The organism is Nocardiopsis sp. LOL_012, from assembly GCF_048060475.1.
In the GTDB taxonomy this organism is placed as follows: Bacteria; Actinomycetota; Actinomycetes; order Streptosporangiales; family Streptosporangiaceae; genus Nocardiopsis.
Map to the genome: position 1 here is coordinate 1 of NZ_JBHMIV010000005.1, position 57,671 is coordinate 57,671.

A 57,671-nucleotide genomic window follows, 5' to 3' on the forward strand; every position below is an offset into this window, starting at 1 on the left:
TGTTCCCGCCAAACCCGGCGGTTCGTACGCAACACCCGAACGGAGTGGAGACTCCCGTAAGGCTTTGTGCTTTCAACGGACCCGCATTTGCGTCCCGTATTCAGCGACCCCCTGACCGTACCGGACGCGAGCGCGTGCTCGGACCAGTGACACCGGGAGGGGAGGAAACGCCGGCACGCCCGCAGAGAATCCGCGTTCGTCTCGCTCGGCGAGGATCCGCCGCTCCGTGTTCCGGCCTGAGGCCGTACCCGGAAGCGACTTGGAAGACGTTACACCCACTCGGGGATGACAGCAAATCGAACTCTCTGTGTCGTGCCTCACAAGAGGGCCAACGGTTCCGAAAACCAAGCGTGCCCGCACCGAGAACCCCCGATACGGGCACGTCAAAGCGCTACGGTGCTCTACACCGCGATCCACACACGAGCGGAGAGCGCGTTAGTTCTCCTCATCCATGGAGTCGTCCTCCATGTCCTCCTCCATGCCTTCGTCGTCCATGGAGTCGTCCTCCATGTCCTCCTCCATGCCTTCGTCGTCCATGGAGTCCTCTTCCATCTCCATGTCCTCGCCCATGGAGTCGCCGCCGTCCTCCATCATCTCCTCGTCGCCCTCGTCCATGGAGTCCTCTTCCATCTCCATGTCCTCGTCCATCTCCTCGCTCTCGACCACAGGGTCGTCGACCGGCTCGTCGTTGCAGGCGGCGAGGGTGAGGGCCGCGGTGGCGGTGATGGCTCCGGCCATGAGGAGGCGGCGGAGGGTGTTGGGCAGGGCAGTGGTCATGTTTCTACTTCCTTCTCCGTCCCGACGGGCACACGAAATGTGATCACACGATCCCCTTGTGTGCTCGCCGACATCCTGTCTTCTCGCTTTGTCGATCCCTGGTGGTCTCGACTTCCCGACCGCTGGTCTTCTTCCGCCGTTCACCTCTTTCCCGTTCTCGCGGCGGAGGGTCGGGAGCAGGTCACTCGACGGTGACCTGGATCGTGTGGTGGCCGGTGGCACCGTCCGGTGCCACGGGGGCCCGCTCCTCGGTCTGTGTCCGCCCGTCCCGATCGGTGGCGCGTACCGAGATCCGGTGCTGTCCGGCCTCGGCACCGGCCCACTCGTAGGACCACTGGCGCCAGGTGTCGGCCGTGTCCTCGTCCGCGAGTACGGCCTCGCGCCAGTCGCCATCGTCGATCCGGACCTCCACCCGGTCGATCCCGGTGTGCTGCGCCCAGGCCACACCCGCGACCACGACCGTCCCGGGCGCCTCGGAATGGGTGGCCCTCGGAGTGTCGATACGGGACTGCGTCTTGATCGGCCCCCGTGCCGACCAGCCGCGCGGCACCCAGTAGGCGTCGAAGGCGTCGAAGGTGGTCAGTTCGAGGTCGACGATCCACTTGCACGCCGACACGTAGCCGTAGAGGCCGGGAACCACCATCCGGGCGGGAAACCCGTGCTTGTAGGGGAGCGGACGGCCATTCATGCCGATGGCGATGAGCGCGTCCCGCCCGTCCATCACGTCCGCTACCGGCGTGCCGATGGTCATGCCGTCGTCGGAACGCGACACGAGCTGGTCCGCCGGCCCTCCCTCCCCTGGCGGGCGTACCCCGGCCTCCTCCAGGAGGGTTCTCAGCGGAACACCGATCCACCGCGCGTTCCCCACGTACGACCCCCCGACCGGATTGGAGACGCAGGCCAGGGTGATGTCGCGTTCGACCAGGTCGTCACGGTCGAGCAGGTCGGCAAACGTGTACACCCGTTCCTTCGCGCCCAGGCCGTGGATGCGCAGCGACCAGGTGGAGGCGTCCACGCGCGGGATGGTCAGTGCGGTGTCGATCCGGTAGAACTCGTCGTTCGGAGTGAAGAACGGGTCCAGTCCGGCGAGTTCCAGGTCGGCGCCGTCCGGAACCGCGTCGGCCGGAAAGGCGGGACGCGGCAGGGTGACATCGGCCGGGGTGAGCCGCCCTCCGGCGGTGGACGCGGCCAGGAACCTGGCCGTGGCCCCGGCTCCGGCCGAGGCCGCGACCGCCGCCCCGGCGAGCAGGGCGAACCTCCTCCGGTCGAAGCCCTGCGGCTGATCCTTCCGCTCCGGCCCGTCTTCGGCGGGGCCGCCTTCGGCCGGGGCGTCTCCGGCCCCGCCACCGCGCCCCCTGGCGATCACACCGATGAGCAGGACGAGGACACCGGCACAGACCGCCGCGCCGACGAGCGTCGGCAGGCCGTCGAGGGGACCGGCGTCCGGACGGGTCAGTGCGGCGAGCACCCCCACGCCCGCGAACACCCCCAGTCCGGCGAAGCCGATCCAGCGTCTGTTGACGGCCGCGACGCCCAGCAGAGCGGCGGCGACCGCCAGGATCACCCCCATGCCAACGAACAGGGCGATCTTGTCCGCCGTGCCGAACGTGTCCACCGCGAACTGCTTCACCGGCTGCGGGGTCAGATCGACGACGGCGTCCCCGACCGCCAGGAGCGGGGTCGACGAGGGACGGGACAGCAGGGCACCAGCGACTTCGGCGGCCGCGAGCGCGGCGCCGGTGGCGACCAGTCCGGTGATCGCTCCCGGAACCCAGGTGCGGATGGTGTCGAACATGCCCTGTGTTCGGTGCCGAGCGGCCGGAGGCGACCCGCACCGCCATCACGAACTGGTAAACATGCCTCGACCGGAACGTCGCCCCGCGCCGCCCTGCCTCGAATGACGGGTAGGACACGCGGGAGGACGGTGGACGTGGAACGGGTGAGGGACATCGGAACCGATCACGCCTGGGGGCCCGGCCCCCGGCCCAGGCCCCCGGAGGACGGTCTGGGCTCCCTTCTCCGCCGGACCGCGGTCGGCGACCTCACCGCGTTCGAGCATGTCTACCGGGAGCTCGGCGGGCCCGTGTTCGGGGTGGTACGCAGGGTCCTGCTCGACGAGGCCCAGTCGGAGGAGGTCACCCAGGAGGTGTTCCTGGAGGTCTGGCGGAACTGCTCCCGCTTCGACCCCTCCCGGGGGAGTGCCCGTTCGTGGGTGCTGATGATCGCCCACCGCAGGGCCGTCGACCGGGTGCGCTCGGAGGCGTCGGCGACCGAACGGGAGGCCGCGGCGGGACGCCTGGAGCCGGAGTCGACCCCCACCGACGGGGTCGAGCAGGTCGTGGAGAACAGCCTCGAACGCGAGAAGGTGCGCCGCTGCCTGCACCGGCTGACCGCGCTTCAGAAGGACGCGGTCCGGCTGACCTACTACACCGGTTACACGCAGGCCGAGGCCGCTGCCCTCCTCAAGGTTCCGCTGACCACGGTGAAGGGACGCCTGCGGGACGGCCTGATCAGGCTCCGCGACTGCTTGGGGGTGACCGCATGAACGACATCGACGCGCACGGCCTGATCGCCGGGTACGCCGTGGACGCCCTGGAGCCGGAGGAGCGGGCCGCGGTGGAGCGGCACCTGCCCGGCTGCGAGGACTGCCGGAGGGACCTGGGGGAGTTCCGGGAGACGCTGGTCCGGTTGGCGTACGCGGAGGCCGCGCCCCCTCCCGAGGGCCTGTGGTCGCGGATCCGCGACACCGCGGCGGGGACCCGGCAGTTCCCGCCCCAGCGGGCTCCGGGCTCCACCGGCGCGGAGGTTTCCGGCTCTCCGTCCGCCGAGGTGGAGGGGGGAGGGGACCCCGGGACCGTCGTGGCGGGTCCTGCGCGCTGGTGGCGCCACAGGTTGCCATGGCTGGTGGCCGCGGCGTGCGCACTGGTGGCCGTGGTGCTCGGGGGCACCCTGGTGTCGTTCGAGCGGAGCATGGACCAGATGTCCGCACACAGCGCCGAGGTCGAGGCGCTGCTGGCGGCCCCGGACACGCACATGCACGAGGGGCTCCTGGGGGAGGAGGCGCGGGCGACGGTCTTCACCTCCTACGAGATGGACACGCTCATGCTGGTCGCGGAGGGCCTGCCCGACGCCCCGCCGGGAATGCAGTACCAGATGTGGTACGTCGATGAGGACGGGATGCGCTCGGCGGGGATGCTCTCGCTGTCCTCGGACGGGCGGTACTCGGGGATGGCGCACGACATGGGTTCGCCCGTGCAGGTGGGGGTCTCCTTGGAACCCGAGGGCGGCATGCCCGAGCCAAGCGAGCAGCCCATGAAGTTCAACCTGTGAGATGGGCGTGGTCGAACGGTGCGACGGCGGCGGCGATGTGGCGAAGTTTCCGGAAAACCCGTGGGGTCCGGTCCGTGTGCGTTACCGTGATCCCATGTCGATCTGGGCTTCGGACAACCGCAGTGGGCAGGTCCGGGAAGCTTTGACCATGCTGCTCTCCCAGGGTGTGATCGACGATTTCCGTATCCGCCCCGAGGACGACTTCCCCTTCCGGGTGCAGACCCCCGCCGGGGTGGTGCCGATGACCGAGCACCAGGCGGCACACTTCGCGCTCGGCGCCACGGTCGCGCACTTCGGCCGTCTGGCCCGCTGCGAGGAGACCTTCTGAGGTTCGGACGCGGCGCGTGGCACCCCGTGCCCGGCCGCGCCGACGGCCCACTGCCACCTGCCCCACCGAATGTGAGAGGCCCCACCGTGTTCCCTCCCCCCGGTACGGTCGACGACCGCGCGGCGGGCGCCCTCCTGGGCGCCGCGTGCGGCGACGCCCTCGGCGTGCCCTACGAGTTCGGCCCCCCGCTGCCCGAGAAGCGGATCCCGGAGATGATCGGCGGCGGGCTCGGCCCCTACGCGCCGGGCGAGTACTCCGACGACACCCAGATGGCGGTGTGCATCGCCGAGACACTGCGTGACCACGACGCGCCCCTCTCCGCGGCGGCACTCAACAGGGCCGCGGACGCCTTCCTCACCTGGCGAAGCGAGGGGGCCACCGATATCGGCAACCAGACCGCGCGGGTCCTGGGCGCCGCCGGGGCGGCCCGGGGCGGTGAGCGGGTCGCGGAGGTGATGGAGGGCGCCGCGGCGGAGATGTTCGCCTCCGGGACGCCGAGCGCGGGAAACGGCTCCCTGATGCGCACGGGCCCGCTCGCGCTGGCCTATCTGCACGATCCGGCGGGGCTCGCCGAGGCGGCCGACCGGTACAGCCGCCTCACCCACGGCGACCCGCTGGCCGGGCAGGCCTGTGTCCTGTGGTGCGAGGGCGTGCGCCGCGCGGTCGTCCACGGCGACCTGTCCGGGGTGCGCGCCGGTCTGGACCTACTGCCCGGGGACGCACGGGCTGCGTGGTCGGCGTGGCTGGACGAGGCCGAGGCGCGGCCGCCGCACGCCTTCGGCGACAACGGGTTCGTCGTCCGCGCGCTCCAAGCCGCGTGGTCGGCGGTCGTCCGCGAACCACACGGGTTCACTCCGTCGCTGCACGCCGCCGTCCGGGCCGGCCATGACACCGACACCGTGGCGGCGATCGCGGGTGCACTGCTCGGTGCCCGGTGGGGGGTCGGCGCGATCCCCGAGGGGTACGTCTCCGCCGTGCACGGGTGGCCGGGCTACCGGGCCGAGGGCCTGGCCGAGCTGGCGCTGTCGATCGTGCGGAGGCACGGCCGAACCGCCGGCGGGGCCTGACCGGGGCAGGGTGCGCCATCATGGTGCCGGACCGTGACCGGCGACCCTGAGGAGCGCACCGTGCCTGCCCGTATCGACTGGACGCCCCTGACCGACCGCCCCGACCTGCTGGCCGATCCTGTGCGCGAGGGGTTGCGGGGGCTGGAGGCACGGGCCCGGGTGGCCGGAATCGACCCGGAGCTGGCCGACACCGCGGCGTTCTGCGAACGCTATGGAATGCCCTTGGAGACGAGCGCCAACTGCGTGGTGCTGGCCGCCAAGCGCGGGGGAGAGGTGTCCTACGCGGCGTGCGTGGTGCTGGCGACCCGGCGCGCGGACGTCAACGGGGTGGTCCGCCGCCACCTGGGGGCGCGCAAGATCTCGTTCGCCCCGATGGACGAGGCCACCGGTATGACGGACATGGAGCAGGGGGGCATCACGCCGTTCGGCCTGCCCGGGGAGTGGCCCGTGCTCGTCGACGCGTCGGTCGTCGACACCCCGCACGTGGTGGTGGGGAGCGGGCTCCGGCGCTCCAAACTGCTGGTGCCGGGGGCGTCCCTGAAGGAACTCCCGCGGGCCGAGGTCCTGGCGCTGTCGAAGTAGGGCCGCGGCGGCCCTTCACCCGCACGTCCGTCGTTTCACGTGAAACACCCGCGGCGCCGGGACGGCGCCCCGGTTTCCTCTCCAGGCCGGGAAAGGGCGGGAGGGCGTCCTCCCCGGTCAACACGTAGGAGATGATGGAGGTATGCCGAACCCGTCCACAGTGCGCGGGGCCCGCGGCCGAACCGCCCGTATCTCACGTGGGGAGATCATCACCGCGGCCCGCCGGATCATGTCCGAGGAAGGCATGGCGCGACTGACGATGCGGCGGTTGGCCCGAGAGGTCGACAGCACGCCGATGGCGCTCTACCACCATGTACGGGACAAGGAGGAACTCCTGCTCCTCCTTCTGGAGGACCACGCCGAACGGTCGCTGCATCGCCCCGCACCGCTGCCGGACCACCCGCGCGACCGGGTGGTCGTCGCCGCTTCGGTTCTCCACGATGTGCTCTCCACCCATCCCTGGATCGCGGAGGTGCTCAGCGCCGACGACCTGACGTCCACGTCGGCGCTGTGGTTCGTCGAACAGATCGTGGACGGTCTGGCGGAGTCCGGGCTCACCCCCGAACGCGCGGTGCACGGCTACCGGGCGATCTGGTACTACACCGTCGGAGAGGTCATGGTCCAGGCGGCCCGGCGGCGCTCGGACGGGGGGCGGCCGTTCCACGGGGACAGGGGCTTCGCCGGACTCGACCCCGGAGAACTGCCCCGGCTGGCCCAGGTGGCGGACCAGTGGCCGGACCTGACCGCCCAGGACACCTACCTGGACGGGCTCCGGGCCCTGGTGGACGGTCTCCTGACCGGTCAGGGGCGGGCGAGGCCGGTGCGGTAGGCCCACACGACCGTCTGGAGGCGGTCGCGGGTACCGGCCTTGGCCATGACCCGCCCCAGGTGGGACTTGACCGTGCTGGTCTCGACGAACAGCGTCCGGGCGATCTCCGCATTCGACATGCCGCGGGCGAGCAGGCGAACGATGTCGGCCTCCCGTGCGGTGAGCAGGTCCGAAGCGGCGGAGTCCGCACCGTCCGGCGGGCGGCGCCGGGCGAACTCGGCCATCACCCGGCGCGTCACGGCCCCGTCCACCAGCCCCTGCCCGCGGGCGAGGCGGCGGACAGCGTCGACCAGGTCGTCGGGTTCGGTGTCCTTGAGTACGAACCCTGCGGCGCCCGCCTCCAGCGCCCCGAAGACGTACTCGTCCAGGTCGAACGTGGTGATGACGAGGATCTCGGGGGGCGCTCCGGCGGACCGGTCGAGGATCTCCCGGGTTGCGGAGAGCCCGTCTCCGCCGGGCATGCGCACGTCCATGCAAACAACGTCCGGTTTGAGGCGGAGCGCGGCTTCCACGGCGGCGGGCCCGTCGCTGCACTCGCCGACCACCTCGATACCCTCGGCCAGGTCGAGGATGACGCGAAAGCCCGCCCGGACGATGGACTGGTCATCCACCAGCAGCACCCTGATCACGCTGTCTCCTCCCGCTCCACCGCTACCTCCCACCGCACCTGCCAGCCGCCGTCGCCGGTGGGTCCGGCCTCCAGCGTCGCCCCGACGAGCTGTGAGCGTTCGCGCATGCCCACCAGGCCCAGCCCTCGGTGCCCGCGCTCAGCCGTTCCCGGCTGACCGGGACCATTCCCGATCTCCAGGGCCACCCGCCCCGGCCCGTAGCGGACCAGGAGTCGGACCCCGGCCCCAGGCGCGTGGTCGCGGGCGTTGGACAACGACTCCTGGACCACCCGGTAGGCGGTGACGTCGGCGACCGGAGGCAGGGGGCGCGGCTCGCCCTCGCGGACGAGTTCGATGTCGGCCCCCAGGCCCCGCTCGGCCGTCACCAACCGGTCCAGGGAGGACAGCCCCGGAACGGGGGCGCCGCGGGCGCCCGGTTCGCCCCGGTGGTGCAGGCCCTCCTCCTCCCCGGGTTCGCGCAGGGCGCCCACTGCCAGACGCAGGTTCTCCAGGGTCTGCCTGCCCTGGGCGCGTACCCACGACATCGCTTCCCGCGCGGCCCCGTCGTCACGCCCAACCAGCCGTTCGGCGGCCCCCGCTTGGACGACCATGCCGGACAGGTGGTGGGCGGCGATGTCGTGGAGTTCACGCGCCATCCGAGTGCGCTCGGCGCGGACCGCCGCCTCGACGCGCTCCCGTTGGGCTCTCATCGCCTCGGCCGCACGCAGCCGCCGCAGGTCGGCGTAGCTGCGCTGCGTCCGTACATAGGCGCCGACCAGCGCCGGAACCGCGAACACGGCGACCCCGGAGAGCAACAGCCCCGCGGACGCCGTGGCCGGGGCCACCGAGAACGGCAGCGGCGGCATCGCGGGTGCCCAGACGCCTGCGACCAGGCTTCCGGCGGCCCAGTGCAGCAGGGTCACGACGGTGACGGCGACGGCGAGCCGCCCGGGGGCGAGCAGAGTGCCGCACGTGTAGGCGGCGACCACCAGGGCGGGGCCCTGGAGTCCGACCTCGGGAGGGAGCAGGGCCACCGTCAGGACCTGGAGGGCGGTGGCGGCACACAGGCACGCGACCGGGTAACGTCGGCGCGCGCACAACACCAGTGACTGGACGCACACCACCGCCGTGAGGCCGAGCCCCGTACCCACCGGGAGACCGATCCCCTCCAGGGCCTCCATAGAGACCAGCAGGCTCCAGAGCGTCCCGGTCGAGAACACGGCCACGGCCACCGCCAGGGCGGTGTCCCGGGAGGCCTGTCCGCGCAGCCCCCAACGGTTCAGCAGCGCGTCGCCCCGAACCGCCGCTGCGCGCAGGGGCGAGGCGGGTTCCGTCATGAGATCGTCGGTCATCGCCGCCCCGTCCCCTCGCTTCTCACGCACCGTCCCGGTCAGTAGGACACGTCCAGTGACAGCAGCCCGAAGGCGCACGCGAACCACAGCACACCGAGCAGCGCCACCAGAATCATCGCCGCCCCGGTCCAGCGCCGCCACCCGGCACGGCGGCGGAGCCCGTCCACCGTCCCCCAGGCCGCGGGGACAACCGCGAGGGCTCCGAACAGTTGCAGCACCTGGAGGACGCGCAGGACGGCTGCGGGGACGTCCCGCAACCCGGTGAGTGAGACGATCACCGCTACCCAGCCGAGCAGTGCGGCCAGGGCACAGGCCGCGCCGACCCGGGTGAGCACCCGGACGGTGCGGGCGGTCCGGTCGCGGGCGGTCCGGTCGCGGGCAGACCGCTCCGAGAGGCGGCGGGCCAGCGCACGGATCGGCCAGGAGACGGCGGCGACGAGGAGGACCAGTGCGCTGGACACCAGGACCGGGAGGGCGAGCGCCGTCCCGGGTGCGGCGGGCAGGAGGGCGGAGGCTGGACCGGTGCCGATGGCGCTCACCCGGCCGCCGTCCACGCGCATGGTGAGCGTTCCCTGACCGCCGACCTCGCGCCACACCCACGGTTCGGTCTCCTCGTACACGGCGGGCGCACCGGTCTCCGGGCCGGGGGCGAGGAGGATGGTGCCGTCCCCGCGATCCACCACCTGCGTCGCACCGAAGGCGCCAATGACCGACAGGAAGGTGCTGTGCGGGGTCCGGGAGGACGTGTAGGTCCCCGCGGCCGCCGCCGCGTGCTCGGCCGCCGTGTCCGTTCCGGTGCGGGGGGTGTGCTCCTGCGGCAGGTAGCGGTCGACGAACCCGTCGGCGACGGCCCGGCGCAGGTTCAGGCTGTCGATCCCGGCGTACCCGCCGCCGTTGAGGGAAACGAAGATCCCGGTGCCGTGCTCTGGGTGGATCTGGAGTTCCGAGTGGAAGTAGAGGCTGTCGCCGCCGTGCCCCAGGACGCGGTGGCCGCCGCGGTCCTCCTCGAAGAAACCCAGGGCCATCCGCGGCCCCTCGGCGAGGGTGCCCAGGGTTTCCGTGTCCAGGGCGGGGGAGTGCATGAGGCCGAGGGTTTCCGGGGAGAGCGGGAACCCCTCTCCGCCCTCGCCGAGGTGGGCGAGCATGAAGCGGGCCATGTCCGGGGCCGATGCGGTCAGAGCTCCGGCGGGGGCGTCGTGCATCCCCTCGGGGCCACCCGCCGCACCGCGATCGTCGGTGTAGCCGCTCGCCACGCGTTCGCTCAGGTCGCCGGGGAGCGGCTGGGAGAAGCTGGAGGAGTCCATGCCGAGGGGGCCGAGCACGGTCTCTTCCACGTACCGGTCGAAGGGGACCCCGACGGTGCGTTCGACGATGTACCCGGCGAGCGCGTAGCCGTAGTTGGAGTAGGCGGGGACGGTGCCCGGCGGGTACACCCGCTCGGGCGGGTCCTCGACCAGGTAGCCCCGCAGGTCCGGCTCCACGCCCTCGGCCAGGAGCATCCCCCGGAGGCGCTCCTCGAACCCGGGGGTGTGGGACAGCAGGTGCCGCATGGTGACGGGCTCGTCGAAGGCGGCGGGGAGGGTGAAGTCAAGGTAGTCGTTCACGTCGGCGTCCAGATCCAGTTCTCCCTCCTGGACCAGGCCCATCACTGCGGTGGCGGTGACGGGCTTGGACACCGAGGCGACGCGGAAGAGCGTCTCCTCCGGGTCCACCGGTACGGGATCGCCGCCGTCGGCCCCGGTGTCGGCGTACCCGTAGCCGCGGGCGGTGAGGATCTCGCCGTCGTGGACGACGGAGACGACGGCGCCGGGGATGCCGGCGTCGTCGAGCGCGGCGGGCAGCAGGCCGTCGAGCCAGGCGTCGACGTCCTGCCGGGTGAGTTCGGCCGCGGGTGCGGGGGGCGCCGGAACGGGGGTGTCGGCCGCCGGGGCGGCACACCCCGCGGAGAGGAGGGCGAGGGCAGCGGCCGCGGCTACCGGTGCGGTCGGGGCGCGGCGGGGGCGGGACGGGGGTGGTGGGGTCTTCGCGGGGATCACGGTCTCTCCTTCTCGGGGTGTGGTCCCAGCGTCATCGCCCACCCTCGGGTGGCGCATCGGGCGCGGAGCGGCATCCGGTTTGCGACCTTCGGAGGAGGGCCCTCCCCCAGGGGTGGGGCCCGCGCGCACCGGAAGGGCGGAGGGCACCGGGCGCGCACCTGTGCGCCCGGGCGGCGCGCGCTCCGCGGGCGCCCGGCCGGCGCCCGCCCACGGGCACGGGCGGCGCGCCCACCCGCCGGATCCAGGGCGGGCGGATGCGCGCGCACCGGGGCGCCCGCCCCGTGCGCACACGCTGTGGGCACTGTGCCCGGCGCCCGGGGCCGGTGCACGCGCTCCCCGGTCGCGCCACAGGACGTGTGCCCGCCGGGCACACCCGCGACGGCCTCCTCGGGCCGGGCGGAGGTGCCCTCGCCGCGCGGTCCGGCAGGGTGCCGCCGTCGGGGTGCGCGGGAGGGGCTGCCGCCCGGCCCGGACACGGTCTCGGGGAGGTGCGGCGGCCGCGTGCGCGTTCGGGTTCGGAGGCGCGCACGGCGGCATGTGCGCGGGCACGGCGCCCGTCGAGGGCGGGGCGGTGAGAGCCGTGCGGACGCCGCGCGCCCGAGCACGCCCGCATCCGTTCGGCCGCTGCGCGCGGGCGTCCTGCGCCCACGGGTCCGACGGCACCGGGGTCGGGCGCACAGTGGATCGGCCGCGCCGGGGCACCGGGGACACGCCCGAGCCGGGTACGCGCCCCGAGGGGGCGGCCCCCGCCACGGTGTGCGCCGGCACGGAGCGCACGCGTGTGGGGGTGCGCCCCGGGTCGGCGCCCGCCGCCCCCTCCTTCTCCCCGGTCCCGCGCCGCGCCCCGGCGGACCACTCGGATAGCTTCGTACGGCGTCACAGGCACCGCGCTGGTATGAGGATCCCCGGGAGGAACCGACCGTGCCCACAGCACCCCCCTCGCCGCCCCGAACCACGGCTCCGTCGCCGTGCCCGTCCGAGGCGGGCCGCGGATGAGCCGCCGGGACACGGAGGCACCGGCCGACGGACGCGGGACGGTCGGGGAGGTGTTCCGGACCTTCCTGCTGCTGGGGCTGACCTCGTTCGGCGGCCCGGTGGCGCACCTGGGCTACTTCCGCGACGCGTTCGTGGTGCGTCGCGGATGGCTCACCGAGGCCGCCTACGCCGACCTGGTGGCGCTGTGCCAGTTCCTGCCCGGCCCCGCCTCCAGCCAGGTCGGCATGGCCCTAGGCCTGCGCCGTGCCGGATACGCCGGGATGGCCGCGGCCTGGGCGGCCTTCACCCTGCCCTCGGCCGTACTGCTGACGGCCTTCGCCCTGGGTGTGCAGGCCATCGGTGTCGAACCCGGGTCCGGGTGGCTGCTCGGTCTGAAGGCGGCGGCTGTGGCGGTGGTCGCCCACGCCGTGGTCGGCATGGCCGGGAACCTGGCCTCGGGGCGCCGCCGCGCCGCGATCGCGGTCTCCTCTCTGGTCCTGGTCCTGCTGCTGCCCTCGGCCTTCAGCCAGGTCGCCGCGATCGTGCTCGGTGCCCTGGCGGGGGTGCTCTGGCTCACGGCGGACACGGCGGACGGCGAAGCGGCCGGATCGGGTGTGCCCGTAGGGCGCCGGACCGCCGTGGTCTGCCTGGCGGTGTTCGCCGTCCTGTTGGCGGGGCTGCCCGTGCTGGCCGCACTGACCGGTAACACGGCCGCGGGGATGGTGGACGGCTTCTATCGCGCCGGTTCACTCGTCTTCGGCGGCGGGCACGTGGTCCTGCCCCTGTTGGAGGCCGAGGTGGTGGGCACCGGGGCGGTGGACCAGGAGTCGTTCCTGGCCGGGTACGGCGCGGCGCAGGCCGTTCCCGGGCCGCTGTTCACCTTCTCCGCCTACCTGGGCGCCCTCATGCCCGTCGCGGGCAGTCCTCTGCTGGGGGCGGCGATCGCCCTGGGGGCGGTCTTCCTTCCGTCGGCGCTGCTGGTGGTCGGCGCGCTGCCGTTCTGGGAGCGGCTGCGCACCCAGCCGCGCGCCCGTCAGGCGGTGGCCGGGGCGGGTGCCGCGGTGGTGGGCATCCTCGCCGCTGCCCTGTACGACCCGGTCTTCGCCCAAGGCGTGGTCTCGCACGCGACCATGGCGGTGGCCTCGGTCGCCTTCGTGGCGCTGGCGGTATGGCGTGCACCCGCCTGGGCGGTCGTGCTGGGAGCCAGCGCGGCCGGTGCCCTGATCCTCTGACGCGAGCCTCCGGACCACGGGCCGGTCCAGGGATCGGACTCGTGGGCGGTGTCGTCGCCGTCATCGCTGTCGGCCGTCCGGCCCCGCACCGGTGCGGGGCCGGACGGCCTTCCATGAACATCGGGCGAAGGTGAGGGGCGCCACCTTGCGCCGACAGTTAGACTCAGCGATCATTGAGTCAATGAATACTGAGCTTTCTCTGGAACAGCGGGCCGGACTTCACGGCGCGCTGGCCGACCCCGCCCGCCTGGCCATCACCGACACCCTGTGCACGGGAGACGCCTCGCCCTCCGAACTCGGGGAGCTGCTGGAGATGCGCTCCAACCTCGTCGCCCACCACCTGCGTGTCCTGGAGGGGGCTGGCGTCGTCACGCGCGCCCGCTCCGAGGCCGACCACCGCCGCGTCTACGTCCGCCTGCTGCCCGAGGCGCTCGCCGCTCTGACCCCCGCCGCGCTGCTGCACGCGCCCCGCGTGGTGTTCGTCTGCACGCGCAACACGGCCCGCTCCCAACTGGCCGCCGCGCTGTGGGAGCGCCGCAGCACCGTGCCCGCCGTCTCGGCCGGGACCCGGCCCGGCCCGCGCATCCACGAGGGCACCCTGACCGCCGCCCGCCGCCACCGGCTGCCCCTGAGGCCCGGGGGGACGACCCGCGTCGAGGACGTACTGCGCGAGGACGACCTGGTGGTGGCGGTCTGCGACAGCGCCCACGAGGAACTCCCGCCCCACCGCTCGCGCCTGCACTGGTCGGTACCCGACCCGGTCCGCGCGGGCACCGACGCCGCCTTCGACACCGCATTCGTCCAGATCCGCGACCGCGTGGAGCGGCTCGCACCCACCGTCCGCCCTCAGGAGGGTCCATGACCGAGCAGGCTCGCAGGTTCACCTTCGACCAGCAGCACGCGCTGAACATCGCCTCCCGCGACCTGGAGAAGGAGTTCGAGGGGATCTTCAACGCCGCCACCATCGAGCGGTTCCTGCACACCAGCTACGACCAGTTCGCCCCCGGCGCGACCGTCGCCCAGTTCCTGCCGCTGCTGGCCGCACGGTTCGCCCGCCAGCGACTGACGGCCCTGGCCCGTGTGGAGGACAAGGTGAACGACGGCCGTCCCGTGGTCCTGTTCCTGTGCGTGCACAACGCCGGGCGCAGCCAGATGGCGCTGGGCTTCTTCCGCCACCTTGCGGGGGACCGGGCGATCGCCTGGTCCGGCGGGTCGGAACCGGGCCAGGAGGTCAACCCGGCGGCCGTGGCGGCCATGGAGGAGGTGGGCATCGACATCTCCTCGGAGTTCCCCAAGCCGTGGACGGACGAGGTGGTGCGCGCCGCCGACGTGGTGGTGAGCATGGGGTGCGGGGACGCCTGCCCGATCTTCCCGGGAAAGCGCTACGAGGAGTGGACGCTGGACGACCCCGCCGGCAAGGACGTGGCGGCGGTGCGCCCGGTCCGCGACGAGATCGAACAGCGGGTCCGCACGCTGCTCTCCGAGTTGGACGTCACCGTCTGAACCCGCCGGGTCCCGCCCCGGCGGGACCCGTGTAAGGCACCACGCGCGGCGGGTTCTCCCCGCGCTCCCCGAGGACAGGAAACCCCGCTGATGACACGCTCCGAGAAAACCGCCGCGGCCACCGGTACGCCGGTCGCGGCGAGACTGTCCACCCTCGACCGCTTCCTGGCCGTGTGGATCCTGCTCGCCATGGCCGCCGGCCTGGGACTGGGCCGCCTCGTCCCCGGGCTGGACGAGGCCCTGGCCACCCTGGAGGTGGGCGGGATCTCCCTGCCCATCGCCCTGGGGCTGCTGGTGATGATGTACCCGGTCCTGGCCAAGGTCCGCTACGACCGCCTCGACACCGTCACCCGCGACCGGCGCCTGCTCGTCTCCTCCCTGGTGGTCAACTGGGTGGTGGGCCCGGCGGTGATGTTCGCGCTGGCGTGGATCTTCCTGGCCGACCTGCCCGAGTACCGCACCGGGCTGATCATCGTCGGCCTGGCCCGCTGCATCGCCATGGTCATCATCTGGAACGACCTGGCGTGCGGCGACCGCGAGGCCGCCGCGGTGCTGGTCGCGCTCAACTCCGTCTTCCAGGTCCTCGCGTTCGGGCTCCTGGGCTGGTTCTACCTCGACCTGCTCCCGGGGTGGCTGGGCCTGGACACCGGCGGGCTGGACGTCTCCCCCTGGTTCATCGCCGTCAACGTCGTCATCTTCCTCGGCGTTCCGCTGGCCGCTGGCTTCCTCACCCGGGTCCTGGGCGAGCGCCGGATGGGCCGGGACCGGTACGAGTCGGTGTTCCTGCCGCGCATCGGCCCCTGGGCGCTGTACGGACTGCTGTTCACGATCGTGCTGCTGTTCGCCCTCCAAGGCGGCACCATCACGAGTCGGCCGCTGGACGTGGTCCGTATCGCCGTACCCCTGCTGGCCTACTTCGTGATCATGTGGTTCGGTACCTTCGCGGTCGGCAAGGCGATCGGGATGGGTTACGAGCGCACCAGCACCCTGGCCTTCACCGCGGCGGGCAACAACTTCGAACTCGCCATCGCCGTGGCCGTGGCCACCTTCGGCGTCACGTCCGGCCAGGCCCTGGCCGGGGTCGTGGGCCCGCTGATCGAGGTCCCGGTCCTGGTGGGCCTGGTGTACGTGTCACTGGCCTGGCGCAAGAGGTTCACCACCCCGAACGGATAGCGGCACACCTCCAGGGGCGGGACCCGCGACCTGTCTCCCGCACGGGCCCTGCCCCGCTCCAGGTGTGTGCGGGACCGGGCGAAGGCCAGCGAGGGCGGCGGTCAGTGGGAGGGGGCCGCGGCTCCCGCCCCGCCGTCGGCCACGGTCACGACACAGCCGGGGGAGAGGGCGCGGGACGGCTGAGCAGAGCCGCCACGGCCCCCGCGGCTGCCAGGACGCCCATGACGGCGAACGCCGCCGGATAGCCGCCCAGCGCTCCGGCCAGTACCGCGCCGACCCAGGGGGCCAGAGCAGTCGCCAGCATCAACGGGGTGTGCATCACCCCGCTGATCACCGCGTAGTCCCCGGTGCCCCACCGGTCGGCGACCGCGGTGGCGTGGAGCAGGGTGAGCGCACCGCGTGCCACGCCCGCCAGGATCACCATTGCCATGAGCAACGGCCAGGGTCCGGGCACCAGCGCCAGGGACAGGGTCGTGGCCGCGCACGCGCCCAGAACGACGACCGTCCGGGAGACGACGGCGAGCCTCCGTTCCAGTGGCGCGTAGACCAGACGTCCCAGTACCTGGCCGACCCCGCCCGCCCCGAGGAGCCAGGCTGCCGTGGTGGTATCGAGGCCTCGGGCGTCCAGAAGAGGGACGATACTGACCACGACCGCGAACACGGTCAGTACACCTGCGGTGAGGGCGGCCGTCAGTGCCCAAAAGCCCCGGCTGCGGAGAACCTCCACCACCCTCGTTCCCGACGCGTCGGCACGCTCGTCGAGGACCGTCTCGCCCCGGCTGCGGGGAAGGAGGAGAGCATGGCAGGGCAGCACCACCACGACCAGTACTCCCGCCAGAACCAGGTAGGCGGCCCTCCAGCCCCACACCTGTTCCAGAGCCGCGGCCAGGGGAGCGAAGACGGTACTCGCCAGTCCCGCTGCCAGGGTCAACGCGGTCAGCGCTCCCACCCGTTCAGCGCCGTACCAGAGGGTCAGTGCGGCGAAGGCCTGCGGATAGAACAGCCCGGCCATCGCCCCACCGGACACGAGCCATGCCAGAGCGAAGAGCCACAGGTTCGGAGCCAGGGCGAGACACGCCACAGCCGGGGCAGCGAGCACTGCCGCCCAGGTCATCACCGGCCGGGGTCCGTAGACCTGTAACCACTTCCCGACCAGGGGTCCGGCCAGGCCCGCCAGGACCTGGGCCGCGGAGAACAGGGCGGTGACCGTGGCGACGGACCACCCGGTATCGGCGGTGATCGCCGGGGCCAGCACAGGGAAGGCGTAGAAGAGCACGCCGTAGCTCGTGGTCACGGTGACGCACAGGGCCACCAGCCCCCGGCGTGCCCCGGCCACCGGTACGGAGGCGGGGGCGCCGGGGGCCGGAGCCGTACGCCCGGGTCTCACGGGGTCCGGACCGCCAGGGGGGAGGCGACGTCCTGGGTGTCGCCGGTCGAGCAGCAACCCCTTTCCGCCTCGGCCCCGGCGTCGTCGAACATCCCCGATCCGCCGCACACCCCGGTCTCGGGCAGGACCAGTTCCACCCGCTCGGCCGCCTCGTGGTCACCCGCGATGCGCGCGGCGATACTGCGCACCTGTTCGTAGCCGGTCAGGGCCAGGAACGTGGGCGCACGGCCGTAGGACTTCATCCCGGCAAGGTAGAAGCCCTCCTCGGGGTGGGCCAGCTCCCTGGCCCCGTGGGGGTAGACCGTTCCGCACGAGTGCACGTTGGGGTCGATGAGCGGAGCCAGTCCCACCGGCGCCTGGAGCGCGGGGTCCAGCCCCAGGCGGATCTCGGACAGCATCGACAGGTCGGGGCGGAACCCGGTCAGTGCCACCACCGCGTCCACCGGTTCCAGCGGCCGCCCGCCCTCGTCCACGAGCACCAGGCGCCCGTGCTCCGTGCGGACCTCGGCGGTACGGAAACCGGTGACGATCCGCACGTGTCCGGCCTCGACCGCCTCCCTGGCGCGCAGACCCAGGGCCCCGCGCCCGGCGAGCTGGTCGGACTCGCCGCCGCCGAAGGCGTCGCCGACCTCCCCTCGGCGGAGCACCCACACGGCCTCGGTGCCGGGCTCCTCCTCGGCGAGCGCGGCCAGGGCGACCAGGGCGGTCAGAGCCGAATGGCCCCGGCCCACCACGGCCGTGGTGCGGCCCGCGTGGCGGGAGCGAACCCCGGGATCGGTCAGGTCGGGCATCCTGTGGGAGACGCGCTCCCCAGCGGCCGCCTCGCCCCGGGCGGGCAGGCCGTCCGCGCCCAGCGGGTTCGGTGTGCCCCAGGTGCCGGAGGCGTCGATCACCGCGCGCGCCAGGACGCGTTCCTCCCCCTGCCCGGTGCGCACCCGCACGGTGAAGGGCTGCCGATCCCGTCCGGCGTCGACCAGGCGGTCCCGGCCCAGGCGGCTGACCCCAGTCACCTCCGTCCCGAACCGCACCCGCTCTCCCAGGGCCTCGGCCAGCGGAGCCAGGTAGGCCTCGGCCCACTCCCGCCCGGTCGGGTAGCGATCGTCGTCCGGGCGCCGCCAGCCGGTACCGGAGAGCAGCTTCTCCGCTGCGGGGGCCACCAGGTCGCGCCAGAAGGAGAACAGGCGCACGTGCCCCCAGCCGGTCACCGCCGCACCGGCCCGGTCACCGCGTTCCAGGACCAGGACCGGCAGGCCGCGCTCGACGAGTTCGGCGGCAGCCGCCAGCCCGGTGGGACCCGCGCCGATCACCACCACGGGACGTTCCTCTGACATGGCACACCCTTTCATCGATGAATATCTATCATTGGAGACTTTATCGACAGCCATCGATGCATGCAACCATCGACCATCGTCGATAATGAAGGCATGGGTGCGATCTCCGAACACGACGACGACCTACTGACCTCCGACGACGCGGAGACCTACGCCTCCTGGTTCGCCTGCCTGGCCGAACCCATGCGCGTCCGCCTCCTCCACGCCATCGCCACGTCCCCCGGTTCGATCAGCGTCGGAGAGCTCGCGAAGGCCGTGGGCATCCGCCAGCCCACGGTCTCCCACCACCTGCGCAAACTCGCGGACGCGGGGTTCGTGACCCTGACCAGGGCGGGAACCGCGACCCGGGTGGCGGTCAACCCCGCCTGCTGCACGGGCCTGCCGCACGCCGCGGACGCCGTCATGGGCGTGCTCAACACCCGCCCCTGCTGCCCTACCGACCTGCCGCCCGACGTCACCACGCGCCCCATGGGCGACGCGGACCTGGACGCGGTACGGGAGATCCACTCCCAGGGCCTCGCCACCGGCGACACCGCCTTCGAAACCCGTGTCCCCGACCTCTCGGGGGAAGGGTGGCTCACCGGTCACCGCTGGGTCGCCGAGACCGGCGGTCGCGTGGTCGGCTGGACCGCCGCCGCACCCGTCTCCAGTCTCCCCGCCTACGCCGGGGTCGCCGAGACGTCGGTCTGGGTGGCCGAGGGCGCCCGGGGGAGGGGCGTGGGCAAAGCACTGCTGTACCGACAGGTCACCGAGGCCGACACGGGTGGGCTGTGGACCCTCCAGGCCTCGGTCCCGCCCGAGAACCGGGCGGCGCTCTCCCTGCACCACCAGGCGGGCTTTCGCACCGTGGGTGTGCGCGAGCGCATCGCCCGCCACCGCGGCACCTGGCGCGACACCGTTCTGCTGGAGCGCCGCCGGAGCACCGACGACACGGACCGCGGCGAGGACTGCACCTGCCCGACCCGCTGACCTCCGCGACCCGTACCTGCGAAACCTCGGCACCGAGGGGCCACGTAAGGTCGCGTACGTGGTCCCAGGGCATCGAGGAGTCATGTGTCGCAGAGTCCGATCGCGTGGTTGGAACGCCACCAGGTCGCCGTCTACGCGGGGGCGATGGCCACGGGAGCGGTGGCCGGCCTGAGCCTGCCGAACACCGCTCCAGTACTGGGACGGGCCGTCAACCCGCTGCTCGCCGCCCTGCTGTACGTGACGTTCCTCCAGGTACCCGCAGCCGAACTGGTCCGCTCGTTGCGACCGGACCGGTTCCTGGCCGCCGCGCTGCTAGTGAATTTCGCGGTGGTACCGCTGGTGGTCGCGGCGATGCTGCCTTTCCTGCCCGACGACGAGGCCGTGCGGATCGGTGTCCTCCTGGTGCTGCTGTGCCCGTGTGTGGACTATGTGATCGCCTTCAGCGGGCTGGCCGGGGGCAGCAGTCGACGCCTGCTCGCGGCCACGCCCCTGCTGCTCGTCGCGCAGATGGCCCTCCTGCCGGTCTACCTCCTGCTGTTCATGGGGCCGGAGCTGGCCGACGTGGTCGAGGCGGGGCCCTTCGTCGAGGCGTTCGCGGTATTGATCGCCGTCCCGCTGGCGCTGGCCTGGCTCACCCAGTCCTGGGCCGCCCGCAGCGGCACGGGACTCAGGACCGCCGAGGCGGTAGGCACGACGATGGTGCCGCTGATGGCGGCGACCCTGTTCGCGGTGGTCGCCTCCCAGATTCCCGGACTGGACGGCACGTCGGCCGGCGTGGTGCGCGTGGTGCCGTTCTACGCGCTCTTCCTCGCGGTCATGGTGGGCGCCGGCCTGGCCGTCGCGCGACTGTTCCGTCTGGACATGCCCGCCGGACGGGCGGTCGTGTTCACCGGCGCGACCCGCAACTCGCTGGTCGTCCTCCCCCTCGCCCTGGCCCTGCCGGACGCACTCGCCGCCACGGCGGCGGTGGCCGTGGTCACCCAGACCCTGGTAGAGGTGGTCGGCATGGTGGTCTGCGTGCGGGCGGTGCCCCGGCTGCTGCCCGCCGCCCAGCCCACCACCGCGTGACCCGCACGGTGTCTCCCCTCTCGGCCGCCCCTACCGGGCTTGCGGTGCCGCCCACCGCTCGACCTGGCGTCTCATCGACTCGACCACGGCCAGTGCCTCGTCCGTGGCGCCACAGCGGGCGGTGACCTGCACCCCGACGAAGGCGGCCTGCAGGAGCCTGGCCCTGTCAGCGACGTCACCGGGGAGGATCTCCCCCCGTGCGACGGCACGGTCCAGCGCGGTGGCGATGCCCTCACGGACACGCTTGCCGTAGCGGCGGGCCCGTTCGGCGATCCGCTCATCGCGCGGGGCCACCTCGGTCGCCGTGGTCACCATGAAACAGCCCGGGGGGCCCGGCTCGGTCAGACCGCTGCGGACGGCGTCGAGAAAGGCACTGAGGTCCGCCAGGCCACTCGACCCGTGTTCCAGGGGGCGCAGAAGATCCTCGCGGTCCCGGTCGTAACGCGCCAGCGCGGCTTCCAGCACCCCGTGCTTGCTGCCGAAGGCCGCATACAGGCTGGACGGCGCCAAGCCCGTGGCCTGGACGAGGTCCCCGACGGTCGTCCCCTCATAGCCCTTGTCCCACAGCGTGCTCAGCGCGGCCGCCGTGGCCGCGTCGAGGTCGAAGGAACGCGGCCTTCCGCGACGAGAGTGCTCGGATCGGTCTTGCCTCATTTGTGTAGTGTACACTCCAGAACAATTCGGGATCATTCACTCCAGAAATAAGCCGCGACCTGAGGAGTCCACATGGCGCACACCGAACAGCTGCTCTCCCTGCCCTTCCGCACGGCGAAGGACCCGGACCCCGCCGTCACCGGGGCACTGGCCAAGGTCAAGGCGCAGATCGGGATGGTTCCCAACATGTACGCGGCGATGGCCAACGCCCCGAGCCTGCTGGAAACCTTCCTCCACGGCTACAACGCCTTCCGGTCCGACTCGGGCTTCACCCCGGCGGAGCAGGAGACCGTCCTGCTCACCATCAGCCGACTCAACGGCTGCACCTACTGCGTCGCCGCGCACAGCTCTCTCGCCGACATGAGCAGAATCCCCACCGAGATCACCGACGCCGTCCGCGACGGCAAGCCGCTGCCCGACACGCGGCTGGACGCCCTGGCCACCTTCACCGAGGCCTTCGTCGAGAGCCGCGGCCTGCCCACCGCGGCCCAGGTCGACGCGTTCCTCGCCGCCGGATACACCGAGACCGACATCCTGCAGGTGCTGCTGGCCATCTCCGTCAAGACCATCAGCAACTACACCAACCACCTGTTCCACACCGAGCTTGACAGGGCGTTCGCCAAGCGCGCCTGGACCGAGTGACCTGACGACGGGAAGGCGGCGACCAGCCGACCGGTTCGGAGCCGCCGACCCGGTCCACCGAATCGACAGGGTGGGCAGGTGGGCTTCTTCCGATCCCGCGGAGTCCTTGCGCCCTGCCCACCGTCAAGGCACAGCCTCGTAGGGGCCGAAGCAGTACTCTTCAGCAGATACGCGAAAGACCCGCCGATGATTCGGCGGGTCTTTTGGCTGGTGGGCGTACCAGGACTTGAACCTGGGGCCTCATCCTTATCAGCGATCATCCGCCCCCTGGGACGGCCCGTCACAGCCCCCGCCGAAACGGCCTTTCCCCTGTTGAGCGGCTTTCTGCCGTTCGCGGAGTGACACCGGGTACCGTGCCCTGCCGCACGGTCACACGGTCAGATCACGGTCAAGACAGGGGTCTGTCCACGTGGGATTCTCACGCGCCCGCACCGGCACCAGGGGCGGGACACGCTTCACCGCGTACTACACCGACATCAAGGGCGACGAGCGCTCGGCGGGCACCTTCGCCACCGCCAAGGAGGCCGACAGGGCGTGGCAGCGCGCCGAGGCCAAGGTCGCCGAGGGCCGCGTCACCAGCACCAGGCACGGACGCCAGCGCTTCGCCGACTTCGTCCTGGACACCTGGCTGCCCGACCACGTCATGGAGGAGTCCACCCGCCAGAACGTCACCTACCTCGTCCACAAGCGCTTCATCCCCGAGCTCGGCAGGATGCGCATGAACGAGATCCTGCCCCAGCACGTCCAGAGCTGGGTCCGGCAATGCCAGAAGGAAGGGCTCGCCGCCTCCTCCATCCACCGCATGACCACGGTCCTGTCAGCCGTCTTCACCTCGGCCGTCGTCAACCAGGTCATCTTCACCCACCCCTGCAAGGGCGTGGTGTTGCCGACAGTCGGCAAGAAGCAGTTCGAGATCATCACCCCCGAACAGTTCTCCGGCTTCCACGACGCGATCGAGGGCGAGCGGTTCCGGCTCCTGGTCGAGTTCGACATCGAGTCCGGGCTGCGGTGGGGCGAACTCAGCGAGATCCGGCTCAAGGACATCGACCGGGCGACGGGCATCCTCACCGTCAGCCGGTCCGTCGTGGAGCTCACCGCGAAGGCGCACCCGACCGGCGGACGGTTCCTGGTCAAGGAGTACCCCAAGGACCGCAAGTTCCGCCGTCTGAAGCTGAGCCGTCCCCTGGTGAAGAAGATCCTCGCCTTCGCCATGGCCCACGGGATCAGAGACGACGACCTCCTCTTCTCCTTCCCCGAGCAAGACGACGACGCTCCGATTCCGGGGGTGCCCGATGGGGTGGATCTCGGACTCACCGCGCCCAACGACGAGGGGAGGAGATACGAGCACGGCTCGACCACCGCGTACACGAACGGGAGGTGCCGTTGTGAGTACTGCCGTGCCGCCTTCGCCCACTACCGCGCGGTCCGTCGAGCCGAGGGCAAGGACAAGCCGAGAAGGAGAAGGAAAGTCACCACCGACGGGCACATCCCGGCGGACTGGTTCCGCAAGAACATCTGGCACCCGGCAAGGGAGAAGGCGGGGTTGCCGAAGTCGGCAACCCCGCACCAGCTACGACACGCTCACGCCTCGTGGCTCCTTGCCGGGGGCGCCAACCTGACCGTGGTCCGGGACCGGTTGGGGCACGCCTCCATCACCACGACGGAGCGCTACCTGCACACCCTGCCCGAAGCCGACGACAGCGCCCTCGAAGCGCTCAGCAACGTTCGCTACCGCAGCACGACCACGGCCAGCGCGTAGCTCTTGACGTCGCCGCGTCGGCCTGTGGCTGCGCGGCGAGGCAGAGGGTTGGATGATCTCGGGGGTACGGGCACGGGATGCCCGTACCCCCGAGCCCGCTATGCCCGGGGCCAGAGGAGCCCGACCATCACCGGTCGGCATCGCCCTGGCAGATCAACGGCGAGGCCCCAGCCCCAGGGTGAAGTCCGTGAACCGCTCACCGTCCTGCTGAGGGTCGACCAGGTTGACCCAGATCCGTGCCCGTGGCCCGTGCTCCACCAGGTCAGGCATCGTGGCACACCCGATCCCGAACCCGTCCCGGCCTCCCACCAGATACAGCGAGGCCTGGACATACCTGACCAGGTCAAGCCGACGGTTGGCCAGGCACCGCTCGTTGGCTCCGTCCAGGACCAGCAGCACCCGCGGAAAGCGCGGATACCGCTTCTGCCACGCAGGGCGTGCCGGCCCGTCCGCGGCGCTCCTGAGTTTGCGCAGGGGGTGGTGGTCGAAGTAGCGGGCGTAGGCCACGAGCTTGGCCGCCAGCCGGGACACGGGCATGGTCGTCCGGTCCACCTCGACCAGGAACTGGTACTGCACGCGGAACCCGTTGGGGCGTACGGCGATGTAATGGATCAGTGCGTCACTGATCACGTGGGTGTCGGTGAACCTTCCTCCGCCCTTGGCGTACCGATGCGCCACCTCCGGGATCCAGTGCAGGGGCTCGAAGTCGTCCCCCAGGATGCGGGCATGCTCGAAGAAGGCCAGGCCCATCTCCACCACGGAGAGCATGTGCTGGGCGAGCGGACCCGAAGCGCGTTCGGGGTTCATGCGGTAGGGGCGGGCCAGAACCTGTCCGGATTCCTGAACCGCGCGCGCTCCGACCGGGGTGAGGAACCAGCGGTGCGCTTGGCGCCCCGGAGGCACCACCCGGTCGACCAACCCTCGGCGTCGCAGGTGGTGCAGGACATGGAGCATGTATCTCCGTGAGGTGGCGTCCGGGGTGAGGAGCCGGGCCAACTGGTGACCAGCCGGTGCTGATAGAGCACCGCCTGCGCCTGCTGTGCCAGCGAACTGGCCTCGATCGTGCGGATCGGCAAATCGTCGTCCTCCTCGGTGTGGGAACAGATCCCGTCGCAAGGAGGAAGTGGGTCGCCCGCAAGCGCGTGACGCGAGGAATCAGGCGATCGAGTCCGCTGACGTGGCCCCCACTCCCGGAGAGGAGAAAAGACCCCACCGCCCTCCCACTTGAGGGGAATCGAGACCGCACGCCTTGAAGTCGAAGCACACGGGCTCATGCCCCAAACGCCCTCCAGGGGGCCGTTGAGGAGTTCAGATGCCTTTCCTCGACTTTCCCTAGCCTCCGGCTCCCACAAGGCGTCAGCGTTCATCTGAAGAGGTTGAGCACAGGTCGAGGTGGGTGATGAGCAGTTGGGGGAACAAGGATCCGTGAATCTGTGCGTGAGGATGGGGAGTCACACCATGAGACGGTGAAGGAACGTGGAGGGTAGACCAGAATAGTCTGGAGAAACAGGAATCAGAGACAGGTTGAGATCGCGGTCTTAGCGAAGCATGAGATGAGGAGAGCATGGGGGTATGATCTTTCTCTTCAATGATTCATATAAGAGAAGAAGATGTCGGAGTTTGCCGGGCGCGCCCCATCCCCTGACCTGTCAGGCTTTACTGCGTTCGGCCACGACAGCGAGGCTGAACACCATCCTGTACTGGTGCCCGCAGCGCCCGGTTAACCATTGGGTCAACCTCGGCAAGGTGTCTCCGATCCCTGGTCCGCCCCGAAGCCGTACGCGCATGAGACTCTCCGGTCAGGACGCGGAGAGGTGACCGGTGAGACGCTCCAGGTCCCAAGGATCGACCGGCACGGGGTCAGGCAGCATGGGCTCCAGCGCTCCGGAGACGATCTCGGTCAGGTCGCACAATGTCCCGCCACGTTCGAAGATGCGTGCCTGTGCAGCCGAGGCTTCGTCAATGTCCGTGCCCTCAGGAACCACCCACACCAACTGGCCCGTCTTACCGTTGGTGAAGCGGTAAACGACTCCAGCCTGGGAGTAGGAGCGGCTGGTGTCCATCCACGGCTGGGCCACTCGCTCCCCGGCAAGAGTGGTCAGTTGGCCCTTGCCCCGGGCATCGGTGCCCAGCACCCCGGCTCCACACCCCTTGGCGTCGATGAGCAACCAACCCGCCCCGGTCAGTACCAGGTGATCGATGTTGGCGAGCCCCAACGACATCGGAGCCAGCCCCGCACCGGTGACGTGGTCCAGGCGTACCAGGTCATGGAAGAGGTGGTACACGCCCGGCAAGCCCTCCAACCAGCCCTGTACAGCTTGGCCCACTCGGCGTTCGAAGAACGCGCCACGACGAGCCGCCGAACCATACTGGTCCGCCGCCGTGTCCAACGACGTACCAGGACGACCGTGTACCTGTACCACCATGGTCCACCCCTGTACCACTCTGTTCCACCGACGATCGGCAAGGGTATCTGCACTGGTCACAACGTTATGTCGGCTTGTCGGGAAACCCAAGTACCCGCATGGGCGACTCACGGCTTCCCCCTGTGTAGCCGCCCCCGAGGCTTCTGGCCCGTGAACGTACGGTCCTCATCAAGGCCGAACACAGCGGACCGATCTGGACCCCGTACTGCTGGAGGACGGAAACCAGGCGCGAGCAGTCCCTTCCCTCGAAGCCAGGTCCGTCGCCGTATCCGATCAGAGACCTTCGGCAACTCGAGTCGGCAACCTAGGACCGGGAACTTTCCGGGATTCTTCTTCTCGACAGAGATGCCTCCGTTTTTCGGTTAGCACCTCTCGCTATGACGTGCTGCTGTAGGTTCGGATCCCCAACACCCTCGACTGGCCAGCCTCTCCCTCAACTGGTCAGCGGCCTCGGAGCCGTAGAAGGAAGGGTTATGCGTCGCTGGGATCCACTCAATGAACTGCAGCTCTCGGTGCTGTCCAAGATCGCTGAAGGCGTCGACCTCAGCGACCACGAAGGCGTCAAGTACCGCCGGTCGGCCTACGCGCTTCGCGACCGGGGCCTCGTCACGGCAGGCAGGAAGCAGGGCAAGTGGCAAGCCCGCGTCACGGATGCCGGTCGCTTCTACCTGGAGCACGGCCACCATCCGGACAGGCCCTCCGACGGGAAGGGCGCGAAGGAAAGGGAACGCCCGGCCGAGGCAGAGCGGAAGAAAGCTCGCGCTTCCCGCTCCGCCTCTTCGGATGATGCCGCGAAGTTGATCGCCGACCTGAACGCCGGAGGAGGTGTCCTCCACATCGAGAACCCTGACATGGAAACCCGGGCGCGCTATCGGAGGGCGATCGACCGTGCCAAGCGGCACAACCTCGTGCCCGAGGGTAAATCCCTCAAGTACACAGGGCGTAGTACAGGAGACCTGGTCGTCTGTCTGGTCGACCCGGCGAACGGCGGCGAGACCGAGTGGAACAAGATCCGGACCACCACCGGCAGCACGTACACCGGCACGACCGCCATTCTCGAAGAGCTCCGACGCGACCCTTCGCCGCTGGAGGTCTCAGAAGCCCTTCGCCCGCGAGCGCTGGTCGTCGTCGAGTCCCTCGGCAAAGTCCTGAGCAGGAAGGGGTATCGGCTGGTCCTGGCCAAGAGACGCAACGGCACCACGTTGTTCGTCACGGTCAAGGGACACCAGTACGACCTGACGGTGACGGAAGAGCGCGAGCGGGTGGAGAAGCCCTCGGACACACGGATCAGGAAACGCTCACACAACCGCTACCTGTTGCCGCGTCCCGTGTACGAACTCAGATGGACCGGTCGCCTCCAACTCATGGTCTCGCCCGCAGGACACGCCGATTCCACGGACTGGGGCGACAAGGGACAAGGGGCGACGGCGTCTAGAGAACCAGGTCCGTGACCTCGTTCCCGAGCTCGAGCACCGTTCGAAGGCCGCAGAGGAAGCGAGGCTCGCCCGGGAGCGGCAGCTCAGGGAACGGGAGGAGCGGGAGAGGCGCAGGCGGCTCCGAGAACAGGCCGAATGGGAGAAGGCCATGGCCGACGCCACGGAACACGCCATCGCGGCCAGGCGGAGCGCGGTGTTCCGGGAAGCCCTGGAGTCGTGGAACACCGTCAGTGAGATCCGCGTCTTCTGCAGAGTTCTGGAGGAGGAGGCCCAGGAGTGCGGGGGCTCCCTGCAGGCTGAGCGGTTGATGCTATGGGCACGGTGGGGAGAGGAGACGGCCGAGCGGTGGGATCCCGTCCGCTCCGACTCCGGTGTCCAAAGCCAGGACTTCGATGCCGCACCCTCACCGGATGAGCTGAGGCCCTTCCTCGGCTACTGGAGTCCGCACGGCCCACACCGTGAATACCGGTACAGAACGGAGTACAAGGACGCGGACCACGGGGGCACGCACGAAGGGGGTTGGCACTACCGCGACCGGCGGCGTCCTCAGTGGTGGCGCCGCTGAGGGCAACCGACCCTCCAGGCCGTGGCGGGACGATACGACCACAGGAAGCAGAGGAAGGAACGGTCGCTACGAGCCCGTTCCTCCCGCAACGCGAGCGCACCTGAACCACGCTCATGCTCAATGCTCGCCACCGTTTTGAGCGGCGTTGCATACCCCCACCTCTGGCGCAACCCACTGTATGACCGCTATCGGCCAGTGGTGGGGGACCGGCCAGTCCGATTCGGGACCCTTGTCCTCACTTGGTGTCACACAGCTCCGATAGCCTGCATTGGGAAAACTGAAGGTAGAACGGTTCTTCGGCTACCGACAGAGCGAGACGGGACGGAGCGGCACATGCGTGAGGGCCGGTGGACCACCGTCACCGAGTCGGATTTCGACCACGAGCACCGCGGTCTGGAGACCATCCGTGAGCGCCTTCCTGACACCGGGGTCTGGCGCGCCTGGTCCAACTTCACCTTCACCGCAGGCTCCGGGCACGTCCGCGAGGTCGACCTGCTCGTCCTCTCGCCCAGTGGCCTACACATGGTGGAGCTCAAGAGCTGGCGCGGCAGCGTCACCACCGAGAACGGCAGCTGGGTTCAGACCCGGCCGAACGGCAGCAGGCTGCCGCACTCCAACCCCCGACACCTGGTGGAGCAGAAGGCCAAGGAACTGGCCGGGCTGCTCAGGCAGCAAGGTGTACAGGGCGTCTATGTGTCCGGTTCGGTGTGCTTCACCGACTCCTCACTTCGGCTACGGCTGCCCACCAACGACCAGAACGGCGTCCACTTCGTCAGCTCGCTCCTGGAGATGCTGCAGCGTCCCCCCTACGACGTGCGGCGCCGCATCACCAGCCCCCGGGCCACCGCAATCGCCAACGGGCTCAAGCAGGTCGGTATCGACCGCAGCGACGCCCAGTTCAAGGTGGGCCCCTACCTGCTGGACCGCAAGCCGCTCGACACCGGTCCCACCTGGGTGGACCACGTGGCCCGCCACACGGAACTGGACGAGCAGGTTCGCGTGCGCGTCTACCTCGTCGAGCGCGGCGCCAGCGCCGCCATGAAGAGGTCCGTGGAGAATGCCGCCCGCCGAGAGTCGGACGTCCTGACCCGCTTTCAGCACCCTGGGGTTGTGAGGGTCAAGACTTACGATCCCTCCGGCCACCGTTCCGGACCCGCCCTGGTCTTCGAGCATCACTTGGGGACACTGCGCCTGGACGAGTACCTCATTCAGTATGGGGACAGGCTCGACATCCTCACCCGGATGTCCCTGGTACGCCAGCTCGCCGAAACCGTGCGCTCGGCGCACTCACGCCGCATCCACCACCGCACGCTGTCCGCGCACTCAGTACACGTACTCCCGGGCACGGGCAAGGGCGGCAGCGAAGACGCCCGATGGCTCGCTCCTCGGTTGCAGATCTCCGACTGGCAGGTCGCCCTGCGCCGTACCAGTCCGGACGACACTCGACGCTTCGCCTCGACCTCGCTGTCCCTCGGCCACGTCTCCGACAAGGCCGACGCCTACCTCGCACCCGAGCTGACTGCCAGCCGCCCCGACCCGGTCCACCTCGACGTGTACGGGCTGGGAGTGCTCACCTACCTGCTGGCCACCGGCCGTGCCCCAGCCGCGAGCCAAGCCGAGCTGCTTGCCCAACTGGAGGCCGGGGAGGGTCTGCGCCCCAGCGCCCTCGTGGATGGGCTGTCCCAGGACATCGACGAGCTGGTGCAACTCGCCACCGCCTACCGCCCCGAGCAACGCCTCGCCAGCGTCGATGAGTTCCTGGACATACTGGAATGTGTCGAGGACTCCCTGACCGCTCCAGGCACACCTTCCGACGTCCCCCATGAGCCCGAGCAGGATCCATTGGAGGCCGTGCCGGGTGACGTCCTGGACGGCCGCTGGGAAGTTCAGCGCCAACTGGGCACCGGCTCCACGAGCCGCGCCTTCCTGGTACGCGACCTGACCGTTGACCCGCAGGCCCGGAACGCGCGCCCCTTGGCCGTGCTCAAGGTGGCTCTGTCCGACAACCGTGGGCAGATCCTGGCCCGCGAAGCCGAGATCCTCAGCGGCCTGCGCCTGCACCAGGGCATCATCCGCCTGGTCGAACCCAGTCCGCTGACCATCGGCGGGCGTACCGTCCTCGCGTTGGAATACGTCGGTGACGAGCGCCCGGACGAGGAACGCGGTTCCTCCCGCAGTGCCCCGCGCCGCCGCGAGGAGACCGTGGCCCGCCAGCTGCGCGAGGGCGGGCGCCTCAAGGTCGACCAGCTGGAAGCCTACGGCGACTACCTGTTCGGCGCTATGGACTTCCTGGAGGGGGAAGGGGTCTGGCACCGCGACATCAAGCCGGACAACATCGCCGTCCGGGTTCGTCCCAACCGCACGCGCGAGCTGGTCCTCATCGACTTCTCCCTGGCCGGGTATCCGGCGAAGGAGAAGGAAGCGGGCACCGAGGGCTACCTCGACCCGTTCATCGGGGGGCTCAAGCGCTCGGTCTATGACAACCACGCCGAGCGCTATGCCATCGCGGCCACACTGCACGAGATGGCCTCGGGCGAGCTACCCAGGTGGGGTGACGGCAGCGTCGTCCCAGCGCAGATCGACCCCGAGGAATGGCCCTACCCCGAGATCGCCGCCGAGGCCTTCGACCCGGCGGTGCGCGAGGGGTTGAAGAAGTTCTTCCGCAAGGCGCTGCACCGCGACGCCGCCAGGCGCTTCCCCGACCTCAAGCCCATGAGGGACAGGTGGCGCAAGATCTTCCTGGACGCCCAAACCAGGCCGTCCTCGGGTCACCCCCTCACACGCCCCCCGGAGACGACGGCCGCCCCAGCCTCCGACGGGACCAATGGGGCCGACGAGTCCGCGTCCGCCCTGCGGATCCCTGACGCCGAGCCCCTGACCGCCGAGCAGCAAAGGGAGGAGCAGGCCCGCGCGGCCACGCACGAGACCCACCTATCAACCTCCGGTCTGAGCCCAACCGCCGAGTCCTTCCTGTACGACCTCGGGATCACCACGGTCGGAGAGCTGCTGGACCACAGCCAGCGCAAGTTCCTCAACGCCCCCGGCCTGGGTGCCAAGACCCGCAGCGAGATTCAGCGGCGACAGCGCGAGTGGGGTGAACGGCTCCGGCGGACCCCGGACTCACCGCTCACGCCCGAGGGCCGTAAGAAGGCCGAGGAGGAGCTCGAGCGCAGCAGTCTGGAGTCGACCCTCACCGACCATCTCGTGGAGCACGACAGCGCTTCCACCCTGCCGGGCGGCGCCCTGCGCTCGGTCAGCCTGGACGCCCTGGCCACCGTGTTCGTGCCGAAACCGAACAACAACGGTTCCAACCGGAATTCGGTGGAGGCCGTGCGCCTGCTGCTTCGGCTGCCCGATGAGCGGGGAGAGCTGCCGGAGATCGGGGTGTGGCCCATGCAGAAGGACGTGGCCAAGGCCCTGGGACCGAGCGCGGGGAGCATATCGAGGGCCATCAAGGAGCAGCGCAAGCGCTGGAAGAAGCTGCCGGCCGTTCAGGCCCTGCGCGACGAGGTCCTCGGCCTGCTGGAGGAGCTGGGCCGGATCGCGTCCGCGGCCGAGATCGCCGACGCGCTGACCGTGCGCCGCGGCACCCAACTGCGCGGACGCGAGCAGCGCCGGGCCCTAGCACTGGCCGCGGTGCGCGCCGTGGTGGAGGTCGAACAGCTCGTCCCTGAGGAGGCGGCATTCCGGCACCAGGCCAACCGCAAGGCCAAGGACGAAGGAATGAGCGCAGGGCTGCTGGCCCTGGAGGTCGGTGAGGACGATTCCCCCGACACGCCGTCCGCCCCCGGACTGCTCGACTACGCGACGCGCCTGGGCCGGGCCGCCGACCGGCTGAGCAAGCTGGACACACTGCCCACCACGGCCACCGTGCTCGCCGAGCTGGGCGCGATAGACCCCCCGCCGGGGACGGTGGAGTGGAACGAGCGGCGCTTGGTGGAGGTGGCCGCGGCGGCCTCTACCAACGCGGCGGTGACCCCGCGCCTGGAGATCTACCCACGCGACCTGTCACTGGTGCGAGCGCTGCGCCTGGCCCAGGCAGGGCTGGTGCGGCTCATTCCAGGCCCGCTGCCGTGGGAGAACCAGCCCGGGCTGACCCCGGAGGAGGTGCACGAGCGGGTGCGGGCGCGGTTCCCGGAACTGGTGGATGCCCACGGTAGTCGCGAGTTGCCCGTCGACGGCCCGCTCACCAGGGCGCTGAAGGACGCCGGTTTCGGCCTGGAGCTGTCCACACGCAGGAACACCGGAACCTTGCGCTACCTGCCGCCGAAGGAATCGGCAGAGTCCAGCTACCGGACCATGGTCGGGCAACGGCGCACTACCCGGACCAGCACGTTCACCCGGTACTCCGACGACCCACGACTTGCCGCTGCCCTCCGGTCCGAGGAACAGCTACTCGCTGCGGCGCGCGGGGACGGGTTCCGGGTGCTGACCGTGCGCGCCGGGATGAGCGCCAGCGCGGTCGAGGAGTTGTCCGGGGCAGGGAGCCGGTTCGGTGCCCGGGCAGTCTCGGTGACCGGTCTGTTCCTCGTGGCCATGCACGAGCTGGTGGACCCCAAACCCAAGCTGAGGTGGGAGACAGTCCTGAGGGCGGACGCTGCCGAACCGGGGTCCAGATCGGCCAGGAACTTCGCCAACTATGTCACGACGGCGTGGGGCCGCGTCGAGCCGTGGCTACGGGAGCTGTTGGCGCTGGACGGCGGTGGGGCGAAGGTGCCTGTGCTGATGACCGATACTGGGGTGTTCGCTCGCTACGACGCGATGGACGTGCTGCACCGGCTCGCCGAGGTCTCACGGCAGGGCGGTTCGAGCCTGTGGATGCTGTGCCCGCAGGACGACCCGGCCCGAGACCCGCGAATCGGGGCGGTCGCCGTCCCTTATCAGGCGGGGTTGGGCGAGTGGATCCAGCTGCCGGACTCGTGGGCGAAGAACGAACACCGCGCTCGTGCGTAGCGCGGAAGGGACAGGCAGTGTGAGGCGGCGGGTCGGCTAGCCGGTCCGCGCGAGGTTGAAGGGCTGGGAGAGACCGCGTGGTTGACCAGAAGGCGTTGCTGGACGACCTGAAGCAGCAGGTCAGTGAGACCGAGTCCGACCTCGCCGCACAGGTGAAGGCGCTGCCTGAGGTCGCAGCAAGCCTGGATGCCGAGTACAAGACTGCGGCAAGGCTCAACCGGACCGCCGCGACGAAGAGCTCCTGGCTGACCGAACGCATCACCCAGGCCGCCGCCGCGTGGGTGCTGGGCACGGTGTTCATTCGGTTCGCCGAGGACAACCGGCTGATCCCCGAGCCGTATCTGACCGGACCCGACATCGAACGACGGGACCTGGCAGAGGCCCGGTACGGCGCGTACGTGGAGACCGACGAGGATCCCACCTACCGCGGTTGGTTGGAGAAGGCCTTCGAGGAGCTGGGCTCGGGGCACGTGGGTGAGTTGCTGTTCGACTCCAGGCACAACCCGCTGTTCCAGATTCCGCTCTCCCATGATGGTGCACGTAGCCTGGTGGAGTTCTGGCGTGAGCGAGACGCCGAGGGTGTGCTTGTCCATGACTTCACTGACCCGTTGAACGACGACGGAACCGAGGGCTGGGATACCCGGTTCCTGGGCGATCTGTACCAGGATCTGTCGGAGAACGCGCGCAAGGCGTATGCGTTGCTCCAGACTCCGGAGTTCGTAGAGGAGTTCATCCTCGATCGGACGATGGACCCTGCTGTGCGGGAGTTCGGCTACCAGGAACTGAAGATGATCGACCCGACGTGCGGGTCAGGCCACTTCGTGTTGGGTGCGTTCAGGCGTCTGGTGAAGCTGTGGGCCAAGGGCCAGCCGGGCCGTGACACGCACGAGCGGGTGCGTGCGGCGCTGGACTCGGTACACGGGGTGGACATCAACCCGTTCGCGGTGGCCATCGCCCGGTTCCGGTTGTTGGTGGCGGCCATGGCTGCGGCGGACATTCGAACCTTCGCTGAAGCGGGCAAGTACGACTGGCCGATCCACCTGGCGGTCGGTGACTCACTGATCAAAGCCCGGCAGCTCGAGCTAGCGCTGGAGTTGGAGGAATCCGGGGACTCGTTGGCGTCGTTCGCCTACGCGACAGAGGACGTCCACGAGCACAAGGGCATCCTGGAGCAGGGTCGATACCACGTGGTCGTGGGGAACCCGCCGTACATTCAGGTGGCTGACCCCAGTCTCAACAAGGCCTACCGCAGGTTGTACAAGGCCTGCGCTGGTGGATACGCATTGACAGTTCCTTTCGCGCAGCGGTTTTTCGAGCTGGCCAAGCAGGGTGACTCTGACGGTCGCGGCTATGGCATGGTAGGCCAGATCACCGCGAACTCCTTCATGAAGAGGGAGTTTGGAGCCAAGCTGATCGAGGACTACTTCGCCCACCAGGTCGAGTTGACCGAGGTCATTGACACCTCTGGGGCTTTTATTCCAGGACACGGAACCCCGACCGTCATTCTTGTCGGTAGGAGCCGTGCAGGCAAGGAGCGCTCGGGGACGATTCGAACCGTTCGTAGTGTCCAGGGGGAGCCGTCCACGCCCGACAACGCCGAGGATGGCCTGGTATGGCGCTCGATCGTAGAGCAAATCGATAACCCAGGATCCGTCAGCCAATGGATTTCCGTCGATGATCTTGACCACCGACGTTACTTCAGCAAGCAACCATGGATTCTAACCGATGGCGGATTGGAAATGGTGGAACAGATTCACCAATCTTCCACAGAGACGCTTAAGAATCGGACGGCCAGCATCGGCCGCACCACATCCACAGGGGCAGATGACATCTTCTTCTGGCCAGATGCAACGGCCGCCAAGAGGCGAAAGTTTGAAAATCGAATTCGCCCCATGATCGTGGGCGAAATCGTGCGAGACTTCATCTTTGGCGAGCCCATTCAGGTGAGCAATCCATACGCGAACCAGAGTCACTCTGAACTTCTGAGCGAGTCGGATCCGATTGCCGCCAAGCATCTTTGGCTGGATAGAACTCGACTGCAAAACCGGAAGATCTTTGGGAAGACCCTGAAGGAAAATGGTCGCGCCTGGTACGTGCACCTAGAAAACTACTCAAGCAAGCTAAAAAGCGACATTGGCATCGGCTTTGCCTTCGTTTCCTCGCACAACCATTTTACACTCGACCGAAGTGGCCGACTATTTAATCGAACCGCACCAGTAATCAAACTTCGAGAAGGGGCAAACGAAGAGGAGTTCCTGCGGTTGACTGGGCTCCTCAACAGCTCTACTGCCTGCTTTTGGCTCAAAATGGTGAGTCACGATAAGGGGAATCGAGGTGGTGAGCGGGGGACTGGACGGTACGCATGGGAGAGCTTCTATGAGTTCACTGGCACTAAGCTGGAGGAATTTCCCCTTCCGGCTGAGTACCCCACCGAGCTGGGCACCGCCCTGGACGCTCTCGCTCAGCAACTGACCGCTTCCAGCCCTTCCTCCGTGGCCTCCGACGGGGTTCCCACCGTTGCCGCTCTCCGCGAAGCTCGGGCTGCCTGGGAGTCCATCCGAAGGCAGATGATCTTCCTTCAGGAAGAACTCGACTGGCAGGTCTACTCCCTCTACAACCTGCATGACGAGGACCTGCGCGCCCCCGCTTCCGTCGACATCAGCGAGATCGCGCTCGGTGAGCGCGCCTTCGAGATCGTGCTCGCCCGCCGAGTCGCCGCTGCCGAGGCCTCCGACGAGTGGTTTAAGCGGCACCACGGCTCCACCCCCATCACGGAGATCCCTGCCCACTGGCCTGAGGCCTACCGCAAGGTCGTCCAAAAGCGCATCGGCGCCATGGAGTCCTCCCGCGCGATCGGCATGGTCGAGCGCCCCGAGTACAAGCGCCGCTGGGCCACCGACGGTTGGGATGCCCTCCAGGACAAGGCTCTGTGCTCCTGGCTGCTGGACCGTATGGAGGCTCGGGAGCTCTGGTACGACTACAACGATCAGCCCGCACTGCTCACCTTGTCGCAACTCGTTGACGCGCTCACGCTAGACGAGGACTTCGTCTCCGTCGCGCAGATCTACGCGCCCCGGCAGGAGTTGGCCGACCTGGTCGCGGACCTGATCACCGACGAGCATGTCCCCTTCATCTCCGCCCTGCGCTACAAGCCCACCGGCCTGCGCAAACGCGCTGACTGGGAGCAGACCTGGGAACTCCAGCGCCAAGAGGACGCGGCGCCTGACGAACCCGCCAAGCGAAAAATCCGCGCCAAGACCAAGGTCCCACCCAAGTACACCTCGGCCGACTTCCTGCGCCCCTCCTTCTGGAAGGCGCGCGGCAAGCTCGACGTGCCCAAGGAGCGCTTCATCTCCTACGGCTCAACCAACACCGCCACCCCCGACCTGTACGGCTGGGCGGGCTGGGACCACGCCGAACAGGCGCGAGCCTTGGCCGCGCACATCTCCGTCCAGGCCATGTCCGACGAGGAGATCGCCCCGTTCCTCGCCGGTCTGCTGGAGCTCCAGCCGTGGCTGGGACAATGGCACAGCGAGTTCGACGCCGCCTACGGAGGCTCCCCCGCCGCGTTCTTCTCCGGGTTCCGCCAGCAGAAGCAGGGCGAGCACGGCCTGACCGACGACAAACTGAAGGCCTGGCGCCCGCCGGCGGCCACCCGCGGCCGACGCGGCGCCAAGAAGTAACCGCCACCGCACGGCCCACCCGCTCCCCAGCCGAGCCAGCGCAAGCTAAGGAGAGGCGAACACCCCCATGGCACAGCAGCCCCTGCTCAGGGACGTCATCGACATCAAGGAGTCCATCTCCACCTCGGACTTCGTCCTGAGCCTTGCCGAGGCGACCACGCCCGAGGGCGCGGAGGCCGCGCTCAGGGACTACGTGGTCACCGACCGCCTGCGCGACAACTTCGACGAGGCCCTCGGCTACATCCGGGCCGCGCTGGAGGGGCGGACCTCGAAAGCGGTCTACCTGCACGGCTCGTTCGGCTCCGGTAAGTCGCACTTCATGGCCGTGCTGCACGCCCTGCTCACCAACCACCCGGCCGTGTGCTCCCGGGGCGACTTCGACCCGGTGCTGACCAAGCACGAGTGGCTCGCCTCCGATGGCCGCAAGTTCCTGCTGGTGCCCTACCACATGCTTGGGGCCAAGGCCATGGAACAGCGGGTGCTGGGCGACTACGTCAGGCACGTTCGGACGCTGCACCCAGACGCGCCGGTTCCGCAGGTGTACCGGACCGACGCCCTGTTCGACACCCTCCGCTCCCTGCGCGGGTCCATGGGCGACGCCATGTTCATCAAGACCCTCAGTGGCCCCGAGGACGAGGACGAGGAGTGGGAGGACGAGTCGTTCGAGTGGACACCCGAGCTGCTCGACACCGCTCTGAGCGCCCCGGAGGCCGCCAAGGGCGCCGAGCTGAACCTCGTCGACCCGTCCTCCCCCGCCGAACTGCGGGCCAGACTGGTCGACGACGCGAGCACCCGGCTGGTGACGGGGTTCGCCGACGACGCCGCCGAGAACGAGCACGGGTTCGTCTCCCTGGACCGGGGGCTGTCGGTCATCGCCGAGCACGCCAGGTCTCTGGGCTATGACGGGCTGGTCCTGTTTCTGGACGAGCTGATCCTGTGGCTGGCCGGTCTCCTGCACGACCAGAAGTTCCTGGCCCGTGAAGCCAACAAACTCAGTCTGTTCGTGGAGAGCGGGGACGCCCAGCGGGCCATCCCCATCGTCTCCTTCATCGCACGCCAACGCGACCTGCGCGAACTGCTCGGCGAGGAGGCGTTCGGCGCCGCCGAGCACGCTACCCAGGACATCATCGACCGGGCCTCGGGCCGGATCGATCCGATCAACCTGGAGGACCGCAACCTCCCGCAAATCACCCAGGCCCGTCTTCTGCAGCCCAGGGAGGGCAAGGCGCGCCTGATCGACGAGGCGTTCGAACGCACCAAGAGGGCCGGCGGCCCCCAGGTGTGGGACACCCTGCTGGGCTCGGACCAGAGCACCACCGGCGCCGACGAGGCGTCGTTCCGGCTGACCTACCCCTTTTCCCCCGCGTTCATGGACACCCTGGTGCACCTGTCCTCGGCGCTCCAGCGATCCCGTACCGGCCTGAAGGTGATGGGGCAGCTGCTGGCCGACCACCGTGACAGCCTGCGCCTGGGTGACCTGGTCGCGGTCGGCGACCTGTACCCGCTGATCGCCCAGGGCGGGGAGCGTCCGTTCACGGACAACCTGAAGTCGGTCTTCGAAGCCGCTGACAAGCTGTACCGGAACCAGATCCGCCCCTACCTGCTCAACACCTACAGCATCACCGACGACGACGTCGACCAGTACGCCAACCGGCCCGAGAGCATCGGCTCCCAAGACCTGAAAGGACGCTGCCGGGCCTTCTCCGGGGACAACCGCCTGGTCTGCACTCTGTTGCTGTCAGCTCTAGCGCCGAGCGCCCCAGCGCTCAACGACCTGACGATCCGCCGCCTGGCAGCGCTCAACCACGGATCGATCGTCTCCCCCCTGCCGGACGGCGAGGTGGGCATCGTCCAGAACAAGGTGGCCGAGTGGGCCGCCCGCTTCCCCGAGATCAAGGAAACGGGCACCACCACCAACCCTGGTGTCCGGTTGGAGCTGACCGGGGTCGACGTCAACTCGGTCGTGCAGAACGCCGACGTCAACGACAACGCGGGCAACCGGCGGGCTCTGGCCAAACGGCTGCTGGCCGAGGAGCTCGGGGTGGAGCGCGTCGACGGCCGCCTGGGCGCGGACGAGCTGCACCTGGTGTGGCGGGGCTCCCAGCGGACCGTGGAGGTCCTCTTCGGCAATGTCGCCGACAGCGACGAGCTGCCCGACCACGACATGCAGCCGCAGATGGAGAACCAGTGGCGGATCATCGTCGACCTGCCCTACGACGAGGAGGACCGGAACCCCGCCGACGACGTCAACCGGATCACCACTCTGCGGGAGAGGCAGGGGCAGGGAAGGGGTGAGCTGTCCCAGACGGTCGCCTGGATCCCCACCCACCTGTCCGCACAGCGGTGGGCGGACTTCCGTCGGCTCGTGAAGATCGACCGGGCTCTGGCCGACGACGCCAGGTTCGCCAACCAGTACGCCGCCCACCTGAACGCCGACAACAAGGAGCGCGCCAAGGGTCTGCTGCAGTCCCAGCGCAAAACGCTCCTACGCCAAGTCAAGGCGGCTTTCAAGCAGGCCTATGGGTTGGGCGACAAGCAGGCCGAGAACGTCACGCTGGGTTTTGACGACCACTTCCACGCCTTGCCAGACGTCGGCGGCCTGAAGGTCTCCATCGGGCAGTCGATGCGCGACGGCATCCGGCACATCGCGGGCAAGCTGCTGGCGCACCAGTTCCCCAAACACCCCGACTTCGACCCAGACGACAGCGGCAAGGCCGTGCGCACGGCCGACGCCAGGACGGTGTTCACCCACGTGCAGGCCGCCGCGAACAGCAACGAGCGCCGCGTCGAGGTCCCAGCCAAGGATCGCGCCGTCATGAAGCGCGTCGCCGAACCGCTCGGGCTCGGCCAGCAGAAAGAGGCCTACTTCGAGCTGTCCGGCCGCTGGGCCGAGCATTTCCGCGCCCGTGCCCGAGCCGAGGGCGAGACCGGTGACTTGAGCCTGACCCGCCTGACTGACTGGACCGACGTCCCCGAACCAATGGGGCTGGAGCCCTTCCTGACCGCGCTGGTGGCCGCCTCCTTCGGAGAGTACGACGACCGGGTGTGGGTGCGCGGGGGCGTGCCGTTGGACCCGGTCCCGGAACTGTCGCGGCTCCGGCCCAGTGACGCGCTGCGCGACCAACCCCGCCCCGCCAAGGAGGATTGGGACCGGGCCCGGGAGCGCTTCGAGGCGATCTTCGGGGAGAAGGCGCCCAGCATCCGGCGCGGCCGCATGGTCAACCACTTCGCCGGGCGGATCACGGCCAGGGGACGTGAGTTCCAAGGGCCGGCGGCGGACCTGGTTCGCAAGCTGGAGGAGCACGCGGCGTTCCTCGGCTTGGACGGCACCGAGGACAGCGACCGCATGGCACTGGCCAGGCGCGCTGTCGCGCTGCTCGACGAGCTGACCGATCGGGGACAGAGCGGGAGCGGCGCCGCCAAGCGAACGATCGAGGCGCTGGCACGATTCGACCTTGGTCCCGTCAGTGCCGACCGGTACGGCACCTCGATCAAGCAGGCGGACAAGGTCGCCCAGGCACTATCCGCAGCTTCCTGGGACGTGCTCAAGCTGGCGCGTGGGCAGGGCGCCGAGGGCGAGTCCCTCCTGGAGTCGCTGCGTGGTGTGGCCCGCGACGACCAGCGCACCGCCGACCTGGAAGCGGCCCTGGAACGGACGCGCCGCGAGGTGACCGCGCTGATCGAGCGCAACCAGAGGGAGGAGGTCCGCCCCGAGACCATGCGTCCCCGCCCACGCCCGGAGGATGTGGACCTGGGCGGCGAATCCAGCCACCCGCCAGTGCCTGACACCCTGGATGCCAGCAGTGGCCAGGACACGGGCTCCCGGACCGGAGCTGCCAGGCGCTCGGGCACCACACGCACTGCGGCCAGCGAGGCCGTCAGACGGTTGCAGAACGAACTGGCCGCGCTGGCCCAAGAGCAGCCCGGCGCCACCGTCGAGATCACCTGGCAGGTCGTGGACTGATGGACGCCACGACCGCCCCCGCTGCTCCCACCGCCCCCACCACGGTGCGGCTGACCACCGCGGCCCTCACCCAGTACCTGGCCTCGCAGTCGTCCCTACGTGAGGCGCTGGCCGGGAATGGCAGGCGCCGCGTGGTCTTGCTGCGTTCGGTACCGGAGTGGTCCGGGCCTCCGGAGCTGAACTGGAACGGCGGGCAGCGCGCCCGAGTCGCGGTGGCGCCCTCACCGCTGGCCGTGCACGAGCTGGTCCTGCGCCACCTTGAGGACTCCACCGACCCACGGGTGCTGGTGGTCCTCACCGACCGGGAACAGACCGAACTCGACCAAGGGCTGCTCGCCCGTGCGCACAAGCATCGCGTGGAGTCCGTAGACCGGTGGGACGTGGTGCGGGAGGCTTTCGGAGCTGAAAACATCGATCCCCGGCTCAAGGACGAGGACTGGGCCGCTGAGGCTCTGCTGGACGCCCGTCCTCCCGGCGGCTGGCCACAGCTCGCCGGGGGTGTCCTGTCCCGCCACTCGGCCCTGACAGCACTGGCGCTGCGACGGTTGCGGATCGGTGATGGGGTAGAGGCCGCGCTATCAGAGCACCGGGGAAACCTGGACGCGAACACGCTGCTGCGGTGGTCGTTGGTGCCGGGGGCGTCGGGACTCCTTTCGTCCCTGCGCAGCCCCGAGCGAAGGGGGCTGACCGCCTTCCTCGGCGAACCCGAGCAGGCCGGGAACGCTGGGAAGATCCTGATGTCGTTGGCGGTGGCCGGGCACGGGCCGGACGCGGTGGCCTTCGGCCTGGTGTGCTCGGCGTTGTGGAGCAGTGACCACGCCGCGGAGGCGGCCACCTACCGAGCGCGGGGCCGGGCCGAGCAGTGGCTCGGCGAGGAGCCACCCGCCGCGGGCGAGGCACTGGACGCGCTGTTCACCTCGTTCGGTGACACCTGCGCGACGTACACGGCCGTGCTACTCAAGGTCGGGCTCGGGGATAGGGAGAACGCACGTGAGGCGCTGCGGATCACCGGTCCCGTGCTGGACCGTGCCTCGCGCTTGGCGGACCAGTTCGGTGCCCGGGAAGCAGCCGCTCTCAGCCCGGTCATGAGGGAAGGGCTGGCCACGCGTTTCACCGCGGCGGGCAAAGCCCTGGCCGACGGTTCCCCCCTCGCGGTCGCGGCGGCCGTGGACAGCCTGGACGCGCACGAGCTCGCGCACGAGCCGACCTCCCGGGTTCGGATCGAGCGGGTCCGGATGGGGCAGCGCCTCTCCCGGTGGCTGGCCACGAACCCTTCCCCTGAGACCGGGTTCGTCGCCGCCGGTGTGGAGCGCCAGATCACCGATACCGGATGGGTGGACAGGGCCCTGGACCATATCGAGGCTGGCGGCGATGACGATCCGGAGCTGCGGGAGGCCTACTCCCGGCTGGGCGAGCGCGTCCGGGAACGGCTGCACGGGATCAACCGCTCCTTCGCACGGTCTCTGGCCACGTGGACGGCCGCGGGGACCGATCCCGGCTCAATGCTGACCGTGGAGACCTTCCTGGAGCGGGTGGTCGGACCTGTGGTGGCGCACCGGGACGGACACCGGGTCCTGCTTCTGCTCCTGGACGGTATGAGCGCGGCGATCGCCACGGAGCTGGCCGAGGTGATGCGGCGCACGTGGGCCGAGTACGATCCTGTGCCTGATGATGCCGAGGCCTCCCCGCGCAGGCGCGGTATGGCCGCGGCTCTGCCAACGCTCACCGCGGTGTCGCGCACCTCGCTGTTCGCCGGGCGTCTGGTGAAAGGTGCCCAGGCCGACGAGCGCAGACTGTTCCCCCAGCACCGGTTCTGGCGGGGCGCGCCAGCGGCCGTCTTCCACAAGGATGAGCTGCGTGCCCCGGACACAGGGGACATGTTCGGGGCGGGGCTGGACGAGGCGCTCGCCGACGAGCACACGCACGTGGCGGTGGTGCTCAACACCATCGACGACCGGCTCGCCAAGGAGCAGAAGCTTGGTGACGGTGCTTGGCGCCTGTCCGACATCGGCAAGCTGGAGAGTCTTCTGAGGGTGGCCTCCGAACAGGGCATGGCCGTCATCGTCACCAGCGACCACGGGCATGTGGTGGACCGCCACGGCGTCGCCGTCGCCGCTGACACGGCTGCCTCGGCCCGCCACCGTGAGCCCGGCGGGCTGATTCAGGAGAGCGAGATCGCCCTGTCCGGGCGCCGGGTTGTGTGGCCGGAGCCTGGCGCGGACATCGTCGCCCTGTGGGACGCCGACTCCCGGTACACCTCCCAGAAGGCCGGGTACCACGGCGGCGCCTCCCCCGCCGAATTCACCATCCCTGTCCTGGCGTTCCTGCCCTTTGGCGCCGAACCGCCGAAGGGGTGGCGGGAGCTCGGCGACCAGCATCCGGGGTGGTGGTCGGCGGACTCCGAGCGGCGGGAGGAGGCAGCGCTTCGGATCGAAGACACGGGAACGGGGACTCGTCCGGCTCGCAGGCGTGCCAAGGAGACACCGGTCGACCGGGACCAGAGCGCGCTGTTCGAGGTGGCCGCGCCCGCTCCCGCCAGTCCGGGCGAAGGTCCCGGGCTTCCCTCGCTCAGGGAGGATCTGGCCGTCCGGCTCATGGCGACCGAGACCTTCCAGGCCCAGGTGGAGTTGCTCGCGCGCAGGCCCAACAAGGCCACCATGGACCGGATCGAGCAGGCCGTGGCGATCCTGGTAGAGGTCGGGACCCTGCCCACCACCGCCCTGGCCCAGCGCGTCGGCCACCCCCAGGCCCGAGCGGACGGGTTCTCCGCGATCCTGCGCCAACTGCTCAACTACGACGGTGTCCAGGTCCTGGAGACTCTCCCGGACGGACGTACGCTGCGGCTGCACACCGCGTTGCTGCGCGACCAGTTCGAGCTGCGGTAACGGACCGTGCGAAAGTGGAGAGTGTGAGTACCGCAGGAACATCCCGCCCCCAGCAGGTCAGCGTGGCACGCCGCCGCGGCGTGGTCGACGCGCTACGGCGCGGTGCCGTGCCCGAGAGCGGCCTTGACCTGCTCGCCACCGGACTGGACCGGTTCGAGCAGGCCCTCGACGAGGACCTGGACACGGTGATCTCGGGCGAATCGGTGTTCAAGGCGGTGCGCGGTGAGTACGGGTCCGGCAAGACCTTCTTCACCCGCTGGCTGGGCGAGCGCGCTAAGCGCCGCAACCTCGCCGTCTGCGAAATCCAGGTGTCGGAGACCGAAACACCCCTGCACAAGCTGGAGACGGTCTACCGGCGGATGACCGAACGGCTGACCACCTCCAGTTTCCCGCCGAGCGCGCTGCGCCCGGTGGTGGACGCCTGGTTCTACGCGCTGGAGGAGGATGCCCTCGCCGACGGAGCAGGTGAGGACGAACTGCCATCGGCGGTGGAGAAGCTGCTCACCTCCCGCCTCACAGAAGTGTCGCGGCACGCGCCGTCATTCGCGACCGCACTGCGCGGTTACAGGGCCGCACTCGCTGACGGCGACGACGCGACCGCCGCAGCGGTCCTGTCCTGGCTCGGCGGGCAGCCGCACGTGGCCGCCGCGGCGCGCCGGGCGGCCGGTGTGCGCGGGAATCTCGACCACTTCGGTGCGCTCGGCTTCCTCCAGGGGCTGCTGACCGTGCTGCGCGACAGCGGACACCCTGGTCTGCTCGTGGTCTTGGACGAGGTGGAGACCCTCCAACGGGTGCGCTCCGATGCCCGGGACAAGGCCCTCAACGCGTTGCGCCAGCTCATCGACGAGGTGCACTCCGGACGTTTCCCCGGCCTGTACCTGGTGATCACGGGGACGCCGGCGTTCTATGACGGGCAGCAGGGGGTGCAGCGGCTGGCCCCCCTGGCCCAGCGTCTGGCCACGGACTTCAATACCGACCCCCGGTTCGACAACCCCCGCGCACCACAGATCCGCCTGCCCGGGTTCACCATCGACTCCCTGGTAGGACTCGGGGTCACCATCCGAGATCTGTACGCGGAGGGTTCCCCGGTGCCCGACCGTGTCAAGAACGTGGCTGACGACGTCTACATCGCCGACCTGGCCCGGGCGGTGGGCGGGGCTCTGGGCGGCAAGGTGGGGGTCGCGCCCAGGCTGTTCCTGAAGAAGCTCGTCGGGGACGTGCTGGACCGGGTCGACCAGTTCGAGGACTTCGACCCCCGTCAGCACTACAAGCTGACCGTGTCGACCACCGAACTCACCGAGACCGAACGCAACCTGGCCGCCTCGGCCGACGATATCGACCTGGACGTGTAGATGGCTCCACCGGGCCGCCCCGATCCGCTGGACCGGCTCGACCCGGTCGTGCTGCACCACATCGTCAACACGCTGGGTTGGCCGGACCTGCGGCCCCTGCAGCGGGCCGCCGTCGACCCGCTCATGGACGGTGACGATGCCGTCCTGCTCGCCCCGACTGCGGGTGGCAAGACCGAGGCCGCGTGCTTCCCGTTACTGTCCGCCATGAGCGGGCGGGGGTGGACCGGGGTGTCGGTGCTGTACCTGTGCCCCCTCAAGGCACTGCTGAACAACCTCGTCAGCCGGGTGGACTCCTACGCCCAGTGGCTCGGACGCCGGGCCGAACTCTGGCACGGGGACACCGGTCAGGCGCAACGGCGTCGACTCCGCGCCAGTCCGCCCGACATCCTGCTCACCACTCCCGAGTCGCTCGAGGCCATGCTCATCGGGACGACCACCGACCACGACCACCTGCTGGGGGGCGTACGCGCGGTAGTCGTGGACGAGGTGCACGCCTTCGCGGGCGACGACCGGGGGTGGCACCTGCTGGCCGTGCTGGAACGGTTGGAGCGCGTCAGCGCGCGCCCCATTCAGCGTGTGGGCCTGTCGGCGACCGTGGGCAACCCGGAGCACCTGCTCACCTGGTTGCAGGGAGCGAGTGCCGGTGAACGCCCTGGGGTAGTGGTGGCACCGGAGGTCGCGGCAACCCGCGGCGCTGCCCGCCCCGCCGGTGAAGTGGAGCTCGACTACGTGGGGTCGCTCGACAACGCCGCGAAGCTGATCGCGGCGCTGCACCAGGGCGAGAAACGGCTCGTGTTCTGTGACTCCCGGCGGCAGGTGGAGGAGCTGGGGGCTGCTCTGCGCGCCCGCGACGTGACCGTGTTCCTGTCCCACGCCTCGTTGTCGGCCTTCGAGCGCGCCCGGTCGGAGCAGGCGTTCGCGGAGGCCCGGGACTGCGTCATCGTCTCCACCTCCACGCTCGAACTGGGGATCGACGTGGGGGATCTGGACCGGGTGATCCAGATCGACTCGCCCGACACCGTCGCGTCGTTCCTTCAGCGCATCGGGCGCACCGGACGACGGCCGGGGTCCATATGCAACTGTCTGTTCCTGGCCACCCGCAAGGAGAGTCTGCTCCAGGCCGCGGCCCTGCTGCTCCTGTGGGAGCGCGGCTGGGTGGAGCCGGTCACCGCGCCGCCCGAGCCGCGCCACCTGGTGGCGCAACAGCTCCTCGCCCTCACCCTTCAAAAGCACCGGATCGGCGACCACCTGTGGTTTGAGGAGTGGAACGGACTGGCGCCCTTCGACAGCTCCGCGGCACCCATCTTGAAGCACATGATCGATGAGGGATTCCTCGACTCCGACGACGGGATGCTGTTCGTCGGCCCAGAGGCCGAGCGCCGCTTCGGGCAGCGCCACTTCATCGAGCTGACCGCCTCCTTCACCGCGCCGCCCCAGTTCACCGTGCTCTCGGGCCGCCAGGAGATCGGGCGGACCGACACCACCGTGCTGACCGAGGAGCGCCAGGGGCCACGGCTTCTGCTACTCGGTGGACGGAGCTGGCGGGTGACCTACATCGACTGGACACGCCGTAGAGCCTTCGTCGAACCAGCCGACGGCGGGGGCGTGGCCAAGTGGACCACCGGCGGGATCTCCGGACTGTCCCACACGCTGACGCGCGCCATGCGCGAGGTGCTACTGGGCACCGACCCCTCGGTGACGCTCACCCGCCGGGCCCAGAGCGCCCTGGCCGCATGGCGCCAGGGCGAGGCACCCAACATCGTGCACCCCGGCGGAACACTGCTGACTCGAGAGGGCGACGGCGTGCGCTGGTGGACCTGGGCCGGTTACCGCGCCAACGCCACCCTCGCCGCCACGCTGTCATCGGTCGCCGACCCCGTCCAGCGTCCAACGGATCTGTCCGTGCGACTGCGTGGGGACTTGACGGCCTCCGCGTGGAACAAGGCCCGCAGGGATGCGGAGGCGAGTGGCTCGCTGGTCCTGCCCGACGTCGACCCACGTGCGGTCCGAGGCCTGAAGTTCGCCTCTGTCCTGCCCGAACGGCTGGCGGTGGCGACCGTCGCGGCACGGCTCGCCGACTTCGGCGGAGCCCGTGCGCTGCTCAACGAACCGGTACGCCTACAGATCTCCTCGTGACACCTGGCGGTGTCGGCGTGGATGTTGGCCGCCTCGGCTCCGGCTCGGATCAGGACGTCGACCTGGTGGGCGGGGTTCTGCTCGGGGGTGGAGACGCGAGCGTAGCCGTAGGAACCATCTGCAAGATGGCTGATTTCAGCGTGAGCACATTATTGCGATCATCGTAAATCTATGCTTCAATCGCACGCATGGTGAGTCATGACATCTACGCCGCCCTCGCGGCGATCCTGCACCCGATGCCGCCCACCCCGCCGCGTGAGGAGTTCTCCTCCGACGCGGACTACGAGTTCTACATGGAGGGCCACCAAGCGCACCTGGAGATGGTGGCCCGCGACCGCGAACAGACCGCCGAGGAACTCCAGATCAGCGCGGAGGAGCTGGGGGAGGACCCTGTCCTGCGTGCCCTGGCCCAGCAGCGTGCGATCAAGGAAGAGGCCGAGGCCAAGATCCGCATGCTGATTGCCTACGCGCGCGAGTTCACCGTCCCGCGCCCCTACACCCTCTCGGTGTTGGCCAACGCCGCCGGGTTCAAATCACCCTCAGGGGTGCGCACCTCCTATGACTTGCGCACCGCTGCTGACGTCGCCGACCGCACAGGGCTCAAGCCCCGCAACTGGCAGGCCGACGACAACGCCTCCACCGACTCCTGACGCCCTGGTTGGCAGCGGTGCGCGCCCTCGGCGCGGGCCGCCACCGATCAATTGTCATAGCCGAGTGTCATCATCCGAATGCGCTATGAAGCCGCCACCCCTGGGATGAGGAGTACACGTGCTAGCACCGACCGCTGAGCAAGAAGCCGCCACCGCTGCCTTCCGCAACGGGGACAACCTGGTCCTCCAGGCCGGCGCCGGGACCGGCAAGACCACCACATTGACGATGCTGGCCTCCAGCACACACCGCGACGGCCTGTACATGGCGTTCAACCGCTCCATCGCCCACGCCGCACGTCGCGCGTTCGGGTCCAATGTCGAGTGCCGCACCGCGCACTCGCTGGCCTATCAGGAAGTCGGCCACCGATACTCCGGCCGGATGAAGACGGCCAGGGTGCCGAGCTGGAAGACCGGGGTCGCGTTGGGTATCGCGGTCAACATGACGGTACGCATCGGCGAGCGCAAGGTCACCAACAAGGCGCTGTCCTCAGCAGCACTGCACACGGTGACCCGCTACTGCCAGTCCGCCGACCGGGAGATCCTGCCCCGCCACGTGCCCTACTTGCGCGGCCTCGAAGCCGAGCACCTGCACGCCCAACTCATCGACATCGTCCTGCCCTACGCCCGCAAAGCCTGGTCCGACCTGCAAAACCCCGACGAGGGCGCCGTCCGCTTCGCCCACGACCACTACCTGAAGATGTGGGCCCTCACCGACCCCCACCTGCCCACCGATTTCCTCCTCCTGGACGAAGCCCAGGACACCAACCCGGTGGTCGAGAAGATCTTCAACGACCAGCGCGGCCACGCCCAGCTCGTCATGGTCGGCGACTCGGCCCAGGCCATCTACGGATGGCGGGGCGCCCGCGACGTCATGTCCGGTTTCGACGGCACCCAGCTGGGCCTGTCGCAGTCCTTCCGCTTCGGCCCCGACCTGGCGCGAGAGGCCAACCGGTGGCTGTCTATCGTCGACGCGCCCATCCGCCTGAGCGGGACGTCGGCGCTGGCCAGCGAACTGAGCGAGGTGGAGCGCCCCGACGCGATCTTGTGCCGGTCCAACTTCGGTGCGATGGCTGAGGTCATGGCCCTGCTCGAAGCGGGCAAGAGGGTGGCACTGGTCGGTGGCGGGGACGCGCTGGCCAAGATCGCCACAGCCGCCCAAGCGTTGAAGGAGGGCAAGCGCAGTTGGCATCCGGAGCTGATGCTGTTCGAGTCCTGGGGCGACCTGCAGGAGTACGCCGAGTACGACCCCGCTGGCCGCGATCTGCTGCCGCTGGTCGACCTGGTAGACGAACACGGCACCGACGTCCTTTTGGACGCGATCTCCCGCCTGGTCGAGGAACGCGCAGCCGAGATCGTCGTTTCGACCGCGCACAAAGCGAAGGGTCGGGAGTGGGCCAGCGTGCGTATCGGCGCTGACTTCGCCGACACCGAACCCGAAGACGAAGAGGACGACGACGGCCAGCTCTACTGGGGCCAGATCGACGAAGCCGAGGCGCGCCTGGCCTACGTGGCGGTGACCCGAGCCCGCCACCAGCTCGACGTGGGCGGGCTGTCCTGGATCAACGAGCACCCCGACGGCGACCAGACCCAGGGCTGACAAGGGACGATCCCGGTTTCGGCCGTACCTTGTAACCGAACGCTATTTCATCGGATGAAGCCTGCGACTGGTCTGCACACCCAATCCAAGGGCCTGTTGAGCAGGGTCCCCCGTAGCGGTCGCAGGCGGGGATGGTGAGCCTATCGCGCATGGATTTCTCCAAAGCCCCCTTCCCACCAGGGCTTTCCCGCTACCGTTTCATCAGATGAAGGAACCCTTCACCTGATGTAAGCGGCGGAGAGTGAGAACGGATGAGCCGAGACGCCCTCGCGCCGGGATCGGCGGGCCTTCACCTGGTGGGCGGGCTGCCCCTGCTGGGGGACGGACAAGGTAGGGCCGGAGAGGGCAAGGGGCTTTCATCAAATAAAGGGTTCCTTCGTCAGATGAAGCCGGGACCAGCATTAACTACGCTGGTAACCGCAGTCACCGGGGGCCAGAACCGGAAGATACCGGGACGAACCGCACCCGATCACTAGGCCACCCCGAACGAGCAACTTAGTTTACCCCTAGCCTGCGGAAACGTCGGCCCATTGCCCCTTTTTAGCTTATCTTGTCCGTCCCCTGCTGGAGGAGATGCGCCGCCTGTGGGAGCGCACCGAAGCGGCGGCGTTCGCCGCCGCCCGCAACCCCGACGCCCCCGGAGGGCAGGCGTCCTGAGCCCAAATCGGCGCGGTACACGGGATCACCCGCCAAGTCGCCCACCTACGCGGACGCTCCCGCCAGGGCAGGGCCCCGCCCGACTGCCCAAGACCCGTTGAGGGCTCGGATCACGAAATTTGGTTCACGAAGTAACCGATAATTCCACCCAGCACCAGGCTCACGGTGATGGAAACGGCGTTGGAGATGTAAGTGATGCGATGCCGTTCCCAATGCGTAGGGCGTTGTGCACGGTACTCATTGATGATGCTCGTCTTCCAGTGCCTAGAAGCAATCTTCCAGATAAAAAGGCATGGCCAGAAGCTGATTCCAATTGCCCCTACACCCCTGATGAGAACCGCGTACTCCATGTCTGGATAAGGCAGGAAGAACGCCCCCATGGCCAGCACCACAAAGAGTACGAATATCGCCACTGAAACATGCTCCCTGGCCTCCGCAGCCAATCGCTTGCGGCGGGGCCTGCAGATGTCTTCCACTTGTGCACGAAGTCCGTGGGACCGCTGATCAGGGCTAATAATCTCGATGGAGCACGCCCCTTCGCCATGGTATCGGGCCTCTCCGAGGTTGAGCGTGACCTCGGAGCTTTTATTGGCCGCCTTGATGACGACGGACTCCAGCTTCTCTGGAACATCGGGCGGCAGTTCAGAGAAATCTTCTGGCTCGGTGAGATTGGCAATGCGATTGACGGTCGCATCAACGCTATCCCCGCCGAAATCCTTCATTGCCCGCATGAGGGCTTCAAGGTCATCCCTGTAGATATTCAGGTAGCCCAAACTATAGGTTTTCGAATTTTTCCGATGCGTTCGATTGCCATGCGTACATCATCGTGGATAGCGGTGACCGAACGTCTCCTGTGACTTCGGCTGGCCTCGCGCTACCCTGGTGGCCAGGCCCCGCTCCTGATCCGCTGCCGGATCGCCCAGTGCGGCGCCACCGTTCGCGAGATCGCCGACCTGCTGGGCATATCCACCCTCACCACCTGGACGCGACTCCTTCCGCCGTCTGCCCGACCTGCCCACGCGGGTGTTCGTCGACCTGGCCCGCCGGTTGGACCTGCAACCCGCCGACCCGGTCCCGGATCTGGACGCTGCCCGTGCCTCGGGCAAACGCCTGGGGCGGCCCACGGCGATGACCCCAGAGCAGATCCGCCACGCCCGCGACCTGCTGACCCGTCCCGACAACCCGGTGGCCTCGATCGCCCGCCTGCTCGGAGTGTCCCGGTCAACCCTGTACAAGCACGTGCCGGAGCTGTCCAGCGGCCGCCGAACCACCACGTCGATCCCAACCTCTGAGGAAACCCCGATGACGATCATCCCCCGCGCTACGCCGACGCCACCACCACACTGGTCGAGGCGGATCAGTGGTGCGACTCGGTGCTCAACGGCGCCATGACACGGCTGCTGCTGGGCCCGATCTGGAGTGGTAAGACCCACCACGCCTACGCCATGCTCAAACGGATCCTGGACGCCGGATACCCGCCCAACAACATCAGCGTGCACGAGTCCTACCACCTCGTCTACGGGAACGACTACAAGCCGAGGGACTTCGAGGCTGGCACCCCGGTCACCTTCATCGACGGCCTCACCAACCGGGTCGACAACAGGGTCGGAGTCACTACGGAACGCGCCGTGGAGGACCCGATGGTCCAGTCGGTGATGGCCGCTGGCCAGGGCGCGCTGATCGACGCCGTCGACCGGCTCGTCTCCCGGGCCGATGCCTCCTGGATTGCTTGTGCGTCGGGGAAGGAGGCACTGGCCGCCTGCTTGGGCGGAGACATCGCGGAGCAGCTGATCACCAGCGCGCACTTGGTGGTCGAACTTCCGCCTCGCCCGCTGCCCTGAACCGGCCATGGGTCCTGCGCGTTACAGCTCTTCTCACTTGGTGCCCTCCTCCGATCGGCCACGCCCTCGGCGGGGGAGCAGCAGGAGAAGGACCTCCTTGGCAGCTTTGCGGCGAACCGGTTTGGAGGAGAACACAGCGGTGAGCGCCAACGTCGTGACCAGGAATCCGTAAACGAAAGCAAGCAGGCCAGCGCCAGAGGCGTATTGAGCGATGTCGTTGAGCATCGGCAGGGCGGCTGCCACGAGATCTCCGTCAGCGTCCGATCTTCCGCGCTGACGGGGCGGCTTGCCGCAGCATGGAAGGGCCGCTCCAGCGATCTTGATTGACCACCGGTCGGTTCACCCGGCTGAACGGCTACCGGGGTGCCTTCCATCTGCGTGTCCTTAGTGGTCACGAGCCACTGGTCGGGCGAGCCCCGAGAGGACTAAAGTTCTCTCCTTCCAGAATACTCCACAAGTTAGGGATCCGCGCCCCGTGGTCGATCAGTATCGCAAGAGCCTTCTGGGGAGCGTAGACTCCGGCTTCTTCCAGTGCAGCCAGCACCTTGCGTGTCCGCTCCTCCACAAGGCCATCCATAAAGTCCTGGCTGCGGAAGGCAGGTTGGTCGGGGAAGCTTCGTGTCGTCAGCACGACTGCACCGACCCCCACTTGGCGGACCTCGAACTCGCCAAGGCGTGGACTCCTCTTATTGGTCACTGACTGAAGCGGGCTTGTTGGTGCGAAGGTGGGCGAGCACGTCGGGCAACGGAATGTCGAAGTTGTCCTTGTCCCCGTTCCAGAGCTCGAACGCCGATGCGGCCGCCGCCGCCAAATCACTGGGCAGGCCGGTGGAGGCCAGGGTGTCGGCCACCTCCCTCATCTCCGGTGCCCACCGCCAGGCCTTCGCCGCCACACCGGACAGGTAGTCGGGTGTGGCGAGCGGAGACTTCGCGAGTCGTCGTGCCTCCGCTGTGAGCTGTTCGGACACACCGTGCGCATCGGCGAGCGCCTGGGCGACGGCCGCGAGGGCGCACGTGGCCTTCTGGTAGGAGCCGTACGCCATCTTCAGCGCTGACGCCCTGCCCACCGGGCCGTCGATGGCGATCGGCTCAACGGCTGTTCCCTCGAACAGCTTCACGACCTCGGAGACCTCTGTGGAAACACCGGAGAGGTAGAGATGGGTGCCGACGGAGCCGCCGGGTGGCGGTCCGATCACGGACCCGTCCACGACCTGTGCGCCGCTCGCCGTGAGGTCGTCGGCGATCCGCCCCGCACGCTCCGGGCTGATGGCGTTGGCCTCGACGAAGACCCCTGTGAAGCCAGCTTCACGAACCGACGCGGCGGTCTCCTCCGCGGCTGCTGGTGGGCACAGGGAGATGGCGATGGAGGCCTCACTCAGCAACTGCCCCAGATCCGCCACCGGTCTCAGACCCGCTTCGGAAGCTCTCCTGGCGCTGGCGGCGCTGCGTCCCGTGGGGCACCACAGCACAGGGACACCGGAGCGGACGAGCTCACGCCCGATCGCCGCACCCATCTGTCCGGGGTGCAGCAGGGCGACGGTCAGAAGGGAGGTCATGAGGCGGCACCTTCCGGGAGGGCGGGGGCGGGAGCGGCACAGAACTCGATGATCTCATCCCGCAGATCCCTCGCCAGGGGTGCTGTGCGCAGTCGTGATTCCCCCATCTGCTCCTCCACCTGCTGGAGCCTCCGCTTCACACTGTCGGTGCGCCGGAGCGCGGCGGCGTCGAAGACCGATCGGATCTCCTGCACAGCCCCTTCGAGCTCCCCCAGCCCCAGGTGTGCGGAGGCGACATCGAGCCTGGCCAGACACATCTCCCCGATCCTCCGCCGCTCCGGTGGCGCCTCCTGGTAGACAGAGACGGCCTCGGACGCGTTCCGTGCCGCTTCGCGGAATCTCGATTCCCCGCCCAGCCACACCTGGCAGGTGCTGCTGTAGAAGAGTTGCTTCTCCTCGGGGAAGGCCATCATGCCGCCGAAGTCGTCGGGGCGGGTCATCGCTTCGCGCGCCGCGGTGGCGGCGGTCATGGCCGCAAGAGCAGCCTCGGTGTTGTGCAGCCGGGCTTGTGCCCGTGCTTCGACGGAGGCGAGACGGACGGCGGATGAGCCCTGCTCGGGGGTGAGCTCCCGGACGGACGACGCCAGGTCGATGGCCTCCTCGAAGCGATCACCCCAGTAGGCGATCATGCTCTGCATTCCCCGCACCCAGATCCGCAGCCAGTTGCTGCCCGCGAGCTCCGCACACAGATACGCCGTCCGGGCCTGGGTCCCCGCAGCGTCCATCTTCCCCAGGTCGAAGGAGGCGTTCGACAGGATGCCGCACGCGGTACCCGCGACGAGATACAGGTCCCGCGTCTGCCGCGGGTGCTGCTGGCCTTCCAGCAGCTCGAACGCGCGGTTACGCAGCTCCAGGACCTCCAGGAAGGTGGGGAAGACCGGACGGCGGGGGTAGGCCGAGATGAGGCGTCGCAGGTCGGCGTCGAGTTGCTCCAGGGTCTGGGGGCCGACATTCGTTTGTTCGGCGCGCTGACCGAAGCGCGCCGATTCCCGGGCGGCAGCCATGATCACTTCCTCTTCGGTCCGGTAGGCGATGCCCTCGCCCAGTGCGGGGGTGTCGAGGCCTCGCACGACTACCAGTCGACCGTACGCGGCCGGATCCCGCGGAGCCGGAACGGCCAAGCCTGATCGCGTTGGTTGCTGCGTGTAGTCGGACGCGAAGCCGAGCTGTACTGGCCCAGTGCCGAACAGCCTGCACAGCAGGTCCTCGTAGTCCCGGCTCGGCCGGTCTCCCGCCTCCCACTGACGCCAAGACCGTTCCGTCAGCCCACGGCGTTTGGTTCCTTCCCGGTCACACATCCGGTGGAACTGCTCGATCGCGGAGATGACGGTCCATCCGGACGCCAGACGAAAGCACTTGAGGCGGATGTGGCCGCAGCACTCGTGGATGGCCTGGGCGATCTGCGCCAGCAACCAGCCAGGCGGGGGATCCGAGGGGCGGATACCGGCCACATCCAGCATGCTCTGGCGAAGGCGTGAAGCACATTTCAGATCATGAGGCGCTGCTGTGAGACGAGGCATGGCCTGCTTTCCGAGGGGAGGCTCTCCACGCCAAACTAACGGCGAACAGGGAGTGTCACCACCCCGATACGTAATATCGCCGCCCTGTCAAGTGAGAGCGGCTCTCATGTCGGACCCGGGCACTGCTGCTCCTGAAAAGCGGAATCACCCCGGAGAGTTTCTCTCACTACCCCTGATATCCGCAGGTGGGTGACACTGCCTGAAGCGTTGGGAGAACGATCCGGGCAAGGGTGGACGTGAATCGATGCGACGGCATGGGCTGGACCTCCTCTCGGCGGCACAGTTGGGGGCTGAGGCAGCGGTGACGACGGTCAGTGGGAGCGCCGCCGTTCTCGCTGTCGCGTCCTGCGTGTCCTCCCCTGGCCACGCGGTGCTGATGCCTGGATGGATCTGCTCGGGTGTCGTCAACGCGGTGATCCACGCGGGGATGCGGCCGGTGATGGTGGACATCGACGAATCGTTCGGGATGTCACCTGTTCACGCCGACGGCATAGCGGCGACCGCGGAGATCGGCTTTGTTCTTTACGCACCTTACGGCGGTTTCGCCATCGACCTTGCATTGTGGCAGCGCTGGGCCGAAGGCCATGACGTTCCCCTGGTTATCGATCTCGCGCAGACCCCGGATCCCCTGGTCTGGCGGAAAGCGACCGCACGAGCCGTGGCGGTGGTCTCGTCGTTCCGAGTTGGAAAGCCCCTCGGCGCCGAAGGCGGCGGCGTGGTGGCCGGTGGGCAGGAGATCGTCGATCAGGTGCGGCTGTTCCTCAACGGCGGACGTGACGGCCAAGGGCGGAAGGTCGGGGTCGGTCTCGAGCTGCGAATGCATCCCACCGCCGAGGCCGCCGCGTACCGGGCTCTCTCCACCTATGGGGACCACGTCTATGCGTGGCGCGAGGCGACCCGAGACGCGCTGAGCACGGCACGTTCAGGGCTGTTGCCTTCATGGGCCCAGGCCGAGGTGGCTCTCTCCCGCCTGCCCCGGCTGGACGGCGTCGGCCGCCCTCTGCATCCCGATGCGACATTCCGCGGAGAGCCGTGGCGGAGGGCGGTTCGCGAAAGACTGGGGCCCTGGCGTGAACCGCCCCTGCCGCGGCTCGAGGCCCTGTACGACCGTGTCACGGTCACGAAGGTCGTGCCCGCCCAGCACCGCGGTGTTCCGTTCGTGACGAGTGAGGACGCATCCGTATGACACACCAGACCGAATCGAGCGTCCTGGACGCCCTCGCCCAGGAGATCAGCACTGGGAGTTGGGGACTCACCGCGGCCCCCGTGCGCGTCGACGTCGGGGTGAACAAGGCGACTTGGCACGTCGGCGATTCCTGGCTGACGTGCGTTCCCGCCGCGCATCAGGAGACGATGGACCGGCTCCGGAGCCTATGCACCGCCGTGGCGGAGCGAGCGGGTGAGACATTCGAGGTTCCCTCGTTCCTGCCCTCGCGGACCGGCGACTTCACGCCCCATGCTGGCGGGTATGCCTGGTCGTTGACCGCGCACCTGGGGGGACGCCAGCCGCAGGCGTCGTCATCGGCCGACATGGAGGCGGTGGCATCCGGGCTGGCGTCGCTGCACCGCCTGCTGCGGGACCTGCCCGGTGAGCTGGCGGTGTCGGGTGAGAACTCGGTGAAGCTCTTCGAGGAGGGGGCGGCTCTCGCGGCCGATCCCCGACTGGAGTACACGGCCGAACAGCGAGACGTCCTGACGCGGGCTGAGGCACTGATCCGAGCACGCCTGGACAGGCTCACCCGGCATCCGATGCAGATGGTGCACGGTGATCCGTCCAACCCGAATCTCCGACTTGGTGGCGCACACCCTCCGGTTCTGACCGGGCTGCTGGATTGGGATCACGCACGTGTCGACCTGGTCCTGGCCGACGTGGCGACGGTCGCGCAGACCGTGATCCTCCGTTCGGGTTCGTCGGCTCCACTGGAGATGCTGGGGAATATCCTCGCGGCGTACGGCGACGCGGGAGGAGTTCCCTTCACCGTCGATGACGTGCTGAGCGGGTTGCTCATGGCCAAGTTCGAGAGCGTCGCCCATCACGGCGGTCGCTATCTGCGGGGGGAGGGCCCGCACGACATCGTCATGAGCCAGCCGGAGAAGATCCGGACCGTGTTGCGGCTGGTCGAGGACCGTGGGGTGCCGGGACGGTGAGCGGGGTGGGGCTGTTACGGCGGCTGTGGCCCGCGAAGGACCACCGTTTCTCCTCCTCCGACGCGGTAGGGGGATACGGCGAGCTGTTCACTGCGGCGGGAGAGATGCCACACCAGCATCCAGCGGTGCTCGCGGCGAGGCTCTCCTCGATCGCGTCCGACCACGCCGTCTACGTCTGGCCGGACGAGGAGCCCCGCTGCCTGTTCGCCTTCCGAAGGTCGGGGGACCACTGGCGGTCCGTGTTTCCCGGTGCGCCCGTCCTGGCCGATCGGGAGCTGGAACCGGAGACCCTGCGACGGCTGCTGGGGTGGATCGCCCGTGACCTTGACGCGGCGTACCTGTACTTTCCGCTCGCCTACCCCGAGACCGCTGCGGCGGGAGCCCTCGCGGCGGTTCCCGGTATGGCGGTGTGGAACCGCAGCCACTCTCCGGTGATCGACTGGGAGGACCAAGGACACGGCATCCTCAACAGGTTCCACGATCGCCATGGTTCGCAGGCCCGGCGCAAGGCGCGTCGGTGGAGGAAGGCACTGAGGATGGAGGTCCTCGCCGGTAACGCCGCCCGATCCGCCCTGGCCGACATCGAGGGGCGCTCCTGGAAGGCCTCGGTCGGACTCGATCTGGCCAGCGAGGGGCAGCTCGGCTACTACCAGGACCTCCTGGACGAAGGCGTGGTCCGGCTGTCCGCCGCGATGCTGGA

43 protein-coding genes (1 of these 43 running past the window's edge) are annotated in these 57,671 nt (G+C 69.2%); 29 read left to right on the plus strand and 14 right to left on the minus strand.

What is annotated here, in order from left to right:
* Nucleotides 1-435 precede the first annotated feature (435 nt).
* Nucleotides 436-777, minus strand: a complete 342-nt coding sequence (locus ACFHWE_RS04480) for a hypothetical protein (protein WP_416599314.1) — start codon at nt 775-777, stop codon at nt 436-438.
* 181 nt (nt 778-958) lie between these two features.
* On the minus strand, nt 959-2,572 hold the full coding sequence (locus ACFHWE_RS04485) for a molybdopterin-dependent oxidoreductase (RefSeq protein ID WP_416599315.1): 1,614 nt from the start codon (nt 2,570-2,572) through the stop codon (nt 959-961).
* A 102-nt stretch (nt 2,573-2,674) separates the two neighbouring features.
* On the opposite strand from ACFHWE_RS04485, the gene sigK reads away from it, so the two are divergent.
* From sigK to ACFHWE_RS04515, 6 genes are all read left to right on the plus strand, one after another.
* Nucleotides 2,675-3,322 carry an ECF RNA polymerase sigma factor SigK gene (gene sigK, locus ACFHWE_RS04490; protein WP_416599316.1) on the plus strand — a complete coding sequence of 216 codons (648 nt, stop codon included), beginning with the start codon at nt 2,675-2,677 and terminating at the stop codon, nt 3,320-3,322.
* Complete coding sequence (locus ACFHWE_RS04495) at nt 3,319-4,107, plus strand: anti-sigma factor domain-containing protein (protein ID WP_416599317.1); 789 nt, start codon at nt 3,319-3,321, stop codon at nt 4,105-4,107. Before sigK ends, ACFHWE_RS04495 begins: the two co-directional genes overlap by 4 nt.
* 94 nt (nt 4,108-4,201) lie before the next feature.
* Nucleotides 4,202-4,435 (plus strand): hypothetical protein, encoded by a 234-nt coding sequence (locus tag ACFHWE_RS04500; RefSeq protein WP_416599318.1) that lies wholly within the window; start codon nt 4,202-4,204, stop codon nt 4,433-4,435.
* Nucleotides 4,436-4,521: 86 nt separating this feature from the next.
* The gene (locus ACFHWE_RS04505; RefSeq protein ID WP_416599319.1) at nt 4,522-5,502 is read left to right on the plus strand and encodes an ADP-ribosylglycohydrolase family protein; all 981 of its coding nucleotides are present in this window, start codon (nt 4,522-4,524) and stop codon (nt 5,500-5,502) included.
* 60 nt (nt 5,503-5,562) lie between these two features.
* A complete protein-coding gene (locus tag ACFHWE_RS04510; RefSeq protein WP_416599466.1) occupies nt 5,563-6,084 on the plus strand; it encodes a YbaK/EbsC family protein in 522 nt (173 codons plus the stop codon).
* A 142-nt stretch (nt 6,085-6,226) separates the two neighbouring features.
* Nucleotides 6,227-6,913, plus strand: coding sequence for a TetR/AcrR family transcriptional regulator (locus ACFHWE_RS04515; protein WP_416599320.1), 687 nt, complete (start codon nt 6,227-6,229; stop codon nt 6,911-6,913).
* On the opposite strand, the gene ACFHWE_RS04520 is transcribed toward ACFHWE_RS04515, so the two are convergent.
* From ACFHWE_RS04520 to ACFHWE_RS04530, 3 genes are read right to left on the minus strand one after another with little or no spacing between them, the layout of a single operon-like run.
* A complete protein-coding gene (locus ACFHWE_RS04520; RefSeq protein ID WP_416599321.1) occupies nt 6,886-7,542 on the minus strand; it encodes a response regulator in 657 nt (218 codons plus the stop codon). The two genes, ACFHWE_RS04515 and ACFHWE_RS04520, sit on opposite strands and share 28 nt — an antisense overlap.
* Nucleotides 7,539-8,873, minus strand: coding sequence for a sensor histidine kinase (locus ACFHWE_RS04525; protein WP_416599322.1), 1,335 nt, complete (start codon nt 8,871-8,873; stop codon nt 7,539-7,541). The genes ACFHWE_RS04520 and ACFHWE_RS04525 overlap by 4 nt, the downstream gene beginning before the upstream one ends.
* A 38-nt stretch (nt 8,874-8,911) precedes the next feature.
* On the minus strand, nt 8,912-10,909 hold the full coding sequence (locus ACFHWE_RS04530) for a serine hydrolase domain-containing protein (RefSeq protein WP_416599323.1): 1,998 nt from the start codon (nt 10,907-10,909) through the stop codon (nt 8,912-8,914).
* A gap of 992 nt (nt 10,910-11,901) precedes the next feature.
* On the opposite strand from ACFHWE_RS04530, the gene chrA reads away from it, so the two are divergent.
* The 4 genes from chrA to arsB all read left to right on the plus strand — a co-directional run bounded on the left by chrA (nt 11,902) and on the right by arsB (nt 15,792).
* On the plus strand, nt 11,902-13,116 hold the full coding sequence (gene chrA / locus ACFHWE_RS04535; protein ID WP_416599324.1) for a chromate efflux transporter: 1,215 nt from the start codon (nt 11,902-11,904) through the stop codon (nt 13,114-13,116).
* Nucleotides 13,117-13,297: 181 nt separating this feature from the next.
* The gene (locus ACFHWE_RS04540) at nt 13,298-13,978 is read left to right on the plus strand and encodes an ArsR family transcriptional regulator (protein ID WP_416599325.1); all 681 of its coding nucleotides are present in this window, start codon (nt 13,298-13,300) and stop codon (nt 13,976-13,978) included.
* Nucleotides 13,975-14,619 carry an arsenate reductase ArsC gene (locus ACFHWE_RS04545; RefSeq protein WP_416599326.1) on the plus strand — a complete coding sequence of 215 codons (645 nt, stop codon included), beginning with the start codon at nt 13,975-13,977 and terminating at the stop codon, nt 14,617-14,619. The genes ACFHWE_RS04540 and ACFHWE_RS04545 overlap by 4 nt, the downstream gene beginning before the upstream one ends.
* Before the next feature lie 90 nt (nt 14,620-14,709).
* Nucleotides 14,710-15,792, plus strand: a complete 1,083-nt coding sequence (arsB, locus tag ACFHWE_RS04550; protein ID WP_416599327.1) for an ACR3 family arsenite efflux transporter — start codon at nt 14,710-14,712, stop codon at nt 15,790-15,792.
* A 145-nt stretch (nt 15,793-15,937) separates the two neighbouring features.
* Here arsB and ACFHWE_RS04555 read toward each other — a convergent pair whose 3' ends face one another.
* Both ACFHWE_RS04555 and ACFHWE_RS04560 read right to left on the minus strand, forming a co-directional pair.
* Nucleotides 15,938-17,179, minus strand: a complete 1,242-nt coding sequence (locus tag ACFHWE_RS04555; RefSeq protein WP_416599328.1) for an MFS transporter — start codon at nt 17,177-17,179, stop codon at nt 15,938-15,940.
* Nucleotides 17,176-18,510 carry an FAD-dependent oxidoreductase gene (locus ACFHWE_RS04560; protein ID WP_416599329.1) on the minus strand — a complete coding sequence of 445 codons (1,335 nt, stop codon included), beginning with the start codon at nt 18,508-18,510 and terminating at the stop codon, nt 17,176-17,178. The genes ACFHWE_RS04555 and ACFHWE_RS04560 overlap by 4 nt, the downstream gene beginning before the upstream one ends.
* A gap of 93 nt (nt 18,511-18,603) precedes the next feature.
* Here ACFHWE_RS04560 and ACFHWE_RS04565 point away from each other — a divergent pair, with 93 nt between their 5' ends.
* Nucleotides 18,604-19,479, plus strand: coding sequence for a helix-turn-helix domain-containing GNAT family N-acetyltransferase (locus ACFHWE_RS04565; RefSeq protein ID WP_416599467.1), 876 nt, complete (start codon nt 18,604-18,606; stop codon nt 19,477-19,479).
* Nucleotides 19,480-19,563: 84 nt separating this feature from the next.
* Nucleotides 19,564-20,547 (plus strand): arsenic resistance protein, encoded by a 984-nt coding sequence (locus ACFHWE_RS04570; RefSeq protein WP_416599330.1) that lies wholly within the window; start codon nt 19,564-19,566, stop codon nt 20,545-20,547.
* Between the two features lie 30 nt (nt 20,548-20,577).
* Here ACFHWE_RS04570 and ACFHWE_RS04575 read toward each other — a convergent pair whose 3' ends face one another.
* Nucleotides 20,578-21,201, minus strand: coding sequence for a TetR/AcrR family transcriptional regulator (locus tag ACFHWE_RS04575; RefSeq protein ID WP_416599331.1), 624 nt, complete (start codon nt 21,199-21,201; stop codon nt 20,578-20,580).
* 72 nt (nt 21,202-21,273) lie between these two features.
* On the opposite strand from ACFHWE_RS04575, the gene ACFHWE_RS04580 reads away from it, so the two are divergent.
* Nucleotides 21,274-21,843, plus strand: a complete 570-nt coding sequence (locus ACFHWE_RS04580) for a carboxymuconolactone decarboxylase family protein (protein WP_416599332.1) — start codon at nt 21,274-21,276, stop codon at nt 21,841-21,843.
* Nucleotides 21,844-22,252: 409 nt separating this feature from the next.
* Nucleotides 22,253-23,602 (plus strand): tyrosine-type recombinase/integrase, encoded by a 1,350-nt coding sequence (locus ACFHWE_RS04585; protein WP_416599333.1) that lies wholly within the window; start codon nt 22,253-22,255, stop codon nt 23,600-23,602.
* 153 nt (nt 23,603-23,755) lie between these two features.
* On the opposite strand, the gene ACFHWE_RS04590 is transcribed toward ACFHWE_RS04585, so the two are convergent.
* Nucleotides 23,756-24,556, minus strand: a complete 801-nt coding sequence (locus ACFHWE_RS04590) for a replication-relaxation family protein (RefSeq protein WP_416599334.1) — start codon at nt 24,554-24,556, stop codon at nt 23,756-23,758.
* 845 nt (nt 24,557-25,401) lie between these two features.
* Nucleotides 25,402-26,028 carry a nuclease-related domain-containing protein gene (locus ACFHWE_RS04595; protein ID WP_416599335.1) on the minus strand — a complete coding sequence of 209 codons (627 nt, stop codon included), beginning with the start codon at nt 26,026-26,028 and terminating at the stop codon, nt 25,402-25,404.
* A 473-nt stretch (nt 26,029-26,501) separates the two neighbouring features.
* Here ACFHWE_RS04595 and ACFHWE_RS04600 point away from each other — a divergent pair, with 473 nt between their 5' ends.
* The 10 genes from ACFHWE_RS04600 to ACFHWE_RS04645 all read left to right on the plus strand — a co-directional run bounded on the left by ACFHWE_RS04600 (nt 26,502) and on the right by ACFHWE_RS04645 (nt 49,249).
* Nucleotides 26,502-27,479, plus strand: coding sequence for a hypothetical protein (locus tag ACFHWE_RS04600; protein WP_416599336.1), 978 nt, complete (start codon nt 26,502-26,504; stop codon nt 27,477-27,479).
* A gap of 133 nt (nt 27,480-27,612) precedes the next feature.
* Nucleotides 27,613-28,029: a hypothetical protein gene (locus tag ACFHWE_RS04605; RefSeq protein WP_416599337.1), complete on the plus strand. Its 417-nt coding sequence runs from the start codon at nt 27,613-27,615 to the stop codon at nt 28,027-28,029.
* 333 nt (nt 28,030-28,362) lie between these two features.
* A complete protein-coding gene (gene pglW, locus ACFHWE_RS04610) occupies nt 28,363-32,982 on the plus strand; it encodes a BREX system serine/threonine kinase PglW (RefSeq protein ID WP_416599338.1) in 4,620 nt (1,539 codons plus the stop codon).
* A gap of 77 nt (nt 32,983-33,059) precedes the next feature.
* The gene (gene pglX, locus ACFHWE_RS04615; RefSeq protein WP_416599339.1) at nt 33,060-36,665 is read left to right on the plus strand and encodes a BREX-2 system adenine-specific DNA-methyltransferase PglX; all 3,606 of its coding nucleotides are present in this window, start codon (nt 33,060-33,062) and stop codon (nt 36,663-36,665) included.
* A gap of 67 nt (nt 36,666-36,732) precedes the next feature.
* Complete coding sequence (gene pglY, locus ACFHWE_RS04620; protein WP_416599340.1) at nt 36,733-40,629, plus strand: BREX-2 system ATPase PglY; 3,897 nt, start codon at nt 36,733-36,735, stop codon at nt 40,627-40,629.
* Nucleotides 40,629-43,514, plus strand: a complete 2,886-nt coding sequence (gene pglZ, locus ACFHWE_RS04625) for a BREX-2 system phosphatase PglZ (RefSeq protein ID WP_416599341.1) — start codon at nt 40,629-40,631, stop codon at nt 43,512-43,514. The genes pglY and pglZ overlap by 1 nt, the downstream gene beginning before the upstream one ends.
* A 23-nt stretch (nt 43,515-43,537) precedes the next feature.
* A complete protein-coding gene (brxD, locus tag ACFHWE_RS04630) occupies nt 43,538-44,866 on the plus strand; it encodes a BREX system ATP-binding protein BrxD (RefSeq protein WP_416599342.1) in 1,329 nt (442 codons plus the stop codon).
* A complete protein-coding gene (locus tag ACFHWE_RS04635) occupies nt 44,867-47,002 on the plus strand; it encodes a DEAD/DEAH box helicase (protein ID WP_416599343.1) in 2,136 nt (711 codons plus the stop codon).
* Nucleotides 47,003-47,190: 188 nt separating this feature from the next.
* Nucleotides 47,191-47,652, plus strand: coding sequence for a hypothetical protein (locus ACFHWE_RS04640; protein ID WP_416599345.1), 462 nt, complete (start codon nt 47,191-47,193; stop codon nt 47,650-47,652).
* A gap of 118 nt (nt 47,653-47,770) precedes the next feature.
* Entirely contained in the window at nt 47,771-49,249 is a 1,479-nt protein-coding gene (locus ACFHWE_RS04645; RefSeq protein ID WP_416599346.1) for a UvrD-helicase domain-containing protein, read from the plus strand.
* A 767-nt stretch (nt 49,250-50,016) separates the two neighbouring features.
* Here the strand turns inward: ACFHWE_RS04645 and ACFHWE_RS04650 are convergent.
* Nucleotides 50,017-50,679, minus strand: coding sequence for a hypothetical protein (locus ACFHWE_RS04650; RefSeq protein ID WP_416599347.1), 663 nt, complete (start codon nt 50,677-50,679; stop codon nt 50,017-50,019).
* A gap of 250 nt (nt 50,680-50,929) precedes the next feature.
* Here ACFHWE_RS04650 and ACFHWE_RS04655 point away from each other — a divergent pair, with 250 nt between their 5' ends.
* Together ACFHWE_RS04655 and ACFHWE_RS04660 are read left to right on the plus strand one after the other, a co-directional pair.
* Nucleotides 50,930-51,298 (plus strand): helix-turn-helix domain-containing protein, encoded by a 369-nt coding sequence (locus ACFHWE_RS04655; protein WP_416599348.1) that lies wholly within the window; start codon nt 50,930-50,932, stop codon nt 51,296-51,298.
* Nucleotides 51,280-51,747 (plus strand): hypothetical protein, encoded by a 468-nt coding sequence (locus ACFHWE_RS04660; protein ID WP_416599349.1) that lies wholly within the window; start codon nt 51,280-51,282, stop codon nt 51,745-51,747. Before ACFHWE_RS04655 ends, ACFHWE_RS04660 begins: the two co-directional genes overlap by 19 nt.
* Nucleotides 51,748-51,780: 33 nt before the next feature.
* Here the strand turns inward: ACFHWE_RS04660 and ACFHWE_RS04665 are convergent, their stop codons facing one another.
* From ACFHWE_RS04665 to ACFHWE_RS04675, 3 genes are all read right to left on the minus strand, one after another.
* Nucleotides 51,781-51,990, minus strand: coding sequence for a hypothetical protein (locus tag ACFHWE_RS04665; protein ID WP_416599350.1), 210 nt, complete (start codon nt 51,988-51,990; stop codon nt 51,781-51,783).
* Nucleotides 51,991-52,433: 443 nt separating this feature from the next.
* The gene (locus ACFHWE_RS04670) at nt 52,434-53,303 is read right to left on the minus strand and encodes a DUF1932 domain-containing protein (protein WP_416599351.1); all 870 of its coding nucleotides are present in this window, start codon (nt 53,301-53,303) and stop codon (nt 52,434-52,436) included.
* Complete coding sequence (locus ACFHWE_RS04675; protein WP_416599352.1) at nt 53,300-54,373, minus strand: XRE family transcriptional regulator; 1,074 nt, start codon at nt 54,371-54,373, stop codon at nt 53,300-53,302. Before ACFHWE_RS04675 ends, ACFHWE_RS04670 begins: the two co-directional genes overlap by 4 nt.
* A gap of 694 nt (nt 54,374-55,067) precedes the next feature.
* Between ACFHWE_RS04675 and ACFHWE_RS04680 the strand changes: the two genes are divergently transcribed.
* The 3 genes from ACFHWE_RS04680 to ACFHWE_RS04690 all read left to right on the plus strand — a co-directional run.
* Nucleotides 55,068-56,009 (plus strand): DegT/DnrJ/EryC1/StrS family aminotransferase, encoded by a 942-nt coding sequence (locus ACFHWE_RS04680; protein WP_416599353.1) that lies wholly within the window; start codon nt 55,068-55,070, stop codon nt 56,007-56,009.
* The gene (locus ACFHWE_RS04685; RefSeq protein WP_416599354.1) at nt 56,006-56,971 is read left to right on the plus strand and encodes a phosphotransferase enzyme family protein; all 966 of its coding nucleotides are present in this window, start codon (nt 56,006-56,008) and stop codon (nt 56,969-56,971) included. The genes ACFHWE_RS04680 and ACFHWE_RS04685 overlap by 4 nt, the downstream gene beginning before the upstream one ends.
* A 104-nt stretch (nt 56,972-57,075) precedes the next feature.
* A protein-coding gene (locus tag ACFHWE_RS04690) for a GNAT family N-acetyltransferase (RefSeq protein WP_416599355.1) crosses the window boundary here: on the plus strand, nt 57,076-57,671 show its 5' portion. The gene runs 352 nt beyond the window's last position; the window shows 596 of its 948 coding nt (coding positions 1-596); the start codon lies at nt 57,076-57,078; its stop codon lies off the right edge, out of view.

Coding starts and splice junctions, on each gene's coding strand:
- ACFHWE_RS04480 (WP_416599314.1), bottom strand. CDS start 777: ATGACCACTGCCCTGCCCAACACCCTCCGCCGCCTCCTCATGGCCGGA.
- ACFHWE_RS04485 (WP_416599315.1), bottom strand. CDS start 2,572: ATGTTCGACACCATCCGCACCTGGGTTCCGGGAGCGATCACCGGACTG.
- sigK (WP_416599316.1), top strand. CDS start 2,675: ATGACGGGTAGGACACGCGGGAGGACGGTGGACGTGGAACGGGTGAGG.
- ACFHWE_RS04495 (WP_416599317.1), top strand. CDS start 3,319: ATGAACGACATCGACGCGCACGGCCTGATCGCCGGGTACGCCGTGGAC.
- ACFHWE_RS04500 (WP_416599318.1), top strand. CDS start 4,202: ATGTCGATCTGGGCTTCGGACAACCGCAGTGGGCAGGTCCGGGAAGCT.
- ACFHWE_RS04515 (WP_416599320.1), top strand. CDS start 6,227: ATGCCGAACCCGTCCACAGTGCGCGGGGCCCGCGGCCGAACCGCCCGT.
- ACFHWE_RS04525 (WP_416599322.1), bottom strand. CDS start 8,873: ATGACCGACGATCTCATGACGGAACCCGCCTCGCCCCTGCGCGCAGCG.
- chrA (WP_416599324.1), top strand. CDS start 11,902: ATGAGCCGCCGGGACACGGAGGCACCGGCCGACGGACGCGGGACGGTC.
- ACFHWE_RS04540 (WP_416599325.1), top strand. CDS start 13,298: ATGAATACTGAGCTTTCTCTGGAACAGCGGGCCGGACTTCACGGCGCG.
- ACFHWE_RS04545 (WP_416599326.1), top strand. CDS start 13,975: ATGACCGAGCAGGCTCGCAGGTTCACCTTCGACCAGCAGCACGCGCTG.
- arsB (WP_416599327.1), top strand. CDS start 14,710: ATGACACGCTCCGAGAAAACCGCCGCGGCCACCGGTACGCCGGTCGCG.
- ACFHWE_RS04560 (WP_416599329.1), bottom strand. CDS start 18,510: ATGTCAGAGGAACGTCCCGTGGTGGTGATCGGCGCGGGTCCCACCGGG.
- ACFHWE_RS04565 (WP_416599467.1), top strand. CDS start 18,604: ATGGGTGCGATCTCCGAACACGACGACGACCTACTGACCTCCGACGAC.
- ACFHWE_RS04575 (WP_416599331.1), bottom strand. CDS start 21,201: ATGAGGCAAGACCGATCCGAGCACTCTCGTCGCGGAAGGCCGCGTTCC.
- ACFHWE_RS04580 (WP_416599332.1), top strand. CDS start 21,274: ATGGCGCACACCGAACAGCTGCTCTCCCTGCCCTTCCGCACGGCGAAG.
- ACFHWE_RS04590 (WP_416599334.1), bottom strand. CDS start 24,556: ATGCTCCATGTCCTGCACCACCTGCGACGCCGAGGGTTGGTCGACCGG.
- ACFHWE_RS04595 (WP_416599335.1), bottom strand. CDS start 26,028: ATGGTGGTACAGGTACACGGTCGTCCTGGTACGTCGTTGGACACGGCG.
- ACFHWE_RS04600 (WP_416599336.1), top strand. CDS start 26,502: ATGCGTCGCTGGGATCCACTCAATGAACTGCAGCTCTCGGTGCTGTCC.
- ACFHWE_RS04605 (WP_416599337.1), top strand. CDS start 27,613: ATGGCCGACGCCACGGAACACGCCATCGCGGCCAGGCGGAGCGCGGTG.
- pglW (WP_416599338.1), top strand. CDS start 28,363: ATGCGTGAGGGCCGGTGGACCACCGTCACCGAGTCGGATTTCGACCAC.
- pglY (WP_416599340.1), top strand. CDS start 36,733: ATGGCACAGCAGCCCCTGCTCAGGGACGTCATCGACATCAAGGAGTCC.
- pglZ (WP_416599341.1), top strand. CDS start 40,629: ATGGACGCCACGACCGCCCCCGCTGCTCCCACCGCCCCCACCACGGTG.
- ACFHWE_RS04635 (WP_416599343.1), top strand. CDS start 44,867: ATGGCTCCACCGGGCCGCCCCGATCCGCTGGACCGGCTCGACCCGGTC.
- ACFHWE_RS04640 (WP_416599345.1), top strand. CDS start 47,191: ATGGTGAGTCATGACATCTACGCCGCCCTCGCGGCGATCCTGCACCCG.
- ACFHWE_RS04670 (WP_416599351.1), bottom strand. CDS start 53,303: ATGACCTCCCTTCTGACCGTCGCCCTGCTGCACCCCGGACAGATGGGT.
- ACFHWE_RS04680 (WP_416599353.1), top strand. CDS start 55,068: ATGCGACGGCATGGGCTGGACCTCCTCTCGGCGGCACAGTTGGGGGCT.
- ACFHWE_RS04685 (WP_416599354.1), top strand. CDS start 56,006: ATGACACACCAGACCGAATCGAGCGTCCTGGACGCCCTCGCCCAGGAG.